Raw genomic sequence first — 55,548 nt, 5'->3', positions numbered from 1 at the left:
AGGTCAACTCCATGGCCGAGCTGACCAAACTGCTCAAGGCCAACCCGGGCAAGTACACCTTCGGCTCGGCCGGCAACGGCACGACGTCGCACCTGGCCGGCGAGATCTACAAATCGCGCGCGGGCCTGGCGGTGGTGCACATTCCCTACCGCGGCGGCGCGCAGGCCATGACCGACCTGATGGGCGGGCAGGTCGACATGATGATCGAGGTGATGCCCAATGCCGCGCCCCAGGCCAAGGGCGGGCGCGTCAAGCCGCTGGCGGTGACCACGGCCACGCGCGTCGCGGGCTGGCCCGAGCTGCCGACCATTGCGGAGTCGGGCCTGGCCGGCTTCGACGTGAGCGCATGGGACGCGATTTTTGTGCCCGCCGGAACACCGCGCCCCATCGTCAACCGGCTGAACGACGCTATCCACAAGGCACTGGCCGATCCTGAGTTGCGCGCGCAATTGCAATCGCGCGGCGCCGAGGTTGCGCCCGGCACGCCGGAAGAATTGGCCAGACACATTGCGAGCAACATGACGCTGTGGGGCGATGCGGTGAAGCGTTCGGGTGCCGCGGTGGATTAGAGGCCCACAGTGAGCCATGAAAAAAGCGACCACCTGGTCGCTTTTTCTATGGAACCAACGAAGTTCAGGGCTTGGGTTTTTTGGCCTGGCTGAGCACCCATTTGCCCGCGAAGGCCTGCAGGTCGTTCAGGCGTTTGAGCAGGTCGGCGCCCAGCGTGGTGACGATGTAGCCTTCATTGCCATGGCTGATCAGGCCGGCGGCGCGCAATTCCTTGATGCGGGTGTTGAGGGTGTTGGGCGTGATGTTGCCCACGCTGTCTTGCAGCAGGCGAAAGGTCTGGGGATGGCCGTCTTTCAGCGCCCACAACACGCGCAATGCATAGCGTGCTTCCAGCAATTCAAGTAGCTGGCCTACCGCTGCATTTTCTTTGGCGCTCATCAGCTCATCTCCTCGGTCACAATCCGGTCACAGGTGGTCGTTAAGCAAAAAGCTTCTATCGTCGGGACCAAATATAACGCAATTTCCTGACTGCTACGAGTTTTATAGCTGCACATGCCCGCCACGTCTGGACGACGGCCCCGCAGCTACATCATGGGAAGAATCGCTTGCGAATGCAAGGCCACCGCGGCACCGGATCGTGACGATGCCATGACGGCTTCTATCACTTGTTGCACACCCAGTGCGGAGCGTCCGGTGACGGCGGGCGCCGTGCCGGTTTTCACCGCGCGTATGAAATCCTGCAGCACGGTTTTGTGCGCGGCGTGGTCGAAGGCCATGGGGTCAGCGCCGCCGCCTGAGGCCTGGCGACTGCCCGCGCTCAGCGTCCTGCCGTCCTGGAAAGCCGCCCGCATCTCGCCGCCCTCCAGCGTCGCCGTGCCGCGCGTGAAGTTGAGTTCCAGGCGCTCGGGAAAGCCTGGGTAGGCGGCGGTCGTGGCCTGCAGCACAGCCACTGCGCCGCTGTCGTAATGCAGCAGCGCGGCGGCCGTGTCTTCGCCTTCCATGCGGTGCACCGCGCTGGTACTTGCGACGCCCGTCACGCGCGCCGGCATGCCGATGAGGTCCAGCAGCAGGTCCAGCGTGTGGATGGCCTGCGTGATCAGCACGCCGCCGCCGTCACGCGCCAGCGTGCCGCGCCCGGGCTCATCGTAGTAACTCTGCGGCCGCCACCAGCGCACGGCGGCGCTGGCGCTCACCAGCTGCCCCAGTTCGCCCGACGCGATCAAGGCGCGCAGCGCCACCGCCGCTTCGCGCAGGCGGTGCTGCAGCATCACGGCGAGTGTGACGCCGGCTTGCTCGCAGCACTCGACCAGGGCGCTGGCGCGGTTCAGGTCTATCTCCAGCGGCTTTTCGACCAGCACATGTTTGCCCGCGCGCGCGACGCGCCGCACGACGTCGAGGTGCGTGTTGGGCGGTGTCAGCACCAGCACCGCTTCAAGGTCGGGATCTTCGAGGATGTCCTCCAGCCGCGTGGTCTTGCGCGCGCCGGCCGGCACTTGCACACCCGCCAGCCGTTCGGCGCTGCGGCCATAGACGTAAACGAGCTCGGCTTCGCCGGCCAGGTCCCGCAGGCTGTGGAAATGCGGCGCGGACCCGAGGCCCGCGCCTATGACGGCAACGCGCAGCCGCCGGGAGGAAGGCAAGGACATGGTTTTGTGGGGACTGGGCCCAAGGCCTTAATCGGCGGTGATGCGGCGGGTCTCTATCAAAGTCTTCCAGCGCGCCCATTCGCGCAGCTGGAAGGCGGTGAATTCCTCGGGCGTGCTGGCGACGATCTCCAGCCCCTGGTCCAACATGCGTTTTTTGAGTTCAGGATCCTGCATGGCGGCAATCACCGCATCGCTGAGTGCCTTCTTCGTGGGGCCGGGCAAGCCTTTTGGCGAGGCCATGCCTTGCCATGAATACACTTCGGCGCCCTTCACGCCGGCCTCGGCCAGGGTTGGCACCTCGGGCAGCACGGGCGAGCGCTTGTCGCCGGTGACGGCGATGGCGCGCAGCTTGCCCGCGCGTATGTGCGGCAGCACGGCATTGACGTTCTGGAAAGAAAAATCGACCTGATTGCCCAGCAGGTCGTTGACCGCCGGGGCGCCGCCCTTGTAGGGCACGTGCACGCCTTCGGTTTTGGACTGCTGCCAGAAGAGCTCGGCCGACAGGTGGTCGGACGAACCATTGCCCGAGCTCGCGAACGAGACCTTGCCCGGCGTCTTGCGCAGCAGCGCCAGCACATCGTCCAGGCTGCGTTCGGGCCGCGCGACATTGGCGACCAGCACATTGGGCGCCTGCACCGGCACGCTGATGTAGTCGAAGTCCTTGGTGGCGTCATAGGGCACGCCCTTGAGCAGGTGCGGCGCGACGACAAAAGCGCCCAGCGAGGACACCAGCAGCGTGTAGCCGTCGGCGGGTGCGCGCTTGACCTGGGCGGCGCCTATGGTGCCGGTGGCGCCCGGCCGGTTGTCGACCACAAAGCTGCCGCCCAGCCTGGCCTGCAGCTGCAGCGCGAGTGCGCGCGCCACCATGTCGGTGGAGCCGCCCGCGGGAAAAGGCACGACGATGACCACGGGCTTGGCCGAAGGCCAGGCGCCTTGGGCCCGGGCGGGCAGTGCTGAAATTGCCAGCAGGGGCAAAGCGGCGCCGGCCAGCGTCGATTGGATAAGGGAACGGCGTTTCATGGTGTCTCCTGAACGCGGTGTGCAACGAAGATCGGGGGAGGAAGAGGAGGCAGGTGAAAAGCGGCCTGCGCCGCCTTTCACCGCTTCTTCACAACTTATTTGATGGCCTGGATGCGCTCGTACAGGCTCTTGGGCCAGGGCGCGTCGGCGGCGGTGAGCGAGGGCAGCACGGCGGCCGCGAAAGGTGCGCGGTCCACCTTGTTGACGGTTTTGCCTTTTTTCTCGAACTCGGCGACCAGGCGGTTTTCCGCGTCGACGATGTCCTGGCTGGCGCGGCTGGAGGCTTCCCACAGCACCTGGTCGAAGATCTTCTTGTCGGCGTCACTGAGCTTGGACCAGACCGAGCCCGAGACGGCGGTGACCAGCGATTCGGTGATGTGGCCCGTCAGCGTGATGTACTTCTGCACCTCGTAGAACTTCTTGGCCTCTATCGTGGGCAGCGGGTTTTCCTGCGCATCGACGGTGCCGTTCTGCAGCGCCAGGTAGACCTCGGCAAAGGCGATGGGCGTGGGGTTGGCGCCGACCGCCTTGGGGAACATCACGAACAGCGGCGCATCGGGCACACGCAGCTTGAGTCCCTTCATGTCCTCGGGCTTGAAGATGACCTTGTTCGAGGTCATGTGGCGCAGGCCGTAGTAGGTGTAGCCCGCGATGTGCTGGCCGCCGGTCTTGCTCGCATAGCCCTGCGCCAGTTCCTGGAAGATGGGGCCGTTGCGGAAAGCCTGGAAGTGGTTGTAGTCGCGGAACACAAAAGGCGCGGCGGCAATCGACAGCGGCGGATAGGCGCGGCCGGCAAAGGCGGCGCCGGTGTAGATGATGTCCACGGTGCCCAGGGTCAGGCCCTGGTTGATCTCGGTTTCCTTGCCCAGCGATGAGGCGGGAAAAACTTCGACCACATAGCGGCCGTTGGTTTTTTTCTTGATCTCATCGGCGGCCCAGACGGCCTGTTTGTGAAAGGATTCGGACGTCTCGTAGACGTGCGCCCATTTGAGTTTGGTCTGGGCGGCCGCGCTGCCCGCGCCCAGCGTGCCGGCCAGGGCCAGCAAGGTCGCGCCCGCAAGGCTGCAGAGGGTTCTGCGTTTCATGTCTTGTCTCCTGATATGGGTATGGTTATGGGTGGGTATCGCTGGTGGAAAGAGCGCCGAGGTATACCGCCCTCGGCGCCCGACTGGGCTGAACAAGCCCAATGCAAGGGTGGGCCTTCCGGGAGCCTCTAAATCCCGGACAGCCCGCTGTCCTTAGCGGACCATGCAGGGCATCTTGTTGTTGAAGGTCCAGTTCGGGATCAGGTATTGCATGGCCACGGCATCGTCGCGCGCGCCCAGGCCGTGCTTGAGGTAGAGCTGGTGGGCTTTTTCCACCTCGGCCATGTCCAGCTCCACGCCCAGGCCTGGCTGCTTGGGCACCGCGACTTCGCCGTTCACGATTTGCAGCGGCGCCTTGGTCAGGCGCTGGCCGTCCTGCCAGATCCAGTGCGTGTCGATCGCGGTGACCTTGCCCGGCGCGGCGGCGGCCACGTGCGTGAACATGGCGAGAGATATGTCGAAGTGGTTGTTGGAGTGCGAGCCCCAGGTCAGCCCCCAGGTCTGGCAGACCTGTGCCACACGCACCGAGCCCTGCATGGTCCAGAAGTGCGGGTCGGCCAGCGGGATGTCCACCGACTGCAGGTGGATGGTGTGCGAGAGCTCGCGCCAGTCGGTGGCGATCATGTTGGTGGCGGTGGGCAGGCCCGTGGCGCGCCGGAACTCCGCCATCACTTCGCGGCCCGAGAACACGCCTTCGGCGCCGCAGGGGTCCTCGGCGTAGGCCAGTTCCTTGTGGCGGTCCTTGCAGATGCGGATGGCGTCCTTGAGCAGCCAGCCGCCGTTCGGGTCCAGCGTGATGCGCGCATCGGGAAAACGCTCCGACAGCGCGACGATGGCTTCCATTTCTTCCTCGCCGCGCAGCACGCCGCCCTTGAGCTTGAAGTCCTTGAAGCCGTAGCGCTTGTAGGCGGCTTCGGCCAGCGCCACGATGCCCTTGGCGTCCATCGCCGCCTCATGGCGCAAGCGCAGCCAGTCGTCCTGCGCGTCGGGCGCCGACGCGTAGGCCAGATTGGTCTTCTTGCGATCGGCGACATAAAACAGGTAGCCCAGCATGGCCACCGAGTCGCGCTGCTGGCCTTCGCCCAGCAGGGCCGCAACCGGCACGCCCAGGAACTGGCCCAGCAGGTCGAGCAGGGCGCTTTCCACGGCGGTCACGGCGTGGATGGCCACGCGCAGGTCAAAGGTCTGGTTGCCGCGGCCGCCGCTGTCGCGGTCGGCGAAGGCGGTGCGCAGCGTGTTGAGGATGCGGTTCCAGTCGCCAATCGACTGGCCTTCAATGAGGGGGGCCGCATCGTTCAGGGTGTTGCGTATCTTCTCGCCGCCCGGAACCTCGCCCACGCCGGTTCGGCCGGAGCTGTCGGTCAGGATCAGGATGTTGCGGGTGAAGAAGGGGCCGTGGGCGCCGCTCAGGTTCAGCAGCATGCTGTCCTGGCCGGCCACGGGAATCACCTGGACGCGGGTGACGCGGGGTGTTTGTGAAGCGGCGGGTGGGGAAACGAGAGAGGCTTGGGGGGCTTGGGAAGCGGGCATACCGGGCGTGTTGTAGTGGGTTGATAAAGCTGATTTATCAGTTATCGTACAACTCGCTGATTTTTTATGCAACCAGGTTTGTACCCAGGGCCTGGGCGGCCGGTGTGTCCGCGGGCTCCCCGGGTGGCTGCATGGTGTGCGCATTGTTGCCCCGGCGCAGCCGTTCGCGGCTGTTGGACAGGTGGGTACGCATGGCGGCGCGCGCCGCCTCTGCGTCCTGGTTGCGGATGGCGTTGTAAATGCTCTCGTGCTCGCTGTTGACCCGCTGCAGGTAGTTGAAGCGGCCCTCGGGCGCGCTGTGCGCCGTGTTCACGCGGGTGCGCGGGATGATCATGGTGCCCAGGTAGGTCATCAGGTCGGCGAAGTGCCGGTTGCCGGTCGAGCGGGCCACTTCCATGTGGAACTGGAAGTCGGGTGGCACCGCGTCGGAATCCAGGCTGATGGAGTCGTGGAAGGCGCGCAGGGCGGTTTCCATGGCCTTGAGGTTTTCCGGCGTTCTCCTCTGGGCGGCCAGGCCCGCGGCCTCGGTTTCCAGGCTGATGCGCAGCTCCAGCACCGAGATCACGTCGGCCACGGTGGCGAAGTCCTCGGCGGTGATCTTGAAGTTGCCGGCATTCTGCGGCTGCAGCACAAAAGTGCCTATGCCGTGCCGGGTTTCCACCAGGCCCGAGGCCTGCAGCTTGGACAGCGACTCGCGCACCACGGTGCGGCTGACGTCGAAGCGGGCCATGATTTCGGCTTCGGTGGGCAGTTTTTCGCCGGGCTGCAGGCGCCCCTCGCGGATGCTGCTGGCCAGGCTTTCAACGATCTCGCCCACCAGTCCGCGGGGCCTGCGCACGCGCGGCAGCTCCTCGTGAAAGGCAGGCGTCAGGCCTGCTTCCGGGCGACTAGGGGTTTTCCTTGAGTCCATTAAAAAACCATTGACAAGCTAGGGGGCGAAACCGAGAATTCCGAGTCATCAGACAACCTATGACTGATGCATTTGTAGCTTGACTTTAACAAACTCCGAAAAAAAGTCCAGTGTTTGTGACGGCACTGGACCCGGACGTAAAAAATGACCATCAAAGTTCATGAGAAGCTGTTGCTGACCGGTGCGGCCGGCGGTTTGGGCAAGGCCCTGCGCGAGCGCCTGAAGGCCAATTGCTCGGTGCTGCGCCTGTCGGACGTCCAGCCTTTCGGCGCCGCCGCGGCCGGCGAAGAGGTCGTCCTGGCCGACCTGGCGGACTCCGCCGCGGTGCACACCGTGGTCCAGGGTGTGGACGCCATCGTCCATCTGGGCGGCGTCTCGGTGGAAGGGCCGTTCGGCCCCATCCTGCAGGCCAACATCCTGGGTGCCTATAACTTATATGAAGCGGCGCGCAAGAACGGCGTCAAGCGCATTGTTTTTGCCAGCTCCAACCACGTCACCGGCTTTTACCGCCAGGACCAGACCATCAACGCCGACCACCCGCCGCGCCCCGACGGCCTGTACGGCCTGAGCAAGGCCTTCGGCGAAGACCTGTCGCGCCTGTATTTCGACCGCTACGGCATTGAAACCGCCTGCGTGCGCATTGGCTCCTCCTTCGCCGAGCCCAAGGACCGCCGCATGCTGGCCACCTGGCTGAGCTTTGACGACCTGCACCGCCTGATCACCGCCTGCCTCACCACGCCGGTGCTGGGCCACAGCATTGTGTTCGGCATGTCCGACAACGCCGTGACCTGGTGGGACAACAGCCGCGCCCGCCACATCGGTTATGTGCCCAAGGACAGCTCCGACATCTTCCGCGAGGCCATTTACGCCCGCACACCCGCGCCCGACCTGAAGGACCCGGTGGCCCAGTACCAGGGCGGCGGCTTTGTCGTGGCCGGCCCTTTCGGCGACTGAACGGCGGGCACGGCATGAGTGAATTGCAGGTCGAACTGGTTCTGGATGCGCGCAACGGCGTGGGCGAAAGCCCGGTCTGGGACGCTGCTGAACAGGCGCTGTACTGGGTTGACATCCCGGCGCGCCGTTTGTGCCGCTGGAGCGTGGCCGACGCCGCGCTGACCGAATGGCTGGCGCCCGAAATGCTCGCCTGCGTCGGCCGCCTCGGCGCCAAGGACTGGATCGCCGGCGCCGAGAGCGGTGTCTTTCGCCTGAGTCCCGGGGCCGGCGGCCAGCTGGGTTTTCAGCGGCTTGCCGGCGTGACCCATGCGCAGGCCGGCATGCGTTTTAACGACGGCCGCTGCGACCGGCAGGGGCGCTTCCTGGCCGGCACCATGCAGATGAACATGGCCGCCGGCGCGCGCGTCGGCAGCATCTACAGCTACCAGGGCAACGGCCTCAAGGTGCTGCTGGAGGGCTTCATCACGCCCAACGGCATGGCCTTCAGCCCCGACGGCCGCACCATGTATTTGTCCGATTCCCACCCTTCGGTGCAGTCGGTCTGGGCCTTTGACTACGACACCCAAACCGGCATCCCGTCGAACCGCCGCCTTTTCATCGACATGAACCCGCTACCCGGCCGGCCCGACGGCGCGGCCGTCGACGCCGACGGCTGCTACTGGATCTGCGGCAACGACGCCGGCCTGGTTCACCGCTTCACGCCCGCCGGCAAGCTGGACCGCTCGCTGGCTGTGCCCGTGAAGAAGCCCGCCATGTGCGCCTTCGGCGGCGCCGGGCTTGACACCCTGTTCGTGACATCGATACGCCCCGAAGGTGTCGATCTCTCTGACCAGCCGCTGGCCGGCGGTGTGTTCGCGTTGCGCCCCGGCGTGCGCGGGCTGCCCGAGCCCGCGTGTCTGTATTAAAAGTTTCCTAAAAAAGTTTCCGTTCCCGTTTCCACCACCAACCTTAGAGGATGAGACATGAAGATTAAAAAAACATTGTTTGCGGTCGCCGCTGCCCTGGCGGTGCTGCCGCTGGCCGGTTTTGCCACTGAATTCCGTTCTTCGGATATTCACCCTGATGGCTACCCCACGGTGGAAGCCGTGAAGTTCATGGGCGAGCGGCTCAAAGTGCTGACCAACGGCAAGCACAGCATCAAGGTGTTCAACAACAGCGCGCTCGGCAGCGAGAAAGACACGATCGAGCAGACCAAGATCGGCGCCCTGGCGATGACGCGCGTGAACATCGCGCCGATGAACAACATCTGCCCCGAAACGCAGGTCCCGACCATGCCTTTCCTGTTCCGCTCCAAGGATCACATGCGCCACGTGCTTGACGGCCCCATCGGCGAGCAGATCCTGGCTTCGTGCGCGCCCCAGGGCTTTATCGGCCTGGCGTATTACGACAGCGGCGCGCGCAACCTGTACACGGTCAAAAAACCCGTTCGTTCGCTGGCCGACGCGAAGGGCCTGAAAGTGCGCGTCCAGCAGTCGGACCTCTGGGTCTCCTTGCTCGAAGCCATGGGCGCCAACGCGACGCCCATGCCCTTCGGCGAGGTCTACACCGCGCTGAAGACGGGCCTGGTTGACGCCGCCGAAAACAACTACCCTTCGTATGAAAGCTCGCGCCATTTTGAAGTGGCCAAGTTCTACTCCATCACCGAGCATTCGATGGCGCCCGAGATGCTGCTGTTCTCCAAGCGCACCTGGGACGGCCTGAGCGCCGATGACCAGAAGGCGATCCGCCAGGCGGCCAAGGAGTCCGTGCCTTACATGCGCAAGCTGTGGGACGAGCGCGAGGAAAAATCGCTGGCCACCGTCAAAGCCGGTGGTGCCGAGATCATCCAGGTGGACAAGGTGTCTTTCCAGAACGCCATGAAGCCTGTTTATGACAAGTTCATCACCGACGCGGCGCTCAAGAGCCTCGTCAAACGCATCCAGGACACCAAGTAAATCTTGATCCCGCGCCGGCCCGTTTGCGGCCGGCGCGTTTTACGGCATTCCTGCCGCTTGGAAAAATTTCTCTGGGGCGGCCTTCACTTCCGCACTTTATTTATGTACACAAAAATTTGTCGTGGGCTCGCCCGGACTTGCATGTGGCTGGGCATTTTCGGCCTTGTGGCGGTGATTTGCGCCGTCAGCTGGCAGGTCTTCGGCCGTTATGTCCTGAATAACACCCCAACCTGGGCGGAGAGCCTGGCCTTGCTGCTGGTGTTGTATGTCACGATGTTCGGCACGGCCGTGGGTGTTCGCGACGCCGGCCACATCGGGCTGGAATCCTTTCTGGTTCTCGCGCCGGAAAGCGTTCGACTGAAGATGGAATACCTGATCCACGCGCTGGTATTGCTGTTCGGCGCCGCCATGGCCTACAACTGTGCTTCGCTGGCCCAATCCGTGTGGAGCTACCGCTTGCCCACCCTGTGGATTTCCGAGGGATGGCGCTATGTTCCCGCAACCATTGCGGGCGTTCTCATTGTGATGTTCTCCATCGAGCACATCATCGCGCTCGCCAAGGGCCAAGAAGTCGAACCGGCCTGGGGCTGAAAAAATCATGACTATCCCATTGTTGATCCTTTGTATTTCCTTCACGCTGTTCCTGCTGCTCGGCGTGCCGGTGGCGTTTTCCATCGGCCTGTCCGCACTGGCCACGCTGCTCTATGAAGGCCTGCCGCTTGCGGTCGGTTTCCAGCAGATGACCTCGGGCATGGGGATTTTTTCCTTTCTCGCGATTCCGTTTTTCATCTTCGCCGGTGAGCTCATGCTTTACGGCGGTATCGCCGACCGCATCGTGAACCTGGCCCGCAACCTGGTCGGCCATGTGCGCGGCGGCCTGGGCATGTCCAATGTGGTGGCCTGCACCTTGTTTGGGGGCGTTTCCGGCTCTCCCGTGGCGGACGTGTCGGCCATGGGCGCGGTGATGATCCCGATGATGAAGAAAGAGGGCTACCACGCCGACTACGCCGTCAATGTGACGACGCATGCCGCGCTGGTGGGCGCCCTGATGCCGACCAGCCACAACCTGATCATTTATTCGCTGGCTGCCGGCGGCAAGGTTTCGATTGCCGCGCTGATCCTGGCGGCGCTGCTGCCTGCCGCCATCCTGACCATCTGCAACCTGGCGGCGGCCTACCTGGTCGCCGTGAAACGCGGTTATCCGGCCGGCAGTTTCCCGGGATGGGCGATTGTGGCGCGTTCGCTCGCCGCGGCGCTGCCGGGCCTGATGATTGTGGTGCTGATTCTCGGCGGCATTCTTTCGGGCATCTTCACCGCCACCGAATCCGCCGCCGTGGCTGTCCTGTATGCGCTGGCCCTGACCATCTTCGTCTACCGCACGCTCAAGTGGGAGCACTTCATCAAGGCCGCTTCCAAGGCCGTCAAGACGACCGGCGTCATCCTGCTGCTGATCGGCATTTCCAGCACCTTCGGCTACCTCATCAGCCTTTACGGCGTCGCGGAATTGACGGGGCAAATGCTGTCGCAGGTCACCACCACGCCGTGGGTGATCTTCCTGCTCATCAACATCATCCTGTTCGTGCTGGGCACCTTCCTGGACATGGCGGCCACCATCCTGCTGTGCACGCCGATCTTCCTGCCGATTGCCCAGCACTACGGCATGAGTTCGGTGCAGTTCGGCATCGTGTTGCTGATCAATTGCGCGCTGGGCCTGAACACGCCGCCTGTGGGTACCACCCAGTTCGTGGGTTGTGCCATAGGCGGGGTGTCCGTGGGTACGGTGATGCGCACCATCTGGCCTTTCTACGGCGCGCTGATTTTCGCGCTGGCGCTGGTCACGTTCATTCCGGCTTTCTCCATGTGGCTGCCCAGCCTCTACATGACGGTCGGTAAATAAGGAAATCGCACGCCATGGCCGCACCGCTTCACATCCGCATGCATCCTCGCGACAACGTCGCGATCGTCGCCAACGACGGTGGCCTGCCCGAGGGTACCGCTTTCGCCGATGGTTTGCGGCTGGTGGAGCGTGTGCCCCAGGGCCACAAGGTGGCGCTGGTGGACCTGCCCAAGGGCGCGGCGGTGCTGCGCTACAACGTGCCCATAGGCTACGCGCTCAAAGACATCCCGGCCGGCAGCTGGGTGCATGAGCGCCTGCTGGAGATGCCCGATGCGCGCACGCTGGACAACCTGCCCAAGGCCACGGTGCGGCCCGAGCCGCTGCCGGCGCTGGAAGGCTATACCTTCGAGGGCTTCCGCAACCCGGACGGCTCGGTCGGCAGCCGCAACATCCTGGCCGTCACCACCACGGTGCAGTGCGTGGCCGGCGTGGTGGACTTCGCGGTCCAGCGCATCAAGGCCGAGCTGCTGCCGCGTTTTCCCAATGTCGACGACGTGGTGGGGCTGGAGCATACCTACGGTTGCGGCGTGGCGATTGACGCGCCCGACGCCATCATCCCGATACGCACCCTGCGCAACATCAGCCTGAACCCCAACTTCGGCGGCGAGGTCATGGTGGTGAGCCTGGGCTGTGAAAAACTGCAGCCCGAGCGCCTGCTGCCGCCGGGCAGCATACAAATCATTGACGAGCGCAATGTGGCCGACGTGGGCACCAGCGCCGAAGCCGCCCTGGACGTGGTCTGCCTGCAGTCCGAGAACCACGTCGGCTTTATGTCCATGATTGATTCGATCATGGAAACCGCCTTGCTGCACCTGGAGCGGCTCAATGCGCGTAAGCGCGAGACGGTGCCCGCCAGCGAACTGGTGGTGGGCGTGCAGTGCGGCGGCAGCGACGCGTTTTCCGGGGTGACGGCGAATCCGGCGGTGGGCTTTGCCACCGACCTGCTGGTGCGTGCCGGCGCGACCGTGATGTTCTCCGAGACCACCGAAGTGCGCGATGGCATAGACCAGCTGACCTCGCGGGCCAGCACGCCGGAAGTAGCCGAGGCCATGATCCGTGAAATGGCCTGGTACGACGCCTACCTCAAAAAAGGGCAGGTGGACCGCAGCGCCAACACCACGCCGGGCAACAAAAAAGGCGGCCTTTCCAACATTGTTGAAAAGGCCATGGGCTCCATCGTCAAGTCGGGCAGCGCGCCCATCAGCGGCGTGCTCTCGCCCGGCGAGAAGGTCAAACAAAAAGGCCTGATCTACGCCGCGACGCCCGCCAGCGACTTTATCTGCGGCACGCTGCAACTGGCCGCCGGCATCAACATCCATGTGTTCACCACCGGCCGCGGCACACCCTACGGCCTGGCCGAAGTGCCGGTGATCAAGGTGGCCACCCGCACCGACCTGGCGCGGCGCTGGCACGACCTGATGGACATCAACGCCGGGCGCATCGCCGACGGCGACGCCACGATTGAAGAGGTCGGCTGGGAACTGTTCCGCTTCATGCTGGACGTGGCCAGCGGACGCAAGAAAACCTGGGCCGAGCACTGGAAGCTGCACAACGCGCTGGTGCTGTTCAACCCGGCCCCTGTGACCTGAGCCGCATACACAACACAAACAGAAGGAGACAGACCATGACCATCGTTCCATCGAGCTTTCGCGCGCTACGCCTGGCCTTGCAGCTGACGGCGACGGCCGGGCTCGCGGCCCTTGCCGGCGGGGCCTGCGCCGCCACCTGGGTGTATGTTTCAAACGCTGACAGCCAGGAGATCTCTGTGCTCGAGCTGGACCGCGCCCAGGGCGCGCTCAAGCCGGTGGAGACCGTGAACGTGGGCGGCACCGTGATGCCCATGGCCGTGAGCCCGGACAAACGCTTTCTGTATGCGGCGCTGCGCTCGCAGCCTTTCCGTGCCGTGAGCTTCGCCATTGACGGCGCCACCGGCAAGCTGCGCAAGCTGGGTGAGGCGCCCCTGGCCGACAGCATGGCCAACATCGATACCGACCTGACGGGCCGTTGGCTCTTCGCGGCGTCCTATCCCGGCCACAAGATCACCGTCAATGGCATCGACAAGGAAGGCAAGGTCGGCGCCATCCAGCAACTGATTCCCGGGATCGCGAATGCACACGCCGTTCATGCGGACTCGGCCAACCGCTTTGTGCTGGCCACCAGCCTGGGCAACGACAACGTCTCGAGCTGGCGCTTTGATGCCGCCACCGGCGTACTCTCGCCCAACGACCCGGCGTTGACCACCGGCGCCGCGAAATCCGGCCCGCGCCATTTTGTCTGGGACAAGGCGCAGCGCTTTGCCTACCTGCTCAATGAGCTGGACGCGCAACTCCAGGTGTTCGCCTGGGACGGTGCGCGCGGCACGCTCAAGCTGCTGCAGACCCGCACCACGCTGCCGGCCGGATTCGCTGGCAAGCCCTGGGCCGCCGACCTGCACCTCACGCCCGACGGCCGCTACCTTTATGCATCGGAGCGCACCTCCAGCACGCTGTCGGCCTTCCGCGTCGACGCCGCCACCGGCCTGCTGGAGCCCATAGGCCAGACGCCCACCGAAAAAACCCCGCGTGGTTTCGCCATCGATGCGCAGGGACGCTACCTGATCGCGGCGGGCCAGGATTCGCACAGCGTGTCCGTGTACGCCATTGACGGCGCGACCGGCGCTCTGGGCGCGCCCAAGCGTCTGCCCGTCGGCAAGAACCCGAACTGGATTGAAATCGTCGAGATGCCCTGAGAGGCCGAACAGCCCATCCACTCACCCGATACACCTCAAGGAGACACCCTCATGCAACGCCGTACCCTGATCAATACCGCGCTGGCCACCATGGCCGGCCTTTCAACGCTGACTGCATTCGCTCAGGGCAACTGGCCGACCGGCAAGCCCATCACCTACCTGGTGCCCTTTGCCGCGGGCGGCACCACCGATGTGCTGGGCCGGCTGATCGGGCAGAAGCTGGGCACCGCGCTGGGCACCACCATCATCATCGACAACAAGCCCGGCGCGGGTGGCAGCGTCGGTTCGGAAGTCGGCTCGCGCGCCGCACCGGACGGCTATACGCTGGTGGGCGGTACGGTCAGCTCGCATGCGATCAACGTCAGCCTGTATCCCAAGATCGGCTACGACCCCATCAAGTCCTTTGCGCCCGTCACGCTGATAGGCACCAACCCGCTGGTGCTGGTGGTCAACCAGGCCAGCCCCTACAAAACCCTGAAGGACGTGCTCGAAGCCAGCAAGGGCAAAAGCGGCGGCCTGTCGTCCGCCTCGGCCGGCACCGGCACCTCGCAACACCTTTCGCTGGAGTTGCTGGCCTTTCGCTCCGGCGTGAAGTTCACGCACGTGCCCTACAAGGGCAGCGGCCCCGCCATCCAGGACGTGATTGGTGGGCAGGTTGACATGATGTTTGACACCAGCGTCGTGGCGGCGCCGCACGTGCAAAGCGGCAAGCTGCGGGCGATCGCGGTGACGTCCGCCAGCCGGCTGGCGTCCATGCCGGACGTGCCGACGGTGGCCGAATCCGGCCTGCCGGGCCTGGCCAATTTTGAAGTGCTGTCCTGGCAGGCGATTTTTGCGCCGGCGGGAACGCCCGCTCTCATGGTCGATCGCCTGCACAAGGAAATCGGTCGCATCCTGGCGGAGCCCGAGATGCAGGGAAAACTCAAGGGCTTCGGCATGGAGCCGGCCAACATGACGACGGCCCAGATCGCCGCCTTCCAGCGCGCGGAAGTGGCCAAGTGGGCACAGGTCATCAAGGCCGCGAACATCAAGGCCGAATAAAGCTTGCCCGGCGCTTGCCCGCAAGCTGCCCGCAAACCGAACCAACAGACATCGTAGAAGCAAACCACCATGACACAAGCAACTCCCTACCAATCCTTTCCCAACAGCTTCAAGCGAGACCTGCTGGCCGGCAAAAAACTGATTGGCTGCTGGTCCTCGCTGGCCAACGCCATCACCACCGAGGTGCTGGGCGTGGCCGGTTTCGACTGGATCCTGCTGGACGGCGAACATTCGCCCAACGACGTGGGCACCTTCATTCCCCAGCTGATGGCGCTCAAGGACAGCCCGAGCGCGCCCTTTGTGCGCCCCACGTCCAACAACTCGGTGGAAATCAAGCGTCTGCTCGACGCGGGGTTTTACAACTTCCTCGTGCCCTTCATTGAAAGCGCCGATGAAGCGCGGCAGGCTGTCGCCGCCACACGCTATCCGCCCCAGGGCATACGCGGCGTTTCGGTGTCGCAGCGCAGCAACCGCTACGGCACCGTGCCCGACTACTTCAAGGGCATCAACGACCAGATCTGCGTCGCGGTGCAGATTGAAAGCAGCGCCGGTGTCGCGGCCGCGCGCGCGATTGCCGAAACAGAGGGCGTGGACTGCATTTTTGTCGGCCCCTCCGACCTGGCCGCCGGCCTGGGCCACCTGGGCAACGCGGGCCACCCCGATGTGCAGAAAGCCATCGCCGGCGTGTTCGCCGACGCCAAGGCCTGCGGCAAGCCCACGGGCATCCTCGCGCCGGTGGAAGCCGACGCGCGGCGCTACATGGAGATGGGCGCCACCTTTGTGGCCGTGGGCAGCGACCTCGGCGTGTTCCGCTCCGCCACGCAGGCCTTGCACGACCGTTATCGCGCCTGAGGGGGCAGTGTTTTTCCGACTGAATTTTTGACTGGAGTATTTGAATGAGCAAGCTTGGATTTATCGGCCTGGGCATCATGGGCAGCCCTATGGCGGCGCACCTGATCGCGGCGGGGCACGAGGTTTTCCTGAACACGCGGGGCAAGGTGCCCGCGGAACTGTTGACCGGCAAGGGCAAGGCCTGCGACTCCATCGCCGACGTCGTCAAGCAGGCGGACATCATCTTCCTGATGCTGCCCGACACGCCCGACGTGGCCAAGGTGCTGTTCGGCGAAGGCGGCGTGGCCGCGACGCTGACCAAGGGCAAGACGATTGTCGACATGAGCTCCGTCTCGCCGATGGACACCAAGGAATTCGCCAGGAAGATCAACGCCCTGGGCTGTGATTACCTGGATGCCCCGGTGTCGGGCGGCGAAGTCGGCGCCAAGGCGGCCAGCCTCACCATCATGGTGGGCGGCCCGCAGGCGGCCTTCGACCTCGTCAAGCCGCTGTTCGAGCTGATGGGCAAGAACATCACGCTGGTGGGCGGCAACGGCGACGGCCAGACCTGCAAGGTGGCCAACCAGATCATCGTGGCGCTGAACATCGCGGCCGTCGGCGAAGCCCTGCTGTTCGCCAGCAAGGCCGGTGCCGATCCGGCCAAGGTGCGCCAGGCGCTGATGGGCGGTTTTGCCTCGTCGCGCATTCTGGAAGTGCACGGCGAGCGCATGATCAAGCGCACCTTCGCGCCGGGTTTCCGCATCGGCCTGCACCAGAAGGACTTGAACCTGGCGCTCAGCGGTGCGCGCACCCTGGGCCTGGCCCTGCCGCAAACCGCGGGCGCCGCCCAGTTGATGCAGGCCTGCGCCGCCAACGGCATGCAGGACCTGGACCATTCCGCATTGGTGCGGGCGCTGGAATTGCTGGGCAACCACGAAGTCGCGAAGTCGGCATAACAGACCAGACAGGCGCGTGCGAGGAGCCCGAAAGAGGCTCCCGGCGCGGCGGAGGGGTACCCCCGTTTTTCGAACATTCAGGAGACAGATATGGCTATCAATCGACGAGAACTTATTGCGGCTTCACTGGCCGTGGGCGTGGGTGCCGCGAGCGGCACCGCAAATGCCCAGGCCGGATGGCCGTCCAAACCGATACGCCTGGTGGTGCCTTATCCGCCGGGTGGCTCTTCGGACATCATCGCGCGCGCCATTTCGCAGCCGCTGTCCGAGGCACTCAAGCAGTCGGTCATCGTGGACAACAAGGCCGGCGCCAACGGCAACCTGGGCGCCGACATCGTGGCCAAGTCAGCGCCCGACGGCTACACGCTGCTGCTGTGCGACACCGGCGCGCTGGCCATCAGCCCCTCGGTCTACCCCAAGCTGGGCTTTGATCCGACCAAGGACCTGCGCGGCGTCACCATGCTGGCGTATTCGCCGCACCTGCTGGTGGTCCATCCTTCGGTGCCCGTGAGCAACCTCAAGGAACTGGTAGCCCTGTCGCACAAGACCGACCTGAACTTCGCGGTGACGGCCATGGGCAGCGCGCCGCACCTGGCCGGCGTGGCCGTTGAGCGGGCCAGCAAGGCCAAGTGGCAGTACATCCCCTACAAGGGCGGCTCCCAGGCCGTCAGCGACACCATTGCCGGGCAAACGCAGATATTGATGAACGGCATGCTGGCCACCTTGCCGCATGTGCAAAGCGGCAAGCTCAAGATCCTCGGCGTTTCCAAGAGCACGCGCATGCCGCTGATCGGCAATGTGCCGACGCTGGCCGAGCAAGGCCTGGCCAACTTCGAATCCGGCACCTGGCAAGGCCTGCTGGTGGCCAACGGCACGCCGCCGGCCATCATCAACCGCCTGAACACCGAGCTCATCAAGATCATCCGCAGCCCCGACATACGCGCCAAGCTCGCGGGGCAGGGCGCGGAAGTCGTGACCATGACGCCGGCGCAGCAGGACAGCTTCTTCAACCAGGAACGCAGCCGCTGGGCCAAGGTTGTGTCGGACGCCAACATCAAGCTGGACTGAAAACGGCATGCGTGACTTAGTGGTGATATCGCCCGATATCTTTGGGTGAGGGCGAATCATCCGTGCGAACATCCTCTCAGGGATTGACCACCGAAAACACACGAGACCGCCCGCCAGAGGCAGCCGTAGAGCCCCACATCCAGGAGACAAAAAATGCGTACATCTTTCAAGGGGCTCTTATGCCTCTCCTTCGCGCTGTGCGCGAGCGCCGCGATGGCCCAGGCCAAGCTGAGGGCCTGGAACATCCACCCCGACGGCTACCCGGTCTCCGAAGCCATGAAGAGCTTTGTGGAGCAGGTCGCCAAGAGCACCGGCGGACGCTACAACATTGAGCTTTTCAACAGCGGCACGCTCGGCGACCAGCCCAAGGCGGTGCAGATGCTCAAGAGCGGAGAGATCGACGTGGCCGAGTTCAGCTCGGGCCCCTTGTCGGACGCGGTACCGGGCATCAAGGTGCTGAACCTGCCCTTCCTGTTCACCGATTCGGCCCATATGTTCCGCCACCTGGACGGCAAGCTGGGCGAGCGCTTTTCCGCCAACCTGAAAGCCGCCGGCTTTGTGGTGCTGGGCTGGTACGACGGCGGCGGCCGTTCGTTTTACTGCGTCAAGCCCGTCAACAACCTGCGCGACCTGGCCGGCATGAATATCCGCGTGCAGCAGTCCGAGGTCTACATCGAGATGGTCAAGCTCATGGAAGCCAAGCCGGTAGCCCTGCCCTTCAAGGAAGTGCTCGGCGCCCTGGAGCAGAGCAAGGTCGATTGCGCCGAGAACAACCTGCCTTCCTATGAGTCCACGGGGCATTACAAGGTGGCCAAAAACGTCTATGTGACCAACCACGTGATCTCGCCCGAGGCGCTGGTGGTGTCGACCAAACTCTGGGACAAGCTCAGCAAGGAAGACAAGGCCGCCTTCGCCGAGGCCGGCGCCAAATCCGCGATCCTGATGCGTGAACTGTGGAACAAGCGCGTCGCCGCGGCCCTGGAGGCCACGACCAAGCAGGGCTCGCAGTTCGTCAAGGTCAGGGACGCATCGCCCATGGTCAGGCGCATGGGGCCGCTGTACGGCAAATACATGGCCGACCCGACCACGCGCGAAGAACTGCTGACGATTATTGCGAAATGAGCAGCCCGGACCTCCCCCAGTTGCTTGATCCCGCGCGCTTCTTGCGCGATATCGACGGCAAGCCCGTCAGGCTGTTCACCTTGCGCAACCAGCGCGGCATGGTGGTCTGCGTGACCAACTACGGCGCCAAGATAGAGCAGGTACTGGTGCCGGACCGCGAAGGCCGCTGGGACGACGTGGTGCTGGGTTACGACAGCATTGAAGGCGTGGTGGGCGGCGCGCCCTCCGTGGGCGCTTTTGTCGGGCGCTATGCGGGGCGCATAGAAAACGCGCGCTTCACGCTGGGCGGCACGGAGCACCAGCTGGCGGCCAACAACGGCCCGCACTGCCTGCATGGTGGGCTGCGGGGTTCGCGCTTCCAGGTCTTCGATGCGGTGCAGCACGACGCCTCCAGCGTGGAGATGCGTTATGTGTTTTCCGACGGCGAGGAAGGTTTTCCCGGTACGCTGGCCTTGCGCCTGCTGTACCGCGTGACGGAGGCGAACGAGCTGGCACTCGATTACGAGGCCGTGGCGCTGGATGCGCCCACCATGGCCAACTTCACCACCCATGCTTTTTTTAACCTCGAAAGCGTGAACAGCGCCAGCGCGCTGGGGCATGAAGTGATGATCCGCGCGAGCCGCTATTTCGAGATGAGCCCCGAATTGATCGCCACGGGCAAGCTGCTGTCGGTGGAGGGCACGCCGTTTGACCTGCGCCAGCCCACGTCGCTCGATACGCGCGTGGGCAAACCGCAAGCCGCGGGCGGGGTCGCCGGCTACGACGACTGCTTTGCGATAGACCGTAACGCGGCCGCGGCCGGTGAACTGGCGCTTTGCGCGCGTGTGAGCGCGCCTGCCAGCGGCCGCGTGATGGAGGTCTGGTCGAGCGAGCCCACCATGCAGTTTTACACCGGCATGCTGGCCGGCGAGCCCCTGGCCGGTGGGCCGGGCAAGGGCGGCAGGCGCTATGTGCAGCAGCAAAGCCTGTGCTTTGAGCCGCAGGGCTACCCGAACGCGCCCAATATTGCGGCCTTTCCTTCGGCCCTGCACCTGCCGGGGCAGGCGCGCCAGGGCCGCACGCTGTACCGCTTCAGTACTGCATAAACAAGCCCCGCGTGTCAGAATGTTCCGGCAACAACAAGGAGCCGGGCATGCGCTGGTTGAAACAGGGATGGGTGATTGGTTTGGTGTGGGCGGCGCAGTTCGCCGCCGGGTCTGCCTGGGCGCAGCAGCCGCCCGAGCGTGTGCCACCGCAGATCGTCAAGCTGCCGCTGCTCATCGACAACAAACAGCTTGATGTTGTCACCCACGTCTACAAGCCCGAGGGCGAAGGCCCGTTTCCGTTGGTGATTTTTTCCCATGGGCGGGCCCCCTCGCGCGTCGATAGGGCCAGGCTTGAGTACCCGGTGCTGGTCGGGCACGCAAACTACTGGCTTCGCAAAGGGGTGGCCGTGGTGGCCCCGGTCAGGCCCGGCTACGGCGACACCGGCGGGGTGGACCGCGAAGACTCAGGTGCCCGCTGGAGCGGCAAGGTCTGCAGCGGCGACCCCGACTTCACGCGCGTGGCCAGCCAGGCCGGCAAAACGGTGGTCGCGCTGCACCAGTGGGCGCTGCAGCAACCCTGGGTGCGCAAGGACAGGCTGTTGCTGGAAGGCCAGTCGGTAGGCGGCATGACCACGGTGTCGGTGGCCGCGCTCAACCTGCCGGGTGTCATCGGCGCCGTCAATTTCGCGGGTGGCTCGGGCGGCAACCCCGCGGACTCGCCCACCAAAAGCTGCGGGCCCGAAAACCTGCGCAAGACTTACGGCGAGCTCGGCAAGCTGGTCAAGGTGCCCAACTTGTGGCTGTACGCCGAGAACGACCAGTACTGGGGACCCGAAGCACCCCGCGAGTGGCACGAGGCCTTCAAGGCCGGCGGCAGCGACACGCAGTTCATCCAGACGGGGCCGCTGGCCGGGCACGATGGGCATTCGCTGCTGACCTACGGCGGCAAGATGTGGTCGGTGCCGCTGGACGCCTTTGTGCGAAAGGTGGGGCTGACGGCGCCTTAGGCGTAAAAAAGCCCGGCGGGGCCGGGCTTTCGGGAGGTCGGACGCGCTTACAGCGTATCGATAAAGCTGCGCAGCTTGTCCGAACGAGAAGGGTGCTTGAGCTTGCGCAGCGCCTTGGCTTCGATCTGGCGGATGCGCTCGCGCGTCACGTCGAACTGCTTGCCGACTTCTTCGAGCGTGTGGTCGGTGGACATCTCGATACCGAAGCGCATGCGCAGCACCTTGGCTTCGCGCGGCGTCAGGCTGTCGAGGATGTCTTTCACCACGTCGCGCAGGCCGGCCTGCATTGCGGCTTCCAGCGGCGCGGTGTTGGCACTGTCTTCGATGAAGTCGCCCAGGTGCGAATCGTCGTCGTCGCCGATCGGCGTTTCCATGGAGATCGGCTCCTTGGCGATCTTCATGATCTTGCGGATCTTGTCTTCCGGGATTTCCATCTTGGCGGCCAGTATGCTGGCGTCCGGCTCGAAGCCGAATTCCTGCAAGTGCTGGCGCGACAGGCGGTTCATCTTGTTGATGGTCTCGATCATGTGCACCGGGATGCGGATGGTCCGCGCCTGGTCGGCGATGGAGCGCGTGATCGCCTGGCGAATCCACCAGGTGGCGTAGGTCGAGAACTTGTAGCCGCGGCGGTATTCGAACTTGTCGACGGCCTTCATCAGGCCGATGTTGCCTTCCTGGATCAAGTCGAGGAACTGCAGGCCGCGGTTGGTGTACTTCTTGGCGATCGAGATCACCAGGCGCAAATTGGCCTCGATCATCTCTTTCTTGGCGTCGCGCGAGTTGGACTCGCCTTCGTTCATGCGCTTGTTGATGTCCTTGAGCTGGGCCAGCGGCACCACCACGCGGGCCTGCAGTTCGGCCAGCTTGGTCTGCAGTTCCTGGATGGGCGGCACGTTGCGCGCCATCACCACCGACCAGGGCTTTCCGGCGGCGACCTGTTTTTCAACCCATTTCAGGTTCAGCAGGTTGGGCGGGAAGTCCTTGATGAAGACTTCCTGGGGCATGCCGCACTTCTCGACGATGATGCGGCGCAGCTCGCGCTCTTTCTTGCGCACGTCCAGCACCTGGCCGCGCAGCATGTCGCAGAGCTTTTCGATGGTCTTGGCGGTGAAGCGCACGGTCATCAGCTCGTCGCTCAGGGCTTTTTGCGCCTTCACATAGGTGGGCGTGCCGTAGCCTTCCTTGTCGTAGGTCTTGTGGACCTTCTCGAACAGGGCGGCGATTTTGTCGAAGCGGCTGAGCGCCTCTTTCTTGAGTTCCTCGAGCTTTTTGGTCAGGGCCTTGGAGCCGCCCTTGCCGTCGTCGTCGTCTTCCTCGTCGAACTCGTCGAAGTCTTCCTCGGCCACGTAGTCGTCGGCCTCGTTGGGGTTGGAGAAGCCGTCGACCACGGTGGAGATGACGATCTTGCCTTCGCGGATTTCCTCGCCCAGGCGCATGATTTCAGCGATGGTGGCGGGGCTTTCCGAGATGGCTTCCATCATCTTCATGAGGCCGCCCTCGATGCGCTTGGCGATCTCGATTTCGCCTTCGCGCGTGAGCAGCTCGACCGTGCCCATTTCACGCATGTACATGCGGACCGGGTCGGTGGTGCGGCCGAATTCGCTGTCGACGGTGGAGAGCGCCGCTTCGGCCTCTTCCTCGGCTTCCTCTTCGGTCGCGACCGTGGGGCCGGTGTTGTTCAGCAGCAGGGTTTCGGCGTCGGGGGCCTGCTCGTACACGGCCACGCCCATGTCGTTGAGCATGTTGACCACGACTTCCAGCGTTTCGGCGTCGACCAGCTTGTCGGGAAGGTGGTCGGAGATTTCGCCGTGCGTGAGGTAGCCGCGGGTTTTGCCGAGCTTGATCAGGGTCTTCAGGCGCAGGCGGCGCTTGAGCATGTCTTCTTCGGAGAGGACGGTTTCGTCCAGGCCGAATTCCTTCATCAGGGCGCGTTCCTTCGCCTTGCTGATCTTCATGCGCAGCGGTTTGACCTTCTCGGTCGTCTCCGCCACGGGTTCGCCGACCAGGTCGTCTTCAATGTCGGAGAGGTCCAGGTCTTCGCCGTCCTTGGGCGCGGCGGTGGCGCTCTTGGGCTTGCGGCCGCGCTTGGCGCCGGTGGCGGCAGGCGCGCTGCCGTCGGCCGCCGGGTTCTTGGGCGGGCGGCCGGGTTTCTTTTTCACGGGCACATCGGCGGGTGCGGCGAGAGGCTTGGATTCGGGGCTGGACTTGGTCGGCACGGCAGGAGCTTTCTTCAGGGGCAAATCGGAAATCGCGGATTTCGCGGTTTTCAGGGGGGCTTTGCTCACCGGGGCATTGGGTTTACCGGGTTTGACAGATATGGCGGTTTTTCCCGGCTTTTCAACCTTGCCGCTCTTGGCGGCGGGCTTTGCGGCTGCTTTGACTGGAGGCTTGCTTGCGGGCCGGGCAGCGGCTTTGGGCGCTGTCTTGGCTTTGGGCTTGGCGGCGGCTTTGGGCTGCGCGCTTTGCGGCTTCTTGGACGTGCTCGGCTTCTTCGGCTTGGCAGTAGGCATGGGACCTCCAGTTGTCGGAAAAATTGTTCTAAATATCTATCGGCTACCAGTAAACAAAAATGCGCCTTGGCGCCTGCGCAAAGCACAGGCACGGTGGCAAGGATTCAGAGTCAGGAACAAGAGGACGGAAAAACAGGCCGGGCAGCGCCAGGGGCACGTTTCGGTTTATTTTTCCGGGCAAGCTGTTTGGGCGAACATTTGGTGTGCAGTCCTTGCGGTATTCCCTGTGGGAAGTGGCCGTCTCATCTGTGAGTTCCCCGAAGTTTCAGGGTGGCCGGGCCGGAGGTGCTGCTGTCGCGCTTGCCGTCGAAAATCGGATTATACCCTGTTGCCTGTTTTTTGGGCGTTTTTTCACCCGCCAAAACAGCTATTTTTCGGCTGCCGGACCAGCCTAGCGGGCCGTGTCGGCAGGGGTTTTGAGGCTGGCAAGCAGCTCCAGGTAACGCTGGCGGGCGTCCGGGTCGGTGGCGGCGCGGGCGGCCAGATCGCTCATCTCCTGCTGGCGGCGCAGGCGCAGCAGCTGGTCCAGGATGCTGCGAACTTCGGTCCAGTCGCTTTCTATGCCTTCGGGAATCTGCGCGATCTGGGCGGTGGCGTGCCTTTCATAGGCATGGCCGCGCAGGCCCTCGCGCAGGGCCGCCCAGGGCTGGGGGCCGTGTTCGTGCAACTGGCTCTCCAGCCAGACGAAGAGCGGGCCGTGGGGCTCGGGCAGCTCGACCAGCAAATGGTGTTCTTCGGTGCTGAGCCTGTCCCAGGTCTGGGCCTCGGTCAGCAGCAGCCTGAGCACCCGGTCTTCGCGACTGGCCGGCAGTATCCGCCCGGCCACGCGGCGCGGCGCCCGGGCGCCGCTGCTGCGCTCGCCAAAGCTGCGTCCCGGTGCCGACGGGGGCGGGTAATAAGTGGAAGGCTCGGACGCGCCGTAATCGCGCTCTTCGGGGTAGTCCGGCGGGTAGCCACCGGGGTCGGGCATGTCCGCATGGTGAACCGGGGCGGGTGCGGCGTCTTGCCTGTGGCCCTTGCTTTGCCCACGCGGGCCGCCGCTGTTTTTGTTGCCGGACTTGTAGCCGCTGGAGGCCGGCTGCCACAGCTGCAGCAGTTCGCGGCTGTCGATCAGCACCTTGTCGGCGATCTCGGCCAGCAGCTGGCGTTTGAGGGCGCCGTCGGGCATCAGGCCCCACAGCGGGCGGGCATTGCTGGCCATGTGGGCGCGGCCCTCGGCGGTGTCCAGGTCACAGCCCTCGGCGGCGGCTTCGAGCAGGAAGCGGCTCAGCGGCACGGCCTTGCTGACGTAGGCGGCAAAGCCTTCCTTGCCGTGTTCGCGGATGTAGCTGTCGGGGTCGTGCTCGGCCGGCAGGAAGAGGAACTTGACGGTGCGCACGTCGGTGGCAAAGGGCAGGGCGGCGTCCAGCGCCTTGCGCGCGGCGCGGCGGCCGGCGCTGTCGCCGTCAAAACTGAAGACCACCGAATCGGTGAAGCGGAACAGCTTTTGCACGTGGTCGGCGGTGCAGGCGGTGCCCAGGGTGGCCACCGCATTGGCAAAACCCAGCTGGGCCAGCGCCACCACGTCCATGTAGCCTTCGGTGACCAGGGCGTAGCCGTGCTCGCGCAGGGCGGTACGCGCCTCGAACAGGCCGTAGAGCTCGCGCCCCTTGCTGAAGACCGGGGTTTCGGGCGAGTTGAGGTATTTGGGCTTTTCGTCTCCCAGCACGCGGCCGCCAAAGCCTATGCATTCGCCCTTGACGTTGCGGATGGGGAACATGACCCGGTCGCGAAAGCGGTCATAGCGCTTGGCCTCGCCGGCCTGGTTTTCCTCGCCGGGCTCGCCGGTGATGACCAGGCCGCTTTCGACCAGCAGCGGGTCGTTGTAGTCGGGGAACACGCTGGCCAGGCTGCGCCAGCCTTCGGGCGCGTAGCCCAGGCCGAAGGTCTTGGCGATTTCGCCCGAGACGCCGCGGCCCTTGAAGTAGTCGATGGCGCGCTCGGAGTTGCGCAAGGCCTTGATGTAGGCGGTGCCGGCTTTTTCGAGCACGCTGGTGAGCGTGGCCTGCTGCTCGCGCATCTGCGCGGCGCGGGCGCGGTCCTGCGGCGAGACGTCGTCCTCGGGAACCTGCAGGCCGTATTGCTGGGCCAGGTCCTTGACGGCCTCGATGAAGGTCATGCCGGCGTGCTCCATCAAAAAGCTGATGGCATTGCCGTTCTTGCCGCAGCCGAAGCAGTGGTAGAACTGCTTGGAGGGGCTGACGCTGAAGGAGGGCGATTTTTCGCCGTGGAAAGGGCACAGGCCCATGAAGTTGGCGCCGCCCTTTTTGAGCTGCACATGGCGGCCCACGATGTCCACCACGTCGGCGCGCGCGAGCAGCTCCTGGATGAATGATTGCGGAATAGCCATCAGGGGATTGTAGAAACAACAAGGCCCCGCAACGGCAGGGCCTTTTAATTCACGGGGTATCGGGTGGTTTAGTCACCCAGTACCAGCCCCTCGCGCCGCGGGTCGGCGCCGCCGAAGAAGCCTTCGGGCGTTTTCTGGATGGCCTGCAGGCCGCTGGTCATGGTTTGCTCGCGCACCTCGGCGCCGCGGCTGCGCAGCGCCTCGACGGTGGCCGGGGAGAAGCGTTTTTCCTCGAGGATGCTGGGGCCGTTGAGCGAGCCGAAGTTGGGCAGGTCTATCGCCTGCTGGGCGTTCAGGCCCCAGTTCAGCGTGCCGTAGAGCGTCTTGGCCGTGAAGTGGATGATGAGGGCGCCGCCGGGGCTGCCGCCGCTCATGACAAGCTGGCCCGAGCTCTTGTCGAACACCAGCGTGGGCGCCATGGACGAGCGCGGGCGCTTGCCGGGCTGCACGCGGTTGGCCACGGGCTTGCCTTCGGCGTCCGCCGGGGCGAAGCTGAAATCGGTGAGCTCGTTGTTGAGCAAAAAGCCGCCGGCCTTGCCGGTGCCGCCGTCGGTCATCAGGCGCGAGCCGAACTGGTCTTCAATCGTCGTGGTCATGGCGATCGCATTGCCGTAGCCGTCGATGATGCTGATGTGCGAGGTGCCGTACTCGGGTTGGTCGGGCATGGGCGCATACGCTGTTTTGACCGCACCGGGCACGCCGGGTTTGGCGGTCTTCATGCTGGGGCCGGTGGGCTGTATCAGCCTGGCACGCTCGCTCAGGTAGGCCGGGGCCAGCAGGCTCATCCAGCTACCGCCCGGCGGCTGCACGAAGTCGGGGTCGCCCAGGTACTGGCCGCGGTCGGCGAAGGCCAGGCGCGACGCCTCGGTGTAGAGGTGCAGCCAGTCGGCCGAAGGCGTGGGCGCGACCGTGCCGGGAACGCCGCCGCTGCCGGTGACCAGGCCCAGGGTGCTGGCCGGCGTGTTGTTCAGGATGCCGAGGATCTGCCCGACGGCAATCGCGCCCGAGCTGGGCGGCGGCATGCCGCACAGGCGGTAGGCCTTACCGGCGGCGCTGTAGTCGGTGCAGATCGGATCGCGCTTTTTGGGCTGGTAGCCGGCCAGGTCGGCCAAGGCCAGTTTGCCGGGGTTGCTGGCGTGGCCCTGCACCTTGGCGACGATGGCCTGGGCGACCTGGCCCTCGAGCAGCGCGCTCGATCCTTTGGCCGCGATCTGGCGCAGCACCTCGGCCAGGGCCGGGTTGCGCAGGGTCTGGCCCACGTTCACCGGACTGCCGTCGGGTTTGTAGAAGTAGGCGGCGGCCGTCGCGTCCTTCTTCAGGTGCTGCTCGCCCTTGAGCAGGGTGTTCAGGCGTGGGCTGACCTTGAAGCCGCCTTCGGCCAGCTGGATGGCCGGCGCGAACAGCTGGGCCCAGGGAAGCCGGCCGTACTGCTTGTGGGCCATCTCGAGCATGCGCACGGTGCCGGGCGTGCCGACGGAGCGGCCGCCGACCACACCGTCGTAAAAAGCCATGGGCTTGCCGTCGGCGCCGATAAAGAGCTTTTCATCGGCGGCCGCGGGCGCGGTTTCGCGGCCGTCAAAGGCCTCGACCTTGCCGCCGCTGGCATGCAGCAGGAAGGCGCCGCCGCCAATGCCGCTGGATTGAGGCTCCACCAGTGTGAGCACCATTTGCACGGCAATCGCCGCGTCGATGGCCGAGCCGCCGGCCTTGAGCACCTGGTAACCAGCATCGGTGGCCAGCGGGTTGGCGGCGGCCACGGCGAACTTCTTCGTGGCCCAGCCCGGCTTGGGCGTGAAGCCCGAAGAACCTTCGGGCTGCATGTACTTGGCGCCGCGCGCGACTTCGTCGGCCGGGACCTGGTAGGTGAAGGAGGAGGGGCTGCTGGCGCAGGCGGCCAGCAGCGCGGTGGCCGCCAGTGCCGGGAAGGCGTGTCTCATGGGATATCCTTGAATGTCGTAGTTGTGGCTTGTCGCGGGGCGGTAGCTTGCAGGCCCGCCGGCAAATATAGCCAGCGGCCCCGCGCCCCACAATGGCGTTTCGGAGAAATCACTCTTCCATGGAATTTGACAATCTCGATGCCTTGCGTGTGCTGCTGGCCACAGCGGAAACCGGCAGCCTCACAGGCGCGGGCAAGCGCTGCCGGCTTTCCACGGCCGCCGTCAGCGCGGCCATCAAGCGGCTGGAGACCTCGCTGGGGGTGCGCCTGTTCGAGCGCACCACGCGCGCGGTGCGGCCCACGGCCGAAGGCGCGGTCATGGTCGAGCACGCGCGCCGCGCGCTCGAGCTGGTGGCCGAAGGCCAGGCCAAGGTGCGCGCCGGCACCTTCGGCCTCACGGGCAGCATACGCATCACCGCCACGGCCATGCTGGCGCGCGAGATGCTCGCCTACTGGCTGGCGGAGTTCGCCGCGCTGCATCCCGGCATTGAAATCGACCTGCAGATCAGCGATGCGCGCGTGGACCTGGTGCGCGAAGGCATAGATGTGGCGCTGCGCAACGGACCGCTGATGGACTCCACCCATTCGGCGCGCCTGCTGGCGCCGGCCCGTCGCATCGCCTGTGCCAGCCCCGACTACCTGGCGCGCCGCGGAACGCCCATGCAGCCCTGCGAGCTCGCGCAGCACGACTGCCTGGTCTGCCACGTGCGCGAGCGCCGGCAGGACCAGTGGCAGTTCGAATTGCAGGGGGAGGCCAGCGCGCCTTTCCAGGTGCGCGTGGCCGGGCCGCTGGCCTGCAACGACGCGTCGATCGCGCTCCAGTGGGCGCTGGAAGGGCGGGGCATCGTCTACCAGTCCGAGATCGACCTCATGGCCTCGCTGGCCGGCGGCAAGCTGGTGCGCCTGTTTGAGGGCCACCTGGGCGAGCCGGCGCCGCTCTATGCGGTGGTGCCGAGCCGGCGCTATGTGCCGGCCCGCGTTAACGAGGTGATAGACAGGCTGTCGGCGCTGCTGACCGACAGGCTGGCCGCGCTGCATCCGCCCGCGGCCTGAACCCGCTCAGCGTGGTGCGAGGCGGATCGCGCCGTCCAGGCGAATCACTTCGCCGTTGAGCATGTCGTTTTCGATGATGTGTTTGGCCAGGCGCGCGTAGTCCTGCGGCGTGCCCAGGCGCGAGGGGAAGGGAACGCCGGCGGCCAGCGAGTCCTGCACTTCCTGCGGCATCCCGAAGAGCATGGGCGTGCCGAAGATGCCGGGGGCAATCGTCATGTTGCGGATGCCGTTGCGCGCCAGGTCGCGGGCAATCGGCAGGGTCATGCCGACGATGCCGCCCTTGGAGGCGCTGTAGGCGGCCTGGCCGATCTGGCCGTCGTAGGCCGCCACCGAGGCGGTGGAAATCAGCACGCCGCGCTCGCCGGTGGCTTCGGGCTCGTTTTTGCACATGGCGTCGGCCGCCAGGCGGATCATGTTGAAGCTGCCGACCAGGTTGACGGTGATGGCCTTGCTGAACAGGGCCAGGCCGTGCGCGCCGTTCTTGCCCACGGTTTTTTCGGCGGGCGCGATGCCGGCGCAGTTCACCAGGCCCATCAGCTTGCCCATGGCAACCGCCTTGGCCACCACGGCCTGGCCGTCGGCTTCCTGGCTCACGTCGCATTTGACGAAGGCGGCCTTGTCGGCGCCCAGCTCTTTGGCGATGGCTTCGCCCTTGTCGGCCTGCATGTCGGCGATGACGACCTTGGCGCCATTGGCCACCAGCATGCGCGCCGTGCCTTCACCCAGGCCCGATGCGCCGCCGGTGACGATAAATACTTTGCCTGCGATTTCCATGGTGTTCCTTGAATGAAAGAGTAGGGGTTAAAAGAAGTGTGTGGACGCCGGGGCCCGTGCACAAGCCCGGGCGACATGACGTTAACGTAAACGTCAATTATGGCGCATCAGTGGCGCATGAAAAAAGCCCGGCACCTTTCGGCGGCCGGGCTTTTGCGAAACAAGGGCGCTGGCGTGTTTTATTTGTAGCCGACGCGATCCAGCATCTGCTGCACCTTGAGCTGGTTGTTGCCCACGGCGCTGATCGGGATGGTCTCGGACTTGAAGCTGCCGTTGCCCGAGGGGCTCATGGCCTTGAGCGCCGGGTTGCTGACGCCCAGGCCCGGCACGGCGGGCCATTCGTTGTTGCCGTTGGCGAAGTATTCCTGCGCGCTTGGGCTGGCCAGGTATTCCATGAACTTGACGGCGTTGGCCGTGTTCTTGGCGTTTTTGGCGACGGCCGCGCCGGCGATGTTCACATGCGTGCCCCAGCTGTCCTGGTTGGGGAAGACCACGCCGACGCGGTCGGCCACAACTTTGTCATCGGGTGCGTTGGAACGCATGATGCGCGCCAGGTAGTAGGTGTTGGTCAGCGCGATGCCGCATTCGCCGCTGGCCACGGCCTTGATCTGGTCGCTGTCGCCGCCCTTGGGGTCGCGCGCCATATTGGCCACCAGGCCCTTGAGCCACTGCTCGGCCTTGGCTTCGCCCAGATGCTCGGTCACGGCGCCGAAGAGCGACAGGTTGTAAGGGTGGGCGCCCGAACGGGTGCACAGCAGGCCCTTGTTCTTCGGGTCGGCGAGTTTTTCATAGGTATCGACATCGGCCTTCTTGACCTTGAGCTTGTCGAATACCACCACGCGGGCGCGGGTCGAGAAGCCGAACCAGGTCGTGCCTTCAGCGGTTTCCTTGGCGCGCAGCTTGGCGGGAATGGCGGCTTCGAGGGCCGGCGACTTGATGGGCCGGAACAGGCCGTCCGCGTCGCCCTTCCAGAGGCGGGCCGCGTCGACCAGCAAAATCACGTCGGCGGGGGAGGCCGCGCCTTCAGCCTTCAGGCGTGCCAGGATGCCGGCGTCGTCGGCGTCCACGCGGTTGACCTTGATGCCGGTGGCCTTGGTGAAGTCGCTATAGAGCTTTTCGTCGGTCTGGTAATGGCGGGCAGAATACAGGTTGACCACCTGCTCCTGGGCCGATGCCAGGCCTGCCAGCAAGAGCAGCGACGAGAGAAGCACTTTTTTGAACATAACTTTCCACTTCCTTACAGGTATTTTTAAAGCCCCGCCATGATAAAGCAAATAAGAATCATTCTTGGCAGAGTCCCTGCGTTAGCCAAGCCTTCACGTGCGCCAGGCAGGCCCGCAGGTGCCTGCCTGGCCATGGCGATGCTGTTGCTGGCCGGTTGCGCCGTCATGCCGTCCGGCCCGGTTGCGACCGTGCCGCCGCCGGCCGAAGCCGCCAGAAAGCCGGTGCGTGTAGGGCTGGCGCTGGGCGGTGGCGCGGCGCGCGGTTTTGCCCATGTGGGCGTCATTTCGGTGCTCGAGGAAGCCGGGCTCAAGCCGCAGCTGGTGGTCGGCACCTCGGCCGGCAGCCTGGTGGCGGCGCTGTACGCCAGCGGCAAGACCAGCGCGCAGCTGCAGCAGACCGCGCTCAATATGGAGGAGGTGGCCATCACCGACTGGATGCTGCCCATCTTCGGCCGCGGCATGTTCCGCGGCGACGCGCTGGCCCGCTATGTCAACGACCTGGTGGCCAATCGCACCATGGAGAACATGGCGATTCCACTGGGCATCGTCGCCACCGACCTCAACAGCGGGCAGGCCGTGCTGTTCCAGCGCGGCGACACCGGCACGGCGGTGCGCGCGTCCAGCGCGGTGCCGGCTGTGTTCCTGCCGGTCAAGATCAACGGCCGCGAGTATGTGGACGGCGGCCTGGTGTCGCCGGTGCCCGTGCGTTTTGCGCGGCAAATGGGCGCCGATATCGTGGTCGCGGTCGACATCTCCAGCCCGCCGGAAGGCAATCCCGCGGGCGACACCCTGCAAATCCTGCTGCAGACCTTTGCCATCATGGGCAAAAGCATCAACCAGTACGAGCTCAAGGATGCCGACGTCGTCGTGCGCCCCTCGCTCACGGGCCTCAAGAGCGCCGACTTCTCGGCGCGGCAGCGCGCCATCGATGCGGGCCGGGCGGCCATGCTGGCGGCGCTGCCGCAGCTCAAGGCCAAACTCGAGGCCGCGGCGGTCACGGCGCAGAAATAGATGGAGAGCGCGCAGGCCAAAAAAAAGCCCAATCTTGCGATCGGGCTTTAAGGGGTCCGTGAAAATGAATTTCGGAAAGGACCCGAGGAGACAACTGGCTTGAAACCCTGTTCAGTCAAACAGGATTCGCGAAACAGGCTCCATGAACGGTAGCGCGCGAGGCGCTTCGATCAGCGCTTTTTGGCGGTGGTCTTGGTGGCGTTCACGGCGGAAGCTGCCACCGTGTTGAAGTTGGCTTCAGCGATGTCGCTGGCTTGCTTGACGGCCTTCTGGACCGACTCGAAAGCGTTGTTAGCGGCAGCGACGGCGCTTTTCAGCACAGCCACGGCGGTTTCGGAACCGGCCGGTGCGTTCTTGGCGGCGTTGTCGACCAGGCCGACGAATTTCTTCTGTGCATCGGCAGCCTGGGTTTCAAAGGTTTTGCCCAGTTCAGCGCCGGCGGCCGAAGCGATGTCATAGAGGTGGCGGCTGTAGGCGGCGGTCTTTTCAGCCAGGGGCTGGACCAGGCCGGCTTGCAGGGCCAGCAGTTCTTGTGCGTCTTTCACGCCCAGCACGGCTTGCGTGTGGTTGGCGCTTTCAGCCAGGGCGGCCTTGGTGGCTTGCACGTTCAGTTCGACCAGTTTCTCAACGCCTTCGAAGGCTTTGTGGGTCAGGCCAAACAGGGTTTCGATGTTGGCTTTGTGGGAAGCGAGGACTTGTTCAGCGGTCAGCATAATGAATCTCCAAAATAGGTTTAGGTGAGGGCAATGGTGTTGCTTTGCGCTGAATTGCTGCACTGCAACATAAGCCCAAGTATAGGGATTGCCTGCACCATTGCAAGCATTTTATGTTGCGGTGCACCAATTTAGAGGTCAAGCCCTAGGTAACGCTCTGAAACAGCGCTGAAAAGTACCCAAAAAGGACTACTCGAATCACCTGCATGCACCCATTTTTCTAAGTGTCCGGCTCAAGACCACAATGGCCTCAACCCCGAAATAGCAATACCTTCACCATCTTGCAAGCCTTTTACGCCGACAACTTTGTTTTGCCGCTGCCGCCCGGTCATCGCTTTCCCATGGCGAAATACCATTTGCTGCGCGACCGCCTGGTGAGCGAACGCCCGCAGGTGCGCATGGCGCAGGCGCCGGCCGCAACGGACGGCGAACTCGCGCTGGTGCATACGCCGGACTACATAGACGCCATCAGCCACGGAACCCTGCCGGCCGCGGCCCAGCGCGAGATCGGCTTTCCCTGGAGCCCGGGCATGGCCGAACGTGCGCGCCGCTCGGCCGGCGCCACCGTCGCGGCGGCCCGCGTGGCCATGGGTGCGCCGGGCCGGCCGGGGGAGGGCGTCGCGGCCAACCTCGCGGGAGGCACGCACCATTCCTATGCGCACAAGGGCGGCGGATTTTGTGTGTTCAACGATGCGGCCGTGGCTGCCAGGCTGATGCAGGCGGAATGGGCGCGGCAGCGCAGGCACGGGCGCAAGCCGCTGCAGGTCGCCATCATCGACCTGGACGTGCACCAGGGCAACGGCACGGCCAGCATCTTTGCCAACGACCCCAGTGTCTTCACGCTGTCGCTGCACGGGCAGAAGAACTTCCCTTTCCGCAAGGAGGCCAGCGACCTGGACGTGGACCTGCCCGACGGCTGCGGCGACGCGGCCTACCTGCAGGCACTGGAGCATGCGCTCGATGAACTCGAGCGGCGCTTCGAGCCCGGCTTGATCCTGTTCCTGGCCGGCGCCGACCCTTACGAGGGCGACCGCCTGGGCCGCCTGGCGCTGAGCTTCGACGGCCTCGAAGCGCGCGACCGGCGCGTCTTCGACTGGGCCTGGCAGCGCCGCATTCCGCTGGCCTTTGCCATGGCGGGCGGCTACGGTATCAATATCGACGAGACCGTGCAGGTGCAGATGAACACTTACACGCTGGCGCTTGAATACTGGGCACGCTGGAATCCCTAGCATTGCTGCTACATTGCCTGGGATTCGCTTCGGCGACCTCTGGACATAGAAAAGCAAAAACATGCCGCCGAACACCACCGATATTCCCGACCCTCCCGAAAAACCTTTCCTTGCGCGTGTCCTCGTCCTCGGTGGCACCGGCTTTATCGGCCGCCATGCCGTCGCGGCGCTGCATGCTTCGGGCGCGCAGCTCGCCATAGGCAGCCGCCACCCTGGGCGCCACCGGGCCGCATATTCCTTTGCCGACATGCGCCTTGCGCGTTTTGAACACTTGCTGCTGCCCGATGCCTGGGCCGCGCTGCTCAAGGATGTCGATGTGGTCGTCAACTGCGTGGGCATACTGCGCCAGCGGCCCAATGAGTCCTACGACCATGTGCACCACCGCGCGCCGGAGGCGCTGGCCCTGGCCTGCGCCAAGGCGGGCATACGCTTCATACACACCTCGGCCCTGGGTTTGCACGAAGGCGCCAAAAGCCGCTTCCTGTCGAGCAAGCTGCTGGGCGAGCGCGCCATCGCGGCATCAGGCAGTGACTACGCCATCGTGCGGCCCTCGCTGCTCGACGGCGAGGGCGGCTTTGGCGCGCGTTGGCTGCGCGGCCTGTCGCGCTCACCCGTGCATGGCATTCCGCGCGGCGCGCGCGGCGGCATCGCGGCCATGACGGCCACCGACCTCGGTCTGGCCTTCGCCGCCCTGGCGGCCATGCCGTCCCTGGCCGCCCACCGCGAGGTCGAACTGGGCGGCAGCCGCCGCTATGGCTATGCGGAATACCTGCGCGAACTGCGCGCCGACTACACCGACACCCGCGCGCTGCAGTTGCCGCTGCCCAACTGGGCGGCACGTCTGGGCGCGCATGCTTGCGATGTGCTGCATTTCTCGCCGTTTTCTTACGGGCACTGGATATTGCTGCAGCGGGACAACATCCCTGTGCCGAATCGCTTGCCCGAATTGCTGGGACGCGAGCCTCACGCCATCGGGTCAAAGATGCCCGCGAGCCCGGTGCGGCCCGCGCTGGCAAAATAAGGCCTCATGAGTTCCCCGACACGACCGCAAGCCGAAGCCCGTAGCGCCTACAAAGCTTTCCGCGACATCGGCACCCGCTGGTCCGACAACGATATTTACGGCCACGTCAACAACGTCGTTTATTACAGCTGGTTCGACACCGCCGTCAACGGCCTGCTGATCGAACACGGCGCCATCGACATCCACACCGGCGGCGTGATAGGTCTGGTGATAGAGACCCAATGCAATTACTTCGCGCCGCTGGCCTTTCCCGAGCCCGTGGTGGCCGGGATTCGCGTGGCGCATGTGGGCTCGTCCAGCGTGCGCTACGAAGTGGCCTTGTTCCCCGGCGATGAAAGCCAGCTGTGCGCGGCCCGGGGCCATTTCATCCACGTCTATGTCGACCGCGCCACGCGCCGGCCGGCGTCGCTTCCGCCCGAACTGCTTTCCGTATTGGAGACCCTGCGATGACCCAGGTACCGCCCGCGCTTTCCTATATCACCCCGCGCCAGGCCGGCGATGCGCGCAATGCGGTCGACGAAGCCATCCTGAGCCGCCAGTCGATACGCCAGTTTTTACCCAAGCCGGTGCCGCGCGAAACCATTGCCCACCTGCTGGAGCTTGCCAGCCGCGCGCCCTCGGGCACCAACACCCAACCCTGGAAGGCCTATGTGCTGCAGGGCGCGAGCCGCGACGCGCTGGTCGACACGGTCTGCCAGGCGCATGACGCGCTGCACGCCAACCCGGCGCTGGCGGCCGAGTACAAAGAGGAATACGACTACTACCCCGAGAAGTGGGTCTCGCCCTATATAGACAGGCGCCGCGCCAACGGCTGGGGCCTTTACGGCCTGCTGGGCATCACCAAAGGCGACAAGGACAGGATGCATGCGCAGCACCACCGCAACTTCCAGTTTTTCGACGCGCCCGTGGGCCTGATGTTCACGCTGGACCGCGTGATGGGCCGCGGCTCGCTGGTGGATTACGGCATGTTCATGCAAAACCTCATGGTGGCCGCGCGCGGCCTCGGCCTGCACACCTGTCCGCAGGCCGCCTGGAACGGTTTCGGAAAAATCATCCTGCCGCACATAGGCGCGGGTCCTGACGAGATGCTGGTGTGCGGCATGTCGCTGGGCTATGCCGATGAGGCGGCGCTGGTCAATACCTTCAGGACACCGCGCGTGCCGGCCACCGAGTTCACGACCTGGCTGGACTGACTGCATGGCCCCCACGCTCGGCACTGCGTGTCCTTCGCTGCCCCCCAAGGGGGCTAATTTTCCTTGGGGCGGCCCGGCGGAAAATTGCAGCGCCTTCCCTTCCTGCACGGAATTGAAGGCGTGACCTTTTCCGTGGTCCAGCTGCTCGGTGGACTGTCTTACGCCACCACGCTGTTCCTGATGGCTGCGGGCCTCACGCTGATCTTCGGCGTGACCCGCATCGTCAATTTCGCGCACGGCAGTTTTTTCATGCTGGGCGCGCTGTTCACGGCGCACTGGGTCACCCACTGGTTTCCGGCCTGGGGCGAAAGCGCGCCGCTGTACTTGCTGGCGATCCTGATGGGCGCGGCCTGCGCGGGCCTGGCGGGCGCCGCGGCGGAGTTTTTGCTGCTCAGGCGCATGAGCGACGCCCCCGAGCTGTACCAGCTGGTCGCCACCTTCGGCCTGACGCTGGCGATGCATGACGCGATGCAATGGGGCTTCGGCCCCGACGAGGTGTTCGCGCCGCGCTTTCCCGGCCTCAAGGGCTCGGTGCAAATCGGCGATGAGTTTTTTCCGGTCTACCAGCTCGCGATGATCGCGTTGGGCCCGCTGGTCTGGCTGGGCCTGCACCTGCTGCTGCGGCGCTCGCGTTTCGGCCAGCGCCTGCGCGCGGCCACGCAGGACCGCTCCATGCTCGCGGCGCTGGGCGTCAATCCGCGCCCGCTGATGCTGGGCGCCGTGGTGCTGGGCTGCGCGCTGGCGGGCCTGGCCGGCGCGCTGCAGCTGCCGCGCGAGCCCGCCCACCTGCAAATGGACATGAACGTGATCGTGGAAACCTTTGTGGTGGTGGTCACCGGCGGGCTGGGCAGCATAGGCGGGGCCTTTGTGGCGGCGCTGCTGATCGGGCTGGTCCACGCCTTCGGCATCAACGTGTTTCCGCAGGCCACGCTGGTCATCGTGTTCCTGACCATGGCCGTGGTGCTGGTGTTCCGCCCCCAAGGGCTCAACGGCAAGGCGGTCTCGGCGCAGGAGGCCGGCAGCGGCGTGCGCGAGGCGGCCCAGAAGTTCCGGGGCCTCGGTGTGGGCGCGGCCGGCTCGTCGGCCATCGCGGCCGCCGTGCTGTTGCTGGCCTGCCTGGCCTGGGCCGGCGGGCCGTACTGGCAGGCGCTGGCGGCCGATGCGCTGATCCTCGTGATTTTCGGCATCAGCCTGCAGTCCATGATGGCGCTGGGCGGCCTGGTCAGCTTTGGCCACGCCGCCTTTTTTGCGCTGGGCGCTTATGGCGCCGCGCTCTCGCACAGCCTCTGGGGCGCTTCGCTGCCGCTGGCACTCGCCGCTGGCTGCGGCGCGGCCCTGGCGGTGGCCGCGGTGTTCGGCGCGGCGGTGGTGCGCAGCAGCGGCGTGTATCTGGCCATGCTGTCGCTGGCGCTCGCGCAGGTGATCTGGGCCGGCGCCACGCAGTGGGTGGAACTCACCGGCGGCGACAACGGCCTGATAGGCCTCACGCTGGTCGGCGACGAAGGCCGGCCGGTGTTTTACGCGCTGCTGCTGGGGCTGGCGCTGTTGTCCGTGGCGGCCCTGCGTTTTCTGGCGCGTTCGGTCATGGGGGCGGCGCTGCAGGCCCTGCGCGACGCGCCTTTGCGCGCCTCGGCCTCGGGGCTCGCGGTGAACTGGCTCAAATACCGGATTTTTGTCGAGAGTGCCGTGCTCGCTGGCCTGGCCGGTGGCCTGTTCGCCGCGCACAAGGGCGCGGTGTTTCCTTCGCTCGCGTCGGTCTCCACGTCCGTCGATGCCTTGCTGGTGGTTTTGCTGGGCGGTGTGCACCAGCTCTGGGGCGCGGTGGTGGGCAGCATGGTGCTGAGCTACGCCGGGGCCGAGCTGGGCCGCGAAGTGACTTACTGGCGCGGCCTGCTGGGTGTCTTCATCATGCTGATCATGGTGGCCTCGCCCTCGGGGCTGCTGGGCTTGCTGCCGCGGCTTGCCGGCGCCTGGCGGCGGCGCAGCCCTGGAAGGAGCGCCTGATGCTGCAGGTCCAACAACTGGCCAAGCATTTTGGCGGCCTGCGCGCCGTGGACGGCGTGAGCTTTGAGGTGGGGCCGGGCCAGTGCGTGGCCTTGATAGGCCCCAACGGCGCCGGCAAGTCCACCACCTTTGCCTGCATCGCCGGCCAGTACCCGCTCACGGGCGGCGACATCGTCTGGAACGGCCAGGCGCTGCAAGGGCTCAGTCCGCAGGCGCGGCTGCGGCTGGGCGTGGCGCGAAGCTTCCAGGTGGCCCAGGTGTTTGAAGCGCTCACGGTGCTGCAGAACGTGCAGCTGGCCATTCAGGCGCGCCTGGGCCTGCGGGCCGTCTCCGCTTTCAGGCGCCTGGACGGCCAGGCGCGCGAGCCGGCCCTGGCCTTGCTGGAGCAGACCGGCCTGCAGGCGCTGGCGGCGCAGGATGCGCTGAGCCTGCCCTATGGCGCGAAGAAGCGGCTCGAACTGGCCCTGGCGCTAGCGGCCCGGCCGCAACTGCTGCTGCTGGACGAGCCGGCTGCCGGCCTGGCCGGGCCCGAGCGTGCCGAACTGATGCAGCTCGTCAAGCGACTGGCAGGGCAGGGCATGGCCGTGCTTTACACCGAACACAATATGGACGCCGTGGCCGGTGTGGCCGACCGCGTGCTGGTGCTGATTGAAGGTCGGCTGGCCGCGCAAGGCTCGTTCGACGAGATCGCGCGCGACGCCGTGGTGCGCAGCCGCTACCTGGGCCAGGCCGGCGGTGAGGGGACGGGCCATGCTTGAGGTCGACAAACTCAATGCCTTCTACGGCCCGGCGCAGGCCTTGTTCGAGGTGTCGCTGCGGGTGGCGCCCGGTGAACTGGTGGTGCTGCAGGGCCTGAACGGCGCCGGCAAGTCAACGTTGCTCAAATCCGTCATGGGCCTGGAAGTGCGCACCGATGGCCACATCCGCTACCGCGACCCGGCGGGCCCGCAGGGCACGGGCCTGGCGGCGATTGAACGCTGGGACACCCATCGCCGGGCCCAGGCCGGCCTGGGTTATGTCGCCGAAGACCGGCGGCTGTTCACCGAACTCACGGTGCGCGAGAACCTGCACATCGCGGCGGGCCGTGACCTGCAGGCGCAGGAGGCCAGGGCGCTGGACCTGTTCCCCGCGCTCAAGACCATGCTGGGACGCCGCGCCGACCAGATGAGCGGGGGCGAGCAGCAGATGCTGGCGATTGCCCGCACGCTGATGACCGGCCCGCGCCTCCTGCTGCTGGACGAGCCTTGCGAGGGCATTGCCCCCGTATTGGTGGAAGCGATTCGCGACGCGCTGCTGGCGCTGCGCCGGCAAGGTCTGGGCCTGCTGGTGGCCGAGCAGAACCAGCTGCTGGCTGCCCGCGCTGACAGGCTGGTTTTGCTGGTTGCGGGTAAAGTCAGGGGTTCGTGAAGAAAGACCCGCTTCTTTCCCGTTTTCTCTCTTTTCCTCCTCTTTTTAATCCTCCCTTCCTTCAAAGGACCCCCATGAGCAACATCACCACCACCGCCTCCGGCCTGCAGTACGAAGATACCGTGCTGGGCACCGGCGCCATCGCCAAGGCGGGCCAGAACGTCAAGGTCCACTACACCGGCTGGCTTTACAACGACGGCGTGCAGGGCGCCAAGTTCGACTCCAGCAAGGACCGCGGCCAGCCTTTCGAGTTTTCGCTGGGCGCGGGCCAGGTCATCCGCGGCTGGGACGAGGGCGTGCAGGGCATGTCGGTGGGCGGCACGCGCCGCCTGATCATTCCGGCCGCGCTGGGCTACGGCGCGCGCGGTGCCGGCGGCGTGATTCCACCGAACGCCACCTTGCTGTTTGAAGTGGATTTCCTCGGTACCTGAGCCGGCGCGCGTTGGATGCCCGCCTGCAGGGTTGCAGCGGGCTTGTTCACCTGATTAACCGCCAAGGCGCCCCGGCGCCGCGGCCTTCAAGCGTTCTCCATGATCATCACCAGTTTGCTCGACACTGACTTGTACAAGTTCACCATGATGCAGGTGGTCTTGCACCAGTTTCCGGGCGCCGAGGTGGAGTACCGCTTCAAGTGCCGCAACGCCGGCGCGACTGGCATAGGCGACCTGGCACCCTATGTGACCGAGATACGCGAGGAAATCCGAGGCCTGTGCAACCTGCGTTTCCAGGATGCCGAGCTGGCCTACCTCAAGGCCATGCGCTTCATCAAGAGCGACTTTGTCGACTTCCTCGGCATCTTCCGCCTCAATGAAAAATACGTGAACGTCACGGCGCTGCCCTCGGGCGAGATCGAGGTCTCCATCAAGGGCCCCTGGCTGCACACCATCCTGTTCGAGATCCCGGTGCTGGCCATCATCAACGAGGTCTACTTCCGCAACACGCAGAAAAAGGCCGACTTCGGCGAAGGCCGCAGGCGGCTGGACACCAAGATCGGCGAGCTGCAGGCCGAGGGCCTGGGCGCGCTCAAGATCGCCGACTACGGCACACGCCGCCGCTTCGGCAAGGCCTGGCACGAGGAAGTGCTGCGCACGCTGGCCGGGCGCCTCGGCACGGGGGTGCAGGGGCAGTTCGCCGGCACCAGCAACGTGCTGTTCGCGATGAAACTGGGCCTCACGCCGTTGGGCACCATGGCGCACGAATACCTGCAGGCCTGCCAGGCGCTGGGTCCCAGGCTGCGCGACAGCCAGGTCTTCGCTTTTGAATCGTGGGCCAAGGAATACCGCGGCGACCTTGGTATCGCGCTGTCCGATGTCTACGGCATGAGCGCTTTCCTGCGCGACTTCGACATGTATTTCTGCAAGCTGTTCGACGGCGCGCGCCACGACAGCGGGGACCCGTTCCAGTGGGGCGAGCGCATGCTCGCGCACTACGCCAAAAACCGGGTCGACCCCAAAACCAAGACGCTGATCTTCAGTGACGGCCTCACGGTGCCGCGCACCATAGAGCTGTACCACCAGTTCAAGGGCCGCTGCCAGCTGGCCTTCGGCATAGGCACCAACCTGACCAACGACCTCGGTTACGAGCCGCTGCAGATCGTCATCAAGATGATCCGCTGCAACGGCCAGCCCGTGGCCAAACTGTCGGACACCCCATCCAAGAACATGTGCGACGACGAAAAATACCTGGCCTACCTGCGCCAGGTGTTTGAAATCGCCTCACCGGCATAATCGACCGCTTACTTATCTTTTATCCAGAACCAGCGCGTGGCTATTGCAGGTATCCCTCTTGATTTTGTGTTGTTCGGCCTGACGCTGCTCGGAGTGGCGCTGTTGCACCGGCACACGCTCAAGGTGGCGCTGACTGGCCTGGCGGTGATCACGCTCTACAAACTCGCGCTGGGCGATTTTTCCGGCACGCCCGGCCTGGGCGGCCTACTGCAATTGCTGGCGCACGAATGGGTGACGCTGGCCAACCTGCTGGGCTTGCTGCTGGGTTTCGCGCTGCTGTCCGACCATTTCGAAAAAAGCGGCATCCCGGCGCTGCTGCCGCGCTACCTGCCCGATGACTGGAAGGGCGGCTTCGTGATGCTGCTGCTGGTCTTTGTGCTCTCCAGCTTTCTCGACAACATCGCGGCGGCCATGATAGGCGGCACCATGGCGTCCGTGCTCTACCGCAAGCGGGTGCACATCGGCTTCCTGGCTGCCATCGTGGCCGCCAGCAACGCGGGCGGCTCGGGCAGCGTGGTGGGCGACACCACCACCACCATGATGTGGATTGCGGGTGTCTCGCCCGGCCAGGTCTTCGAGTCCTATGTGGGCGCTGTGGTGGCGCTGGCCATTTTCGGCGTGGTCGCCGCGCGCCAGCAGCACGCGCTGCAGCCCATCATGAAGGACGCCGCGCCGGGGGCGCAGCTGCACTGGGCTCGCCTGGGCATTGTTGCCATCATTCTGCTGTCGGCGGTGGCCGCCAATGTGTACTTCAACCTGCGCGATCCCGCGGTGCTGGAGCGGCTTCCGGTGATAGGCCTCGCCGTGTGGGCGGCGATCGCGCTGACCACGCCCTGGCGCCGCTCCAACTGGGGCCTGCTGCCCGAGGCCACGCGCGGCAGCGTGTTCCTGCTGTCGCTGGTGCTGTGCGCTTCCATGATGCCGGTGCAGCACCTGCCGGCCGCCAGCTGGCAAACCGCTTTCGGCCTGGGTTTTGTGAGCGCGGTGTTCGACAACATTCCGCTCACGGCGCTGGCCCTGCGCCAGGGCGGCTACGACTGGGGCTTTCTGGCTTATGCCGTGGGCTTCGGCGGCAGCATGCTGTGGTTCGGCTCGTCGGCCGGTGTGGCGCTGGCCAATATGTACCCCGAGGCCAGGTCGGTAGCCGCATGGCTCAAGGGTGGCTGGCATGTGGCGCTGGGTTATGTGGCCGGCTTCTTCGTGCTGCTGGCCGTGCTGGGCTGGCACCCCGACGCGCCCCGCGTGCGGCAAGCTGCGGGCATTTCACCTGTTACATCGGCTGCTTATTCTGCCCCCGAATCGCTAGCATCATCTTTCACCTCACCCTGAGACCACCATGAGCAAACCCAAGATCCTCGTTGCGCGCGCCGTGTTCCCCGAAGTCATCGCCCGCCTGGAGCAGCATTTCGACGTCGAATCCAACCAGGGCGATGAGACCTGGTCCAAGGCTCAGCTGACCGAGCGCCTCAAGGGCAAGGACGGCGCCTTCACCACCGGCGGCGACAAAATTGACGCGGAGGTGCTGGCCGCCTGCCCGGGCCTGAAAATCTGCGCCAACATGGCCGTGGGTTACAACAACTTCGACATCGACGCGATGACGGCGGCCGGCGTGCTGGCCACCAACGCGCCCGACGTGCTGACCGAAACCACGGCCGACTTCGGCTTCGCGCTGCTGATGGCCACCGCGCGCCGCGTCACCGAGAGCGAACACTACCTGCGCGCCGGCAAATGGACCAAATGGAGCTACGACATGTTCGCCGGCTCCGACATCCACGGTGCGACGCTGGGCATCCTGGGCATGGGCCGCATAGGGCAGGGCATTGCCAAACGCGGCGCCCACGGTTTCAGCATGAAGGTGATTTACCACAACCGTTCGCGCCTGGACCCGGCGCTCGAAGCAGAATGCAAGGCCAGCTACGTCGGCAAGGAAGAGCTTTTGAAGACGGCCGACCACCTGGTGCTGGTGCTGCCGTATTCGCCGGCATCGCACCATAGCATCGCGGCGGCTGAGCTGGCGCTGATGAAGCCGACGGCCACGCTGATCAATATCGCGCGCGGCGGCATTGTGGACGATGCCGCGCTGGCCGCGGCCCTGCGTGACAAGCGCATCGCGGCCGCCGGGCTGGACGTGTTCGAGGGCGAGCCCAAGGTGCACCCGGACCTGCTGACGGTACCCAATGTGGTGTTGACCCCGCACATCGCCAGCGCGACCATTCCCACGCGCATGGCCATGGCCAGCCTGGCCGCCGACAACCTGATCGCGTTTTTCGGCGGCAAGAAGCCGCTGACCCCGCTGAATCCCGCAGTACTGGCCGGAAAATAAGCCAATCAAGCAAGCAGAAGCAGCAAGCGGACAATGTACACATGATGGAAAACTGGCTGATCATCGCCTTGCTGGCGGCCAACCTGCTGTTGCTGGTGTGGCTGTTGCTGCGCAAGCCCGGCCAGCCTCCCGGCGCCGGCGCCGAGTTGCTCGCAGCTATCGCGGCCGGCCACGACAAGCTGGAGCGCGAGCTGCGCCGCGAGATCGGCGACAACGCGCGCAACAGCCGTGAGGAACTGGCGAAAACCTTCGCCACCTTCCAGCAAACGCTGGTGCAGCAAAGCGCCGAAGCCACCCGCACGCAGAACACCCAGATCGACGCGTTCGCGCAGCAGCTCACCTTGCTGCAAAAAACGCTGTCCGATACCCTGAGCACGCAGCTGCAATCGGTCAGCGAATCGAATGCCAGGCGCATGGGTGAAGTGCGCGAGACGCTGGAAAAGCAGCTCGCGCAGCTGCAGCAGACCAATTCGGCCAAGCTCGACGAGATGCGCAAGACGGTCGACGAAAAGCTGCAGACCACGCTGGAAACCCGCCTGGGCGAAAGCTTCAAGCAGGTGGCCGACCGGCTGGAGCAGGTGCACAAGGGCCTGGGCGAAATGCAGACGCTGGCGCAAGGCGTGGGCGACCTCAAGCACCTGCTGACCAATGTGAAAACGCGCGGCATTTTCGGCGAAGCGCAGCTTTCGGCCCTGCTGGAGCAGGTGTTCACCGTCGACCAGTACGCGGCCCAGGTCATCACGCGCCGCGGCGGCAAGAACCCGGTCGACTTCGCGATCAAACTGCCGGGCCGCTCCGATTCAGGCGAGCCGCTGTGGCTGCCGATAGACGCGAAATTCCCGAACGAAGATTACGAGCGCCTGCTGGACGCGCAGCAGCGCGCCGACGTGCTGGGCGCGGAAATCGCCGGAAAGGCGCTGGAGACGCGCATACGCCTGGAGGCCAAGGCCATCTCCGATAAATACATAGACCCGCCTTACACCACTGACTTCGCCATCCTGTTCCTGCCGACCGAGGGCTTATATGCCGAAGTGCTGCGCCGCCCGGGCCTGATGGAATTCCTGCAGCGCGACCACCGTGTCACGCTGGCCGGTCCGACCACGCTGTTGGCCATGCTCAACTCCCTGCAAATGGGCTTTCGCACGCTGGCGCTGGAAAAACGCTCCAGCGAAGTCTGGCAGGTGCTGGGTGCGGTCAAGACCGAATTCGGCAAGTTCGGCGACGTGCTGGCCAAGGTCAAATCCCAGACCGAAACCGTCCTCAATACGCTGAGCAGCGCCGAACAGCGCAGCCGCGTCATGGGCAAGGCCTTGCGCAACGTCGAAGCGCTGCCCGAAATCGAATCCGCCCGCCTGCTTCCATTGGACCCCCTTGATAAAGACCTGGACAACCCCTGATGCACCGCGCATGAGCCGCGCCGCATGACGCCTGAACTCGCACGCCTGATCCTGGCGCAGATCTGCCTGCATGCCTGCATGGCCGGCACACGCATGGCGGCGCCCCTGCTGGCGCTGCGCGAAGGCTACAGCCCCGCGGCGGTCGGTGTGCTGCTCGCGCTGTTTGCCTTGACGCAGGTTTTCCTGGCGTTGCCGGCCGGTCGATTTGCCGACCGGCACGGCCTGCGGCGCCCCATACGCTACAGCGTGTTCGCCGCGGTGCTGGGGGCCGGGGCGGCGGTGGCCTTTCCGGTGTTCCCGGTGCTGTGCCTGGCGGCGCTGCTCACGGGCGGCGCCACCGGCGCGGCGGTGATTTCGTTGCAGCGCCACGTCGGGCGCGCGGCGGTCGGCGCGCTGGAGCTGCGCCAGGTCTTCAGCTGGCTTGCCATAGGCCCGGCGGTGTCCAATTTCATCGGGCCGTTTTCGGCCGGCCTGCTGATCGACCATGTGGGTGCCGTGCCCGGCAGCACCTCGGGCTACCGCGCGGCGTTTTTGCTGATGGCGATACTGCCGCTGGCCTGCTGGTTCCTGGTGCGCAAGACGCGGGAGCTGCCGCCGGTGATCGCCGCCAGCGGCGGCCCGCAGCCCAGGGCGTGGGACTTGCTGCGCCAGGCCACCTTCCGCCGCCTGATGCTGGTGAACTGGTTTTTGTCGTCCTGCTGGGACGTCCATACCTTTGTGGTGCCCGTGCTCGGTTTTGAACGCGGCATCAGCGCCTCGGTGATCGGCACCATCCTGGGTTCGTTCGCGGTGGCCGCGGCGCTGATCCGCATGGTGATGCCGCTGGTGGCCGCCCATTTGCGCGAATGGAAAGTGCTGGCGGTGTCCATGCTGGTGACGGCGCTGCTGTTCGGCATCTACCCGCTGATGTACTCTGCCATCGGCATGGGCCTGTGCTCCATCCTGCTGGGCCTGGCGCTGGGCATGGTGCAGCCCATGGTCATGAGCATGCTGCACCAGATCACGCCCGAGGCGCGCCACGGCGAGGCGCTGGGCTTGCGGCTGATGGCCATCAATGCCTCCAGCGTGGTTATGCCCATGCTGTTCGGTTCAGCCGGCGCGCTGATCGGGATTGCCGGCGTGTTCTGGACCACCGGTGCGATGGTGGGCGCGGGCTCGCGCGCGGCCTGGCTACTGAAGGACAGCATGCCGGCCCACGGCGGGCACGGCGACATCAAAGACGGTAAAAGTCCTTGATCAGGTCCCAGGCGACCTGCGGGTCGTCAACGTACTGGAACAGCTTGAGGTCGTTCGGCGAGATCACGCCTTCTTCCACCAGCATCTCGGTGTTGAGCAGGCGCTTCCAGTAGCTGCTGCCGAACAGGATGATGGGCACCGGCTTGGCCTTGCGGGTCTGCACCAGGGTGATGACCTCGAACAGCTCGTCCAGCGTGCCGAAGCCGCCCGGAAACACCACCAGGGCCTTGGCGCGCATCATGAAATGCATCTTGCGCAGCGCGAAGTAGTGGAACTTGAAGGAGAGTTCAGGCGGCACGTAGGGGTTGGCCGCCTCTTCCATGGGCAGCACGATGGCCAGGCCGACGCTGAGGCCACCGGCCTCATGCGCGCCGCGGTTGGCCGCCTGCATGATGCCCGGGCCGCCGCCGGTGCAGATGAAGAGCTTGGTTTCCGGCGGCTTGTCGTCGCTGTACTGCGCCACCAGCTTGCCGAAGGCGCGGGCGCTTTCGTAGTAATGGGCGTTGCGCGCCAATTTTTTCGCGCGGTCTATCACCTCGGGGTCGCCGCCGGCCTCGGCCTCGGCCACCATCAGGGCGGAATCCTCTTCGCTGCGAAAGCGGGCGCTGCCGAACACCACCACGGTGTTTTCAATGCCGTGGGCCTGCTGTTCCAGGTCCGGCTTGAGCAGCTCCAGCTGGAAGCGTATGCCGCGGGTTTCGCGCCGCAGCAGGAATTCCGGGTCGGCAAAGGCCAGGCGGGACGCGTCTGCTTCGAGGGGGTTGCCTTCGCTGGCGTGGGCCTGCAGCGCCGCCCAGGCGTTGGCCAGGCGGCTGACGGATAGATCCTGTTTTTGTTCCATGGGCTTATTGTCAACGATCGGGGAGGACGGCTGCTTTTCGCGGCACTGGCGCGGGAAGTAGAAAGCAAAAAGGCTCCATGAGGAGCCTTTTTCGGGTGCTGAAGCGGTTTTTACACGCGTTTGCGGTATTCGCCGGTGCGGGTGTCGATTTCAACCACGTCGCCCTGGGCCACGAAGATGGGCACGCCGATTTCAAAACCAGTGGCAATCTTGGCGGGTTTCAGGACCTTGCCGGAGGTGTCGCCCTTGACAGCGGGTTCAGTCCAGGTGATTTCGCGCTGCACGCTGGTGGGCAGTTCCACCGAGATGGCCTTGCCGTCATAGAACACGACTTCCAGCTCCATGCCGTCCTGCAGGTAGTTGAGCGAGTCGCCCATGTTTTCGGCCTCGACTTCGTACTGGTTGTATTCGGAGTCCATGCAGACGTACAGCGGGTCGGCGAAGTAGGAGTAGGTGCAGTCCTTTTTGTCGAGGACGATCTGGTCCATCTTGTCGTCGGCCTTGAACACGACTTCGGTGTTGAAGTTGGCGACCAGGCTTTTGAGCTTCATGCGCACGGTGGCGGAATTGCGCCCACCGCGGCTGTATTCGGTCTTGAGGACCACCATCGGGTCCTTGCCGTGCATGATGACGTTGCCGGCGCGGATTTCTTGAGCGATTTTCATAGCAGTTTCACTGAGGTAGGCCGCTAAACGCTTGCACCGGTGTGCAGGTTCCGCGGCGGGTTGTGCAGGACGCCAAGACCTGGTCGGTCTTCGGGCTGGTCTGCAAAGCCCATGATTTTAACGTTTTTTTGCCACAAAGCCGAGCAGCCGGGTCGCCAGGTCGTCCTGGGCCGCCAGTCGGGCTCGGCCCGCCCGGGTCGCGGCCTGCCAGGCGGGCAGGTCGGCGGGTGGGGGCCACGGGCCCGTCGCGGCGTTTTGGGGGGCCTCCCGGCGGTTCCAGGCGGCATGAAACGCGCGCAGGGAGGGCGGCGCCTGCAGCCAATCCAGAAAGGCCTGGAGCTTGGCCAGGTGGATGTCGTCGTGCTGGGGGTAAATCTGCCAGACAAAAGGCTTGCCGGCCCAGAGCGCGCGCACCACCGAATCCTCGCCGCGCACGAAATTGAGGTCGCAGGCCCAGAGCAGGTGGTCAAATTCCGTCTGCGCCAGCAAGGGCAGGTAGGAAATCGAAAGCTGCGTGTCCCCGGTTTGGCCAGGGTGATTGCCGGCAAGGGCCCGTACCGCGGCGGCCGCGCGTCCGGCGGCCACCAGCAGGCGCACCGGCCGGCCTTGCAAGCCCTGCCGCGCGAATTGCGCGAGCAGGCTTTGCAGCGCCGGGGGTTCATAGCAGAACAGGGATACCAGCGTTTGTCCCTCGCTGGGGATTCCATGGGCTTGAAGCCATTCGGCGCGGTCAAACTGCGCTTGCCGCTCCAGCAAGCCGGGCTCTCGCAGCAGCCCGCCGGTGTTGTCGGTGAAGCCGGGGTAGAAAAACCACTTGGTCCAGCCGGCCGCCGGGCCGTTTTGCACGGGCGAGGGCAGGGTATGGGAACGCTCGACATAGTCCTCGGCGGACAGGTATTCGAGGTTGATCCAGACGGGCTTGCGGCCGCTTGCCTGTGCGGCACCGGCGCAGGCGGCCAAAAACTCGGGTGCTATTTCACAGCCGAAGGCCTCGACCAGCACATCGGTCGGCTGTTGCGCAAGCCCGGCGGCCTGAAGGTCCAGCGGCTCGCCATCCTGCGGCCAGGGCAGCACGTGAACTCCCTCGCATCCGGCCGGCGCCATCCAGCGCAGGGCCGAGGCATCGTCCACCCAGAGCCGCACCGTGTGGCCCCGCGAGGCCAGGTCGGCGGCCAGGCGCCAGCAGATGCCAATGTCTCCGAGGTTGTCGATGACTTTGCAAAAAATGTCCCAAACGCGCGCGGCAGCCATGGCGGGTATTGTGATGCAGCGGATGCTGCCGCCCCAAAGCGCCGCTACACGGCAAAATAGGGGAATGCCTGAACATCCCTCCGTTGACAAGCCGAGCTCCGGACATGCGCCCGAGCTGCTGGCCGAAGTGGCCGCGCTGCCCGCCTTGCCCGGCGTCTACCGCTACTTCGATGCCGAGGGCGGCGTGCTTTATGTCGGCAAGGCGCGCAACCTCAAGAAGCGGGTCTCCAACTACTTCCAGAAGAATCACGGCGGCACGCGCATAGGCCACATGGTGACCAAGATCGTCCGCATGGAGACCACGGTGGTGCGCTCCGAGGCCGAAGCGCTGCTGCTGGAAAACAACCTGATCAAGACGCTGAACCCGAAATACAACATCCTGTTTCGGGACGACAAGAGCTATCCCTACCTCAAGCTGACCGGCGCGCGACCGCCCGTGGAAGGCGAGGCGCCGGCGGCCGCGGTGTTCCCGCGCATTGCCTACTACCGCGGCGCGGTCGAGAAAAAGCACCGCTACTTCGGGCCTTACCCGAGTGCCTGGGCCGTCAAGGACACCATCTTGCTGCTGCAAAAGGTGTTCCGGCTGCGCACCTGCGAAGACACGGTGTTCAACAACCGTACCCGGCCCTGCCTGCTGTACCAGATCAAGCGCTGTTCGGCCCCTTGCGTCGGCCATGTGTCGCCCGAGCAGTACGCGCTGGACACCGCCAACGCCGAACGCTTCCTGCAGGGCCAGGCCCAGGACATCCTGACCGAACTCGAGAAAAAAATGCTGGCCCATGCCGACAGGCTTGAGTTCGAGCAGGCCGCCGAACTGCGCAACCAGATGTCGGCGCTGTCCAAGGTGCTGCACCAGCAGTCCATGGAAATTGGCGGCGACAAGGACGTCGACATCCTGGCGGTGAAAGTGCAGGGCGGCAAGGCCTGCGTCAACCTTGCCATGGTGCGGGGTGGCCGCCACCTGGGCGATAGGGCTTACTTCCCGAGCCATGTCGAGAACGCGGCTGACGTCGCGGCGCTCGATGCCGAGACCGGCACGGAGGCCGGGCAGGCCGCGACGGCTGCGGTGCCTGAGGCCAAGCCGCTGGAGGCCCTGGTGCTGGAAGCCTTTATCGCGCAGCACTACATCGACGTGCCGGTTCCTCCCACCCTGGTCTGCAGCGAGGCTGTGGACAAGGAATTGATGGAGGCGCTGAGCGCCCAGACCGGCACCAAGGTCACGGCCATCCACCAGCCGCGCGAGCAGCGCCGCATCTGGCTGGAGATGGCGCAGAAAAATGCCGGCCTGCAACTGGCCCGTTTGCTGGCCGAGCAGGGCTCGCAGCAGGCGCGCACGCGCGCGCTGGCCGAGGCGCTGGACTTGCCGCTCGACAACCTCGACGCGCTGCGCATCGAGTGCTTCGACATCTCGCACACGGCCGGTGAGTCGACACAGGCCTCCTGCGTGGTGTTCCAGGAGCACAAGATGGTCAACAGCGAATACCGCCGCTACAACATCGAGGGCATCACGCCCGGCGACGACTACGCCGCCATGCGCCAGGTGCTGACGCGCCGCTACACCCGCCTGGCCGAAGCCGCGCGCAATGGCGAGGCCAAGCTGCCCGACCTGGTGCTGGTCGACGGCGGCAAGGGGCAGGTCTCGATGGCGCGCGAGGTGTTCGAGGAACTGGGGCTGGACCTGGGGCTGATCGCCGGCGTGGAAAAAGGCGAGGGCCGCAAGGTCGGCCTGGAAGAGCTGGTGTTTGCCGACGGGCGCGACAAGGTTTATTTGGGGCGGGATTCGGCCGCGCTGATGCTGATCGCGCAAATCCGCGACGAGGCCCACCGCTTTGCCATCACCGGCATGCGGGCCAAGCGCGCCAAGGTCAGGGTGGGCGGCAGCAAGCTGGAGGACATTGCGGGCATAGGCCCCAAACGGCGCGCCAGCCTGCTGCAGCGCTTTGGCGGCATTCGCGGCATTGCCTCGGCCAGCGCGGAAGATATCGCCACGGTGGACGGCATTTCCAGGGACCTGGCCGAGGAAATCTACCGCGCGCTGCATTGATGCGCCATTGGGTGCCAGACGTATTTGAGCAACGAAAACCACCGTTTTGGTGCGCTTTGACCCGGTGCCCGGCGGGCTTGGTGCGGCTCATGCCAAAATCGGGTCATGTTTCTGACTATCCCCACGCTGATGACCTGGACCCGCATTGTTGCGATTCCGCTGATCGTGGGGGTGTTCTACCTGAACCTGGCGCCCACTGAGCGCAACCTGATCGCCACCGTGATGTTTGTGGTCTTCGCCGCGACCGACTGGCTGGACGGCTTTCTGGCGCGCAAGCTGAACCAGACATCATCCTTCGGCGCCTTCCTGGATCCGGTGGCCGATAAATTCCTGGTGTGCGCCTCTTTGCTGGTGCTGGTGCACCTGCAGCGGGCCGACGTGTTTGTGGCTCTCATCATCATCGGCCGCGAAATCGCAATCTCGGCGTTGCGCGAATGGATGGCCCTGATAGGGGCGACCAAAAGCGTGGCCGTGCACATGCTGGGCAAGGTCAAGACCACGGTGCAGATGATCGCCATTCCCTTTTTGCTGTTCGATGGCGTTCTCTTCGGCGTGGTCAACACGCATGTCTGGGGCACCTGGCTGATATGGATCTCCGCCATCCTCACGGTCTGGTCCATGATTTATTACCTGCAAAAAGCCATTCCGGAAATCCGCGCGCGCGCCAAGTAGCCCCGCCGTCCCCCTAAAGCTGCCCTCCTTGAGTTCTGTCTCTTCCTCCCCGGGTGCCTTGATCCGGGCCATGCCCGCCGTGTTTGTCGTGATCTGGAGCACCGGCTTCATCGTCGCCAAATACGGACTGCCTTACGCCCCGCCGTTGACCTTCCTGGCCATACGCTATTTCCTGTCCATTGTTTGTTTCCTGGTCTGGATAGTGCTGGCCCGGGCCGCCTGGCCCAGGACGCGTGCGCAGTGGGGCCACCTGGCGATCACCGGCTTGCTGATGCATGCGGGCTACCTGGGGGGCATCTGGAGCGCGATGAAGGCCGGCATGGGTTCGGGCCTGACGGCGCTCATCGTCGGGCTTCAGCCCGTGCTCACGGCGCTGTGGGTGTCGTGGATGTCCTCGGGCGATGCCGGCAACGCGCAGGCCCGGGTCAGCCCGCGCCAGTGGGCAGGCCTGGCATTCGGGCTGGGCGGCCTGCTGCTGGTGGTGTCGCGCAAATTCGGTATCGGCCAGGAGGTCAGCGCATTGACGCTGGCCTGCACCGTGTTCGCCCTGTTCTGCATCACGGCCGGCACGCTGTATCAAAAGCGCTTTGTCCAGCCGGCCGATGTGCGCACGGCCAATGCCATCCAGCTGGCGGCGGCCTTGGTGGTGACGCTGCCGCTGGCCTTGTTCGAAACCGAGGCGATCAACTGGAACGTCCATTTGCTGGGCGCCATGGCCTGGTCGGTGCTGGCATTGACGCTGGGCGGCAGCTCGCTGCTTTACCTGCTGATCCAGCGCGGCGCGGCGACCGCGGTGACCAGCCTGCTTTACCTCGTGCCGCCCACCACGGCCCTGATGGCCTGGGCGCTTTTTGGCGAATCCATCACCACGGCCACCATCCTGGGCACGGCGCTTACGGCGCTGGGCGTGAGCCTCGTGGTGCGGCCCGCGAAGCCGCGGCCGGCCGCGTAGTTTTCCAGGGCGTGTCCTGGAATTGCGCGGCCAGGTGGTCTATCAGCAGCCGGATGCGCCGGGGCTGGTCGGTGCGGTAGGGCGCCAGCCAGTGGATGTCGGCATCGGGCATCGAATAGGTTGGTAAAACGCGCCGCAGCTCGCCCGAGGCCAGCTGCGGCGCGATGTCCCACAGGCTGCGCAGCATGATGCCGCGGCCTTCTAGGCACCAGTCGCGCACCAGTTCGCCTGAATTGCTGGCCAGCGGGCCGTGGACGCGCACGCGCGCCGGTACCTTGTCGCGCTCCCGGTGCAAGGACCAGACGTCAAAACGCCGTCCCGCGGTGTTGCCGTTTTCACGCACGATCAGGCAGGCATGGTCCTGCAGCGCCTGCAGGTCGGCAGGCGCGCCGTGCTGCTTGATGTAGCGGGGCGAGGCCACCAGCACGCGCTGGTTGCGCGCCAGGCGGCGTGACACCCATTGGGCAGCCTGCCGACCCTCGACCGACCAGAGCCAGATCGCGCCGTCAAAGCCTTCAAGCGCCAGGTCGGGCAATTGTTCGGTGAGTTGCAGCTGGATTTCGATGCGCGGGTAACGCTCCTGAAAACCGGAAAGCGCAGGCCCCAGCCACAAGCGCCCGAAACCGAAAGTCGCGACGAGGCGGATCAGTCCCGTGGGCTCAGCCTTGCGCTCCTGCAACTCCGATTCGAGCGATGTGAATCCCTGCAGCAGGACCCTCGCGCGCTCGCACACGGTCTCTCCCTCGGCCGTGGGGCTGACCCGGCGTGTCGTGCGCTGGAACAGGCGCTGCCCCAGTTGGGCTTCCAGGGCGGCTAGCCGTTTGGTCACGACCGGCGGCGCTACATCCAGAGCCAGCGCGGCGGCGCTCAGGCTACCGCCGTCCCGCACGGCCAAAACCAGTTCGAGGTCGCTGCGATCCATTCATGCCTTAAAGGAAATAATTGATTGCCAGATTATTGCTTGAATCAAGGCGATGCGGTAGCCAGAATGAGTCCCACAACGAACAGGAGACTCGCATGCCATTCATGGACCTTCATCACCAGCTGTGCCGCTCATTGGTGTGCCGCGCCTCCTGGCTTGCCTTGGCGTGCATTGCAGCCCCGGCCTGGAGCCAGGGCTTTCCCGACAAGCCCATTCGGTTGGTGGTGCCCTATGCGCCGGGCGGGAGCGCCGACATCGCGGCCAGGTTGATTTCGGACGAATGGGGCAAGCGCCTCGGGCAGCCGGTGGTGGTGGACAACCGGGCTGGTGCCTCCGGCAACCTTGGCATGGATGCCGTCGCCAAGTCGCGAGCGGACGGCTACACGCTGTCGCTCAATACGGTTTCGCAGGCCATCAATCCGTCGCTATTTGCCCGGTTGCCCTTTGACACGTTGAAAGACCTTAAAGCGGTTGGCACCGTGGCCACGTCGCAGCATGTGCTGGTGCTCAACAACCAGGTGCCCGCCAAGACTGTTCGCGAGCTGGTGGCGCTCGCCAAAGCCCGGCCTGGAAAACTGTCATTCGGCTCGGCTGGCACCGGCAGCACTTTTCACATGGCGGCCGAATTGTTCAAGGCCGAATCGAAAACCTTCATTCTTCACGTTCCCTACCGGGGCGGCGGGCCGGCCCTGGTCGATACCATCTCCGGACAGGTTGATATGAGCTTTCCCGTGCTTTCCGCCGCGCAGCAGCATGTGGCGGGTGGCAAGCTGCGGGCGTTGGCGGTGACAGGCCCCAGGCGCTCGCCCATGCTGCCCGAGGTGCCGACCATGGCCGAAGCCGGGCTGGCGAACTATGTATTTGAAACATGGTTTGTGGTGAGCGCGCCGGCCGCCGTTTCGCAAGACGTGCTTGGCAAGCTCAACCAGTCCCTGAACGAGACGCTGAATGCGCCCGAGGTCCGGGCGCGCCTGGCGCGTGAGGGTTTTGACGCATGGCCGCAGACGCCAGTGCAGTCCGACGCCTTGATCCGGTCAGAATACCAACGCTGGAACAAGCTGGTGGCACAAAAAGGAATCAAGGCCGATTGATGTTCGAAGGATTTTCCCAACGCGACATAGAAGGGCCGGCAGGGAGGCTGCGCACCCTGCAGGGCGGCAGAGGCGCACCCTTGCTGCTGCTGCACGGCCACCCGCAAACCCATGCCATGTGGCATGCGGTGGCCGGTGAACTGGCCAAGGTGTTTACCGTGGTCATGATGGACCTGCGTGGCTACGGGGATTCGGTACGGATTGCGAGCGACGCGGACCATCAGGCCTATTCGAAACGCACCATGGCGCAGGATGCGGTGGCCGTCATGCAGGCCTGCGGGTTTTCGCGTTTCCAGGTGCTGGCCCATGATCGCGGCGCGCGCGTTGCGCATCGCCTGGCGGCCGACCATCCGGATGCGGTGGAGCGCCTGATGCTGCTGGACATCGCGCCCACGCTCGCCATGTACGGCAACACCACGGATGTTTTTGCGCGCGCCTACTGGCACTGGTTCTTCCTGATTCAGCCGCCGCCCTTGCCGGAGGCGCTGATTGAATCCGACCCGGTGCGCTACGTGCGCAGCGTGATGGGCAAGCGCCATGCCGGCCTGGCCGCATTCGCGCCGGCCGCGCTGGCCGAATATGAGCGCTGCGCACAAATCCCCGGCACCGCCGCCAGCATCTGCGAAGACTACCGGGCCTCCGCCGGCATCGACCTGGTGCATGACCGCGCCGACGTCGCTGCCGGCCTGCGGCTGGGGGC

51 protein-coding genes (1 of these 51 only partly in view) are annotated in these 55,548 nt (G+C 65.2%); 35 read left to right on the top strand and 16 right to left on the bottom strand.

Annotated features, from left to right (window positions below; all coding sequences use genetic code 11):
- On the top strand, window positions 1-569 hold the 3' portion of the coding sequence (locus PMI15_RS11635) for a tripartite tricarboxylate transporter substrate binding protein (RefSeq protein WP_007868605.1). Its footprint begins 466 nt before the window's first position; 569 of the gene's 1,035 nt are visible here — the last part of the coding sequence; its start codon lies off the left edge, out of view; its stop codon occupies window positions 567-569.
- Between the two features lie 64 nt (window positions 570-633).
- Here the strand turns inward: PMI15_RS11635 and PMI15_RS11630 are convergent, their stop codons facing one another.
- From PMI15_RS11630 to PMI15_RS11605, 6 genes are all read right to left on the bottom strand, one after another.
- Complete coding sequence (locus tag PMI15_RS11630) at window positions 634-948, bottom strand: helix-turn-helix domain-containing protein (RefSeq protein ID WP_007868603.1); 315 nt, start codon at window positions 946-948, stop codon at window positions 634-636.
- 146 nt (window positions 949-1,094) lie between these two features.
- Complete coding sequence (locus tag PMI15_RS11625) at window positions 1,095-2,156, bottom strand: Gfo/Idh/MocA family protein (protein ID WP_007868601.1); 1,062 nt, start codon at window positions 2,154-2,156, stop codon at window positions 1,095-1,097.
- Between the two features lie 27 nt (window positions 2,157-2,183).
- Window positions 2,184-3,176: a tripartite tricarboxylate transporter substrate binding protein gene (locus PMI15_RS11620; RefSeq protein WP_007868597.1), complete on the bottom strand. Its 993-nt coding sequence runs from the start codon at window positions 3,174-3,176 to the stop codon at window positions 2,184-2,186.
- A 95-nt stretch (window positions 3,177-3,271) separates the two neighbouring features.
- Window positions 3,272-4,261 carry a sialic acid TRAP transporter substrate-binding protein SiaP gene (locus PMI15_RS11615; RefSeq protein ID WP_007868596.1) on the bottom strand — a complete coding sequence of 330 codons (990 nt, stop codon included), beginning with the start codon at window positions 4,259-4,261 and terminating at the stop codon, window positions 3,272-3,274.
- 153 nt (window positions 4,262-4,414) lie between these two features.
- On the bottom strand, window positions 4,415-5,791 hold the full coding sequence (gudD, locus tag PMI15_RS11610) for a glucarate dehydratase (protein WP_007868595.1): 1,377 nt from the start codon (window positions 5,789-5,791) through the stop codon (window positions 4,415-4,417).
- A gap of 64 nt (window positions 5,792-5,855) precedes the next feature.
- The gene (locus tag PMI15_RS11605) at window positions 5,856-6,701 is read right to left on the bottom strand and encodes a FadR/GntR family transcriptional regulator (RefSeq protein WP_081499594.1); all 846 of its coding nucleotides are present in this window, start codon (window positions 6,699-6,701) and stop codon (window positions 5,856-5,858) included.
- A 144-nt stretch (window positions 6,702-6,845) separates the two neighbouring features.
- Here PMI15_RS11605 and PMI15_RS11600 point away from each other — a divergent pair, with 144 nt between their 5' ends.
- From PMI15_RS11600 to PMI15_RS11535, 14 genes are all read left to right on the top strand, one after another.
- Complete coding sequence (locus tag PMI15_RS11600) at window positions 6,846-7,655, top strand: NAD(P)-dependent oxidoreductase (protein WP_007868593.1); 810 nt, start codon at window positions 6,846-6,848, stop codon at window positions 7,653-7,655.
- 14 nt (window positions 7,656-7,669) lie between these two features.
- Window positions 7,670-8,560, top strand: coding sequence for an SMP-30/gluconolactonase/LRE family protein (locus PMI15_RS11595; protein WP_007868592.1), 891 nt, complete (start codon window positions 7,670-7,672; stop codon window positions 8,558-8,560).
- Window positions 8,561-8,617: 57 nt separating this feature from the next.
- Complete coding sequence (locus PMI15_RS11590; RefSeq protein ID WP_007868589.1) at window positions 8,618-9,589, top strand: TRAP transporter substrate-binding protein; 972 nt, start codon at window positions 8,618-8,620, stop codon at window positions 9,587-9,589.
- A 102-nt stretch (window positions 9,590-9,691) separates the two neighbouring features.
- Complete coding sequence (locus tag PMI15_RS11585) at window positions 9,692-10,180, top strand: TRAP transporter small permease (protein ID WP_036838561.1); 489 nt, start codon at window positions 9,692-9,694, stop codon at window positions 10,178-10,180.
- A gap of 7 nt (window positions 10,181-10,187) precedes the next feature.
- Window positions 10,188-11,486: a TRAP transporter large permease gene (locus tag PMI15_RS11580; protein WP_007868582.1), complete on the top strand. Its 1,299-nt coding sequence runs from the start codon at window positions 10,188-10,190 to the stop codon at window positions 11,484-11,486.
- A gap of 14 nt (window positions 11,487-11,500) precedes the next feature.
- Complete coding sequence (garD, locus tag PMI15_RS11575; RefSeq protein WP_007868579.1) at window positions 11,501-13,075, top strand: galactarate dehydratase; 1,575 nt, start codon at window positions 11,501-11,503, stop codon at window positions 13,073-13,075.
- 35 nt (window positions 13,076-13,110) lie between these two features.
- The gene (locus PMI15_RS11570) at window positions 13,111-14,214 is read left to right on the top strand and encodes a beta-propeller fold lactonase family protein (RefSeq protein ID WP_007868578.1); all 1,104 of its coding nucleotides are present in this window, start codon (window positions 13,111-13,113) and stop codon (window positions 14,212-14,214) included.
- A 51-nt stretch (window positions 14,215-14,265) separates the two neighbouring features.
- Window positions 14,266-15,255, top strand: a complete 990-nt coding sequence (locus PMI15_RS11565; protein WP_007868577.1) for a tripartite tricarboxylate transporter substrate binding protein — start codon at window positions 14,266-14,268, stop codon at window positions 15,253-15,255.
- Window positions 15,256-15,324: 69 nt separating this feature from the next.
- Window positions 15,325-16,107, top strand: coding sequence for a 2-dehydro-3-deoxyglucarate aldolase (gene garL / locus PMI15_RS11560; protein ID WP_007868576.1), 783 nt, complete (start codon window positions 15,325-15,327; stop codon window positions 16,105-16,107).
- A gap of 44 nt (window positions 16,108-16,151) precedes the next feature.
- Window positions 16,152-17,042, top strand: a complete 891-nt coding sequence (gene glxR, locus PMI15_RS11555; protein ID WP_007868575.1) for a 2-hydroxy-3-oxopropionate reductase — start codon at window positions 16,152-16,154, stop codon at window positions 17,040-17,042.
- Between the two features lie 90 nt (window positions 17,043-17,132).
- Entirely contained in the window at window positions 17,133-18,110 is a 978-nt protein-coding gene (locus PMI15_RS11550) for a tripartite tricarboxylate transporter substrate binding protein (protein ID WP_007868572.1), read from the top strand.
- A 153-nt stretch (window positions 18,111-18,263) separates the two neighbouring features.
- Window positions 18,264-19,232 carry a TRAP transporter substrate-binding protein gene (locus PMI15_RS11545; RefSeq protein WP_007868569.1) on the top strand — a complete coding sequence of 323 codons (969 nt, stop codon included), beginning with the start codon at window positions 18,264-18,266 and terminating at the stop codon, window positions 19,230-19,232.
- Window positions 19,229-20,317 (top strand): aldose epimerase family protein, encoded by a 1,089-nt coding sequence (locus tag PMI15_RS11540; RefSeq protein ID WP_007868566.1) that lies wholly within the window; start codon window positions 19,229-19,231, stop codon window positions 20,315-20,317. Before PMI15_RS11545 ends, PMI15_RS11540 begins: the two co-directional genes overlap by 4 nt.
- Window positions 20,318-20,364: 47 nt before the next feature.
- Window positions 20,365-21,264, top strand: coding sequence for a dienelactone hydrolase family protein (locus PMI15_RS11535; protein WP_007868563.1), 900 nt, complete (start codon window positions 20,365-20,367; stop codon window positions 21,262-21,264).
- A gap of 47 nt (window positions 21,265-21,311) precedes the next feature.
- Here PMI15_RS11535 and rpoD read toward each other — a convergent pair whose 3' ends face one another.
- From rpoD to PMI15_RS11520, 3 genes are all read right to left on the bottom strand, one after another.
- A complete protein-coding gene (gene rpoD, locus PMI15_RS11530) occupies window positions 21,312-23,774 on the bottom strand; it encodes an RNA polymerase sigma factor RpoD (protein WP_007868560.1) in 2,463 nt (820 codons plus the stop codon).
- 391 nt (window positions 23,775-24,165) lie between these two features.
- Complete coding sequence (gene dnaG, locus PMI15_RS11525; protein WP_007868557.1) at window positions 24,166-26,163, bottom strand: DNA primase; 1,998 nt, start codon at window positions 26,161-26,163, stop codon at window positions 24,166-24,168.
- A gap of 68 nt (window positions 26,164-26,231) precedes the next feature.
- Window positions 26,232-28,100 (bottom strand): gamma-glutamyltransferase family protein, encoded by a 1,869-nt coding sequence (locus PMI15_RS11520; RefSeq protein ID WP_007868554.1) that lies wholly within the window; start codon window positions 28,098-28,100, stop codon window positions 26,232-26,234.
- A 119-nt stretch (window positions 28,101-28,219) separates the two neighbouring features.
- On the opposite strand from PMI15_RS11520, the gene PMI15_RS11515 reads away from it, so the two are divergent.
- Window positions 28,220-29,152 carry a LysR family transcriptional regulator gene (locus tag PMI15_RS11515; RefSeq protein ID WP_007868552.1) on the top strand — a complete coding sequence of 311 codons (933 nt, stop codon included), beginning with the start codon at window positions 28,220-28,222 and terminating at the stop codon, window positions 29,150-29,152.
- A gap of 6 nt (window positions 29,153-29,158) precedes the next feature.
- Here the strand turns inward: PMI15_RS11515 and PMI15_RS11510 are convergent, their stop codons facing one another.
- Window positions 29,159-29,926 carry a 3-hydroxyacyl-CoA dehydrogenase gene (locus tag PMI15_RS11510; RefSeq protein WP_007868550.1) on the bottom strand — a complete coding sequence of 256 codons (768 nt, stop codon included), beginning with the start codon at window positions 29,924-29,926 and terminating at the stop codon, window positions 29,159-29,161.
- Window positions 29,927-30,105: 179 nt separating this feature from the next.
- The gene (locus tag PMI15_RS11505) at window positions 30,106-31,149 is read right to left on the bottom strand and encodes a Fe(3+) ABC transporter substrate-binding protein (protein ID WP_007868547.1); all 1,044 of its coding nucleotides are present in this window, start codon (window positions 31,147-31,149) and stop codon (window positions 30,106-30,108) included.
- Between the two features lie 132 nt (window positions 31,150-31,281).
- Between PMI15_RS11505 and PMI15_RS11500 the strand changes: the two genes are divergently transcribed.
- Window positions 31,282-32,160 carry a patatin-like phospholipase family protein gene (locus PMI15_RS11500; RefSeq protein WP_007868545.1) on the top strand — a complete coding sequence of 293 codons (879 nt, stop codon included), beginning with the start codon at window positions 31,282-31,284 and terminating at the stop codon, window positions 32,158-32,160.
- Between the two features lie 170 nt (window positions 32,161-32,330).
- Here the strand turns inward: PMI15_RS11500 and PMI15_RS11495 are convergent, their stop codons facing one another.
- Window positions 32,331-32,876, bottom strand: a complete 546-nt coding sequence (locus PMI15_RS11495) for a phasin family protein (RefSeq protein WP_036838593.1) — start codon at window positions 32,874-32,876, stop codon at window positions 32,331-32,333.
- Between the two features lie 278 nt (window positions 32,877-33,154).
- Between PMI15_RS11495 and PMI15_RS11490 the strand changes: the two genes are divergently transcribed.
- From PMI15_RS11490 to PMI15_RS11430, 13 genes are all read left to right on the top strand, one after another.
- Complete coding sequence (locus PMI15_RS11490) at window positions 33,155-34,102, top strand: histone deacetylase (protein ID WP_036838557.1); 948 nt, start codon at window positions 33,155-33,157, stop codon at window positions 34,100-34,102.
- Window positions 34,103-34,163: 61 nt separating this feature from the next.
- Window positions 34,164-35,123 carry an NAD(P)H-binding protein gene (locus PMI15_RS24030; protein WP_007868539.1) on the top strand — a complete coding sequence of 320 codons (960 nt, stop codon included), beginning with the start codon at window positions 34,164-34,166 and terminating at the stop codon, window positions 35,121-35,123.
- A 6-nt stretch (window positions 35,124-35,129) separates the two neighbouring features.
- Complete coding sequence (locus tag PMI15_RS11480) at window positions 35,130-35,573, top strand: thioesterase family protein (protein ID WP_007868536.1); 444 nt, start codon at window positions 35,130-35,132, stop codon at window positions 35,571-35,573.
- A complete protein-coding gene (locus PMI15_RS11475; protein WP_007868527.1) occupies window positions 35,570-36,316 on the top strand; it encodes a nitroreductase in 747 nt (248 codons plus the stop codon). Before PMI15_RS11480 ends, PMI15_RS11475 begins: the two co-directional genes overlap by 4 nt.
- A 120-nt stretch (window positions 36,317-36,436) precedes the next feature.
- Entirely contained in the window at window positions 36,437-38,320 is a 1,884-nt protein-coding gene (locus PMI15_RS11470) for an ABC transporter permease (RefSeq protein WP_036838587.1), read from the top strand.
- Entirely contained in the window at window positions 38,320-39,078 is a 759-nt protein-coding gene (locus PMI15_RS11465) for an ABC transporter ATP-binding protein (protein ID WP_007868519.1), read from the top strand. Before PMI15_RS11470 ends, PMI15_RS11465 begins: the two co-directional genes overlap by 1 nt.
- A complete protein-coding gene (locus tag PMI15_RS11460; protein WP_007868516.1) occupies window positions 39,071-39,727 on the top strand; it encodes an ABC transporter ATP-binding protein in 657 nt (218 codons plus the stop codon). The genes PMI15_RS11465 and PMI15_RS11460 overlap by 8 nt, the downstream gene beginning before the upstream one ends.
- Before the next feature lie 74 nt (window positions 39,728-39,801).
- Window positions 39,802-40,158 (top strand): FKBP-type peptidyl-prolyl cis-trans isomerase, encoded by a 357-nt coding sequence (locus tag PMI15_RS11455; protein WP_007868513.1) that lies wholly within the window; start codon window positions 39,802-39,804, stop codon window positions 40,156-40,158.
- Between the two features lie 99 nt (window positions 40,159-40,257).
- Window positions 40,258-41,454, top strand: a complete 1,197-nt coding sequence (gene pncB / locus PMI15_RS11450; protein WP_007868511.1) for a nicotinate phosphoribosyltransferase — start codon at window positions 40,258-40,260, stop codon at window positions 41,452-41,454.
- 36 nt (window positions 41,455-41,490) lie between these two features.
- Window positions 41,491-42,783 carry a citrate transporter gene (locus PMI15_RS11445; protein WP_007868509.1) on the top strand — a complete coding sequence of 431 codons (1,293 nt, stop codon included), beginning with the start codon at window positions 41,491-41,493 and terminating at the stop codon, window positions 42,781-42,783.
- A 7-nt stretch (window positions 42,784-42,790) separates the two neighbouring features.
- Window positions 42,791-43,777, top strand: coding sequence for a D-glycerate dehydrogenase (locus PMI15_RS11440; protein ID WP_007868507.1), 987 nt, complete (start codon window positions 42,791-42,793; stop codon window positions 43,775-43,777).
- A gap of 44 nt (window positions 43,778-43,821) precedes the next feature.
- Complete coding sequence (rmuC, locus tag PMI15_RS11435; protein WP_036838584.1) at window positions 43,822-45,174, top strand: DNA recombination protein RmuC; 1,353 nt, start codon at window positions 43,822-43,824, stop codon at window positions 45,172-45,174.
- A 24-nt stretch (window positions 45,175-45,198) separates the two neighbouring features.
- Window positions 45,199-46,410: an MFS transporter gene (locus tag PMI15_RS11430; protein WP_007868503.1), complete on the top strand. Its 1,212-nt coding sequence runs from the start codon at window positions 45,199-45,201 to the stop codon at window positions 46,408-46,410.
- Here the strand turns inward: PMI15_RS11430 and PMI15_RS11425 are convergent.
- The 3 genes from PMI15_RS11425 to earP all read right to left on the bottom strand — a co-directional run bounded on the left by PMI15_RS11425 (window position 46,388) and on the right by earP (window position 49,167).
- Window positions 46,388-47,251, bottom strand: coding sequence for a TIGR00730 family Rossman fold protein (locus tag PMI15_RS11425; RefSeq protein ID WP_007868501.1), 864 nt, complete (start codon window positions 47,249-47,251; stop codon window positions 46,388-46,390). The genes PMI15_RS11430 and PMI15_RS11425 overlap by 23 nt on opposite strands.
- Window positions 47,252-47,361: 110 nt before the next feature.
- Entirely contained in the window at window positions 47,362-47,916 is a 555-nt protein-coding gene (efp, locus tag PMI15_RS11420; protein WP_007868500.1) for an elongation factor P, read from the bottom strand.
- Between the two features lie 117 nt (window positions 47,917-48,033).
- The gene (gene earP, locus PMI15_RS11415; protein WP_007868497.1) at window positions 48,034-49,167 is read right to left on the bottom strand and encodes an elongation factor P maturation arginine rhamnosyltransferase EarP; all 1,134 of its coding nucleotides are present in this window, start codon (window positions 49,165-49,167) and stop codon (window positions 48,034-48,036) included.
- Window positions 49,168-49,231: 64 nt separating this feature from the next.
- On the opposite strand from earP, the gene uvrC reads away from it, so the two are divergent.
- From uvrC to PMI15_RS11400, 3 genes are all read left to right on the top strand, one after another.
- Complete coding sequence (gene uvrC, locus PMI15_RS11410; RefSeq protein WP_007868496.1) at window positions 49,232-51,211, top strand: excinuclease ABC subunit UvrC; 1,980 nt, start codon at window positions 49,232-49,234, stop codon at window positions 51,209-51,211.
- Between the two features lie 105 nt (window positions 51,212-51,316).
- Window positions 51,317-51,883, top strand: coding sequence for a CDP-diacylglycerol--glycerol-3-phosphate 3-phosphatidyltransferase (gene pgsA, locus PMI15_RS11405; RefSeq protein WP_007868495.1), 567 nt, complete (start codon window positions 51,317-51,319; stop codon window positions 51,881-51,883).
- Between the two features lie 70 nt (window positions 51,884-51,953).
- Window positions 51,954-52,835 carry a DMT family transporter gene (locus PMI15_RS11400; RefSeq protein WP_007868494.1) on the top strand — a complete coding sequence of 294 codons (882 nt, stop codon included), beginning with the start codon at window positions 51,954-51,956 and terminating at the stop codon, window positions 52,833-52,835.
- On the opposite strand, the gene PMI15_RS11395 is transcribed toward PMI15_RS11400, so the two are convergent.
- Window positions 52,777-53,757, bottom strand: a complete 981-nt coding sequence (locus PMI15_RS11395; RefSeq protein ID WP_007868493.1) for a LysR family transcriptional regulator — start codon at window positions 53,755-53,757, stop codon at window positions 52,777-52,779. The two genes, PMI15_RS11400 and PMI15_RS11395, sit on opposite strands and share 59 nt — an antisense overlap.
- A 95-nt stretch (window positions 53,758-53,852) precedes the next feature.
- Between PMI15_RS11395 and PMI15_RS11390 the strand changes: the two genes are divergently transcribed.
- Complete coding sequence (locus tag PMI15_RS11390) at window positions 53,853-54,848, top strand: tripartite tricarboxylate transporter substrate binding protein (RefSeq protein WP_007868492.1); 996 nt, start codon at window positions 53,853-53,855, stop codon at window positions 54,846-54,848.
- On the top strand, window positions 54,848-55,548 hold a 701-nt coding region (locus tag PMI15_RS11385; RefSeq protein WP_007868489.1), incomplete at its 3' end, for an alpha/beta fold hydrolase. The genes PMI15_RS11390 and PMI15_RS11385, both read left to right, overlap by 1 nt.

Source organism: Polaromonas sp. CF318, assembly GCF_000282655.1.
Taxonomy (GTDB): domain Bacteria; phylum Pseudomonadota; class Gammaproteobacteria; order Burkholderiales; family Burkholderiaceae_C; genus Polaromonas.
Note: the sequence above shows the minus strand (reverse complement) of the source record. Positions and strands in the feature narration are given on the sequence as shown.

What these genes read in the sequence shown, in the direction of transcription:
- PMI15_RS11630 (WP_007868603.1), bottom strand. Translation starts at nt 948, where the DNA reads ATGAGCGCCAAAGAAAATGCAGCGGTAGGCCAGCTACTTGAATTGCTG.
- PMI15_RS11625 (WP_007868601.1), bottom strand. Translation starts at nt 2,156, where the DNA reads ATGTCCTTGCCTTCCTCCCGGCGGCTGCGCGTTGCCGTCATAGGCGCG.
- PMI15_RS11620 (WP_007868597.1), bottom strand. Translation starts at nt 3,176, where the DNA reads ATGAAACGCCGTTCCCTTATCCAATCGACGCTGGCCGGCGCCGCTTTG.
- PMI15_RS11615 (WP_007868596.1), bottom strand. Translation starts at nt 4,261, where the DNA reads ATGAAACGCAGAACCCTCTGCAGCCTTGCGGGCGCGACCTTGCTGGCC.
- gudD (WP_007868595.1), bottom strand. Translation starts at nt 5,791, where the DNA reads ATGCCCGCTTCCCAAGCCCCCCAAGCCTCTCTCGTTTCCCCACCCGCC.
- PMI15_RS11605 (WP_081499594.1), bottom strand. Translation starts at nt 6,701, where the DNA reads ATGGACTCAAGGAAAACCCCTAGTCGCCCGGAAGCAGGCCTGACGCCT.
- PMI15_RS11600 (WP_007868593.1), top strand. Translation starts at nt 6,846, where the DNA reads ATGACCATCAAAGTTCATGAGAAGCTGTTGCTGACCGGTGCGGCCGGC.
- PMI15_RS11595 (WP_007868592.1), top strand. Translation starts at nt 7,670, where the DNA reads ATGAGTGAATTGCAGGTCGAACTGGTTCTGGATGCGCGCAACGGCGTG.
- PMI15_RS11590 (WP_007868589.1), top strand. Translation starts at nt 8,618, where the DNA reads ATGAAGATTAAAAAAACATTGTTTGCGGTCGCCGCTGCCCTGGCGGTG.
- PMI15_RS11585 (WP_036838561.1), top strand. Translation starts at nt 9,692, where the DNA reads ATGTACACAAAAATTTGTCGTGGGCTCGCCCGGACTTGCATGTGGCTG.
- PMI15_RS11580 (WP_007868582.1), top strand. Translation starts at nt 10,188, where the DNA reads ATGACTATCCCATTGTTGATCCTTTGTATTTCCTTCACGCTGTTCCTG.
- garD (WP_007868579.1), top strand. Translation starts at nt 11,501, where the DNA reads ATGGCCGCACCGCTTCACATCCGCATGCATCCTCGCGACAACGTCGCG.
- PMI15_RS11570 (WP_007868578.1), top strand. Translation starts at nt 13,111, where the DNA reads ATGACCATCGTTCCATCGAGCTTTCGCGCGCTACGCCTGGCCTTGCAG.
- PMI15_RS11565 (WP_007868577.1), top strand. Translation starts at nt 14,266, where the DNA reads ATGCAACGCCGTACCCTGATCAATACCGCGCTGGCCACCATGGCCGGC.
- garL (WP_007868576.1), top strand. Translation starts at nt 15,325, where the DNA reads ATGACACAAGCAACTCCCTACCAATCCTTTCCCAACAGCTTCAAGCGA.
- glxR (WP_007868575.1), top strand. Translation starts at nt 16,152, where the DNA reads ATGAGCAAGCTTGGATTTATCGGCCTGGGCATCATGGGCAGCCCTATG.
- PMI15_RS11550 (WP_007868572.1), top strand. Translation starts at nt 17,133, where the DNA reads ATGGCTATCAATCGACGAGAACTTATTGCGGCTTCACTGGCCGTGGGC.
- PMI15_RS11545 (WP_007868569.1), top strand. Translation starts at nt 18,264, where the DNA reads ATGCGTACATCTTTCAAGGGGCTCTTATGCCTCTCCTTCGCGCTGTGC.
- PMI15_RS11540 (WP_007868566.1), top strand. Translation starts at nt 19,229, where the DNA reads ATGAGCAGCCCGGACCTCCCCCAGTTGCTTGATCCCGCGCGCTTCTTG.
- PMI15_RS11535 (WP_007868563.1), top strand. Translation starts at nt 20,365, where the DNA reads ATGCGCTGGTTGAAACAGGGATGGGTGATTGGTTTGGTGTGGGCGGCG.
- rpoD (WP_007868560.1), bottom strand. Translation starts at nt 23,774, where the DNA reads ATGCCTACTGCCAAGCCGAAGAAGCCGAGCACGTCCAAGAAGCCGCAA.
- dnaG (WP_007868557.1), bottom strand. Translation starts at nt 26,163, where the DNA reads ATGGCTATTCCGCAATCATTCATCCAGGAGCTGCTCGCGCGCGCCGAC.
- PMI15_RS11520 (WP_007868554.1), bottom strand. Translation starts at nt 28,100, where the DNA reads ATGAGACACGCCTTCCCGGCACTGGCGGCCACCGCGCTGCTGGCCGCC.
- PMI15_RS11515 (WP_007868552.1), top strand. Translation starts at nt 28,220, where the DNA reads ATGGAATTTGACAATCTCGATGCCTTGCGTGTGCTGCTGGCCACAGCG.
- PMI15_RS11510 (WP_007868550.1), bottom strand. Translation starts at nt 29,926, where the DNA reads ATGGAAATCGCAGGCAAAGTATTTATCGTCACCGGCGGCGCATCGGGC.
- PMI15_RS11505 (WP_007868547.1), bottom strand. Translation starts at nt 31,149, where the DNA reads ATGTTCAAAAAAGTGCTTCTCTCGTCGCTGCTCTTGCTGGCAGGCCTG.
- PMI15_RS11500 (WP_007868545.1), top strand. Translation starts at nt 31,282, where the DNA reads ATGGCGATGCTGTTGCTGGCCGGTTGCGCCGTCATGCCGTCCGGCCCG.
- PMI15_RS24030 (WP_007868539.1), top strand. Translation starts at nt 34,164, where the DNA reads ATGCCGCCGAACACCACCGATATTCCCGACCCTCCCGAAAAACCTTTC.
- PMI15_RS11480 (WP_007868536.1), top strand. Translation starts at nt 35,130, where the DNA reads ATGAGTTCCCCGACACGACCGCAAGCCGAAGCCCGTAGCGCCTACAAA.
- PMI15_RS11475 (WP_007868527.1), top strand. Translation starts at nt 35,570, where the DNA reads ATGACCCAGGTACCGCCCGCGCTTTCCTATATCACCCCGCGCCAGGCC.
- PMI15_RS11465 (WP_007868519.1), top strand. Translation starts at nt 38,320, where the DNA reads ATGCTGCAGGTCCAACAACTGGCCAAGCATTTTGGCGGCCTGCGCGCC.
- PMI15_RS11460 (WP_007868516.1), top strand. Translation starts at nt 39,071, where the DNA reads ATGCTTGAGGTCGACAAACTCAATGCCTTCTACGGCCCGGCGCAGGCC.
- PMI15_RS11455 (WP_007868513.1), top strand. Translation starts at nt 39,802, where the DNA reads ATGAGCAACATCACCACCACCGCCTCCGGCCTGCAGTACGAAGATACC.
- pncB (WP_007868511.1), top strand. Translation starts at nt 40,258, where the DNA reads ATGATCATCACCAGTTTGCTCGACACTGACTTGTACAAGTTCACCATG.
- PMI15_RS11440 (WP_007868507.1), top strand. Translation starts at nt 42,791, where the DNA reads ATGAGCAAACCCAAGATCCTCGTTGCGCGCGCCGTGTTCCCCGAAGTC.
- rmuC (WP_036838584.1), top strand. Translation starts at nt 43,822, where the DNA reads ATGGAAAACTGGCTGATCATCGCCTTGCTGGCGGCCAACCTGCTGTTG.
- PMI15_RS11430 (WP_007868503.1), top strand. Translation starts at nt 45,199, where the DNA reads ATGACGCCTGAACTCGCACGCCTGATCCTGGCGCAGATCTGCCTGCAT.
- PMI15_RS11425 (WP_007868501.1), bottom strand. Translation starts at nt 47,251, where the DNA reads ATGGAACAAAAACAGGATCTATCCGTCAGCCGCCTGGCCAACGCCTGG.
- efp (WP_007868500.1), bottom strand. Translation starts at nt 47,916, where the DNA reads ATGAAAATCGCTCAAGAAATCCGCGCCGGCAACGTCATCATGCACGGC.
- earP (WP_007868497.1), bottom strand. Translation starts at nt 49,167, where the DNA reads ATGGCTGCCGCGCGCGTTTGGGACATTTTTTGCAAAGTCATCGACAAC.
- uvrC (WP_007868496.1), top strand. Translation starts at nt 49,232, where the DNA reads ATGCCTGAACATCCCTCCGTTGACAAGCCGAGCTCCGGACATGCGCCC.
- pgsA (WP_007868495.1), top strand. Translation starts at nt 51,317, where the DNA reads ATGTTTCTGACTATCCCCACGCTGATGACCTGGACCCGCATTGTTGCG.
- PMI15_RS11400 (WP_007868494.1), top strand. Translation starts at nt 51,954, where the DNA reads ATGCCCGCCGTGTTTGTCGTGATCTGGAGCACCGGCTTCATCGTCGCC.
- PMI15_RS11395 (WP_007868493.1), bottom strand. Translation starts at nt 53,757, where the DNA reads ATGGATCGCAGCGACCTCGAACTGGTTTTGGCCGTGCGGGACGGCGGT.
- PMI15_RS11390 (WP_007868492.1), top strand. Translation starts at nt 53,853, where the DNA reads ATGCCATTCATGGACCTTCATCACCAGCTGTGCCGCTCATTGGTGTGC.